This window comes from Klebsiella pasteurii (genome assembly GCF_018139045.1).
Classification (GTDB): Bacteria; Pseudomonadota; Gammaproteobacteria; order Enterobacterales; family Enterobacteriaceae; genus Klebsiella; species Klebsiella grimontii.
In genome coordinates this window covers 2,692,482-2,748,687 of record NZ_CP073236.1, presented here as the reverse complement: position 1 = coordinate 2,748,687, position 56,206 = coordinate 2,692,482, and the positions used below count along the sequence as shown (strand labels likewise).

The window sequence follows — 56,206 nt, the reverse complement described above, 5'->3', positions numbered from 1 at the left end:
AACTGCGCCAGCGATTTCTCTTCCGCTTTTGGCCCATTGAGCGCATGGACCACCCGTCGACTTACCGCAATAAGCATGGCTTCCGGTTGCAGGGCTTTATTATGCCACTGCGCCGACGCGGGATCATTTTGCATGGCCAACCACTCAGAAATATCATCAATACCTTCAATGAGATAAAAATAACGCTGGGCTTTATCCGATGACCCCACCCGCTTTGGCGGCGGGCTATGATCCAGGCAGGAAATATTATGCAGTAATCCGCCAATCTCAACTTTTAGGGCTTGCGTGGCGCTCATCTCCATTTTTGTTGCCAGATAACCGGCAATATGTCCGACGGCCGCGGAGTGCCACGGCGTCTGCTGGCTGAACTGATCGATAATAAAAGAGACCAGCTCGGCAATGTCGCGAAGGTTGTGCAAAGAGAGCGTGTCGTTATGGACGCCGGAGATCGCTTTAATGTAATCGCGATAGTCGGTGGAGGCCATAACCGACCAGAAATAGTCATCGGCGGAGAGGATTCGGAAGGCCTGAATATATTCTTGCTTATAGAGAATGGGGGCGCCGGCGGCGGCGATGTCGACCAGCCTTTTGCTTAATAATGGGATATGTTCGGTGCGGTGCTGGCAATACAGAACATCCAGTCGGTCAGCGAAGAATAACAAATGGCTCTCTTCGGGCACCTGCTCGCCTTCACTATAATGCCCAAGACCGTTGCGCCAGTGGGTATGGTGATAGCGAACGATTTTGTTGAGCGGACGAAACAGCGGAATGCGGCTAAGTAATTCGCTGCCGATGAGCGCATGATGGTTGTCTTCGTTATCAATATAGTTAAGCGGTTCAAGACGCGATTTTTCATTTAATCCTCCGACATCATGAATGAGCGCCGCCAGAATGGTTTTACGCCGCTGGGCCGCAGAAAAATCGACTAACTTAGCCAGATGCGATGCGATAAACGCCGTTCTGACATGGTGCAGATTGAGCCGGGGGTTAATCATATCAATGATATTCGCGATGCTGCCTAAGGTTGGTAGTAAATGTATCGTCATGATATCGGCATAATTAAAATTAATGAGATGAATCTCAATCAATGATTGTATTCTGACGCTGGCAACCATATTGTGGGAACGTTTGATTACCGAATAAAATAGTATCATCATTAACGTGATTGATATAGATGATTCGATCATTAGTTTGGTTGCCAAAGAGATTTTGCCGGGCGATATTTTCAGGCGTATTGTCGGCGTGATGGCGAGTGATTTGCGAATCAATGATATAAAAGAGATGACTGGTCGCGGTGGTTCTTTTTAATGTGATAGCGATGGTGCGGGAGACAATGTATTTATCGCCATTGCTGGTGAGCAAACCCTCAAGGCTGATTAAAAGACGGTTATTAGAAAGCTGGGCGGATAGCAAGCCCTGTGAGCGGAGAATATTCTCATTTATATCCTCAGTGAGATCGTACTGTGATTTACAGGAAAAGGTGTCATGGCTGTGGATATCTATATAGAGGAACGCAGCGAATACCAGCGTCAGGGCAGTGGCCAGAAATATTACAGCGTATTTACGCATTTTTTATTTCCTTATAGTAGTAACTGTGGCATTGCTGGTCCTTTATATCACATTTGAGGATGAATATATCCATATAAATACCTAAGCCTTGTTGCTGATTTAATTGTCGGTTGAAAAGGTAGATTTTCTTAGGCGTCGAACAATCAAGCCCAGAGGGGAACAGTTTTTTATTGCTGAGTATTTCGTGCGTGCGCTGGGCGCCAGAGCCATAAATAGTACATTTATCCTGGATGAAAACCAGCGTAGAGGGCTGTTTTTTAAACATAAAAAAAGATGAAAGCAGCAGCAGGCCTGTCAACGCCAGGATAAAAGATATGACCGCTTTGCGATGCTGCAATAGCAAACTACGCCGGGGCAGTTCGGCGGTAAGCATCGGGAGCGTGAAGGAGGATGAATAATCATTATCGCTGGTGATAATGACTTCCTCAGAAATCTTAAAGCCGATTCGCGGTACCGTAATAATCACATTTTTCTCAATGCCCAGATCGGCAAGACTACGACGCAGCGTTGAGATGTATTGATTAAGATTGCTATTTGAGGGCCTGGCGCCATATTTCTCAAACACCGACTGAAAAATATCAACGCGAGAAATAATATCCCCTCGGTACTGTAACAGATTGGTAAGGAGGCGAGTGGAAGTCGCAGAGAGTTCAATACAATCACCGGTCAGCAGATTGACCAGGGATGCTTCCTCAGTATCAAATGTAATAAATCCCTCTATATCGAACCGCATTTTTATCTCCGCACGGAATTAAAAATTCACTCTTTATACCAGGGTTTTTATCATAAAAAAAAGTGAATTTCAGATAAATGTACTGTTTAAGTTGAAATTTAAAGCTAATGTTGCCGTTTTCGTGGGGTCAATCCATACTGCTGTGTACTGAATGACAGAAGGAGCTGACTCATGAAGATTTCATTTTCATCCTGTACCCCACATTCAAATCAAAATTCTGTAACCGCAGTTGAGAGTTTGCGCTCATTGATGAGCTCAATGGGCATCAATAAATTCTCCGGGGTCGTCGTACCAGAGCAGGAGTATATTCTTTATGTTTTAAAAGAACATGGACCTGAGGGGTTGCTTACTCGGGAATTAGCGGACAGGTGCGAAATGTCAATATATAAAGTCAGACATTTACTACTGCCGTTGGAAAAGTTTGGTCAGGTGAACAGGATAAAAGTTAATAAGCATCATAAATGGTATTTTTATAATAAAAATGTTGACTAATAGGCATACTAACAAGAGGCTATGATGTTTGCAATAAATATAGATCTCTTAGGCGTTTTTTTTAATTTTTTATGATTTTTGAGAATTAATATCTCGCAAATAACAGAGAATATTCTTAATAATGAAAATTTCGTAACTCTTAAAAAATCTGCTGCGCTATCCGCAGGGTGATAAGCAATTATCCATAATGACAGATAAATCTTATGCGATGTTTGTAAGCGATGGCCAGCGCCGGGGATAGCCGCTTTTGTTGAATAAATAACCTTTTTGTTAAATAAGTGTTAAGTTTGCGGTGTGCAATCTGCGGCGGTGTACGTCGGGAGTGTATGGATAAGGCGGTGGGGAGTAAGCAACGGATGTACAGAATAATCGCAGAGCGTGGGCATAAAATATCGTTGTCGTCTGCGCGAAGCTAGCCTGTTCATTTTGCGCCGCGGCATAAACGACTTTTTTGCTACACGGACAAATCCGGTAGTAAAAGAGAAATAGTGTGATCAACTTCAATAATATTCATCGTGAGTTAATGTTCTTTTGCCAGCTTATATTGTTGTGAGGTTTAGCGATGTCATTAAATTTGCGGGTGATGATGTCCAGTATGCTGGACAAAGCTGATGGCAAATGTGCGATGGGTTAATTAACTGAGATTGCGTGTAGGGCAATTAGGGCGTTATTTGATATTAAATAATAAAACGGCTACGTCAGTCACGTTACTGTAGGGCTAAATATTATGGTTATCAAACACTCAGATTGAGGGAAGCACGCATGGCTTACAGAATGATTTTAAACGAAACCTCTTATTTTGGTCCCGGCTCGATTCGCTGTATTGTCGATGAAGTCAAAAAACGCGGCTTCAAAAAAGCGCTGGTGGTCACTGATAAGGATCTGATTCGTTTTAACGTTGCGACAAAAGTCCTGGCTATTCTCGACGGAGCCGGGCTGCCTTACAGCATTTTTGATGACGTTGTTCCGAACCCCACCATTGAGGTTGTGCAGCAGGGCGTAGAGACGTTTAAGCAGTCGGGCGCCGACTACCTGATCGCCATCGGCGGCGGATCACCGCAGGATACCTGTAAAGCAATAGGCATCATTATTAATAACCCCGAGTTTGCCGACGTTCGCAGTCTCGAAGGCGGGGCCGATACCAAAAACGCCGCCGTACCGATGATCGCGATCCCAACCACCGCCGGTACGGCGGCGGAAGTGACCATCAACTACGTGATTACCGATGTCCAGAACCGCCGCAAATTTGTTTGCTATGACCCGCACGATATCCCGTTGGTGGCGATTATTGACGCTGAAATGATGGCCAGTATGCCTGCCAGCCTGAAAGCGGCGACCGGCGTCGATGCGCTGACCCATGCGATCGAAGGTTACATTACCAAAGGCGCATGGGAACTCACCGACATGCTGCATCTGAAGGCCATTGAGGTGATTGGCCGCTCGCTGCGCGCTTCGGTACAGGGCGACGCGCAGGGCGCGGAAGGCATGGCGCTGGGGCAATATATTGCTGGGATGGGCTTCTCAAACGTCGGTTTGGGGCTGGTCCACGGCATGGCCCACCCGCTGGGCGCATTTTACGGCACGCCGCACGGCGTGGCCAACGCGGTGCTGTTGCCGCATATCATGGCCTATAACGCCGAATGTACCGGCGAGAAGTATCGTGATATCGCTGTTGCACTGGGTAATCAGTCGGCGGCAACGATGCCGATTGACGCAGCGCGACAGGCGGCGATAGAGGCGGTGGCGCAGCTGAATCGCGACGTGAATATTCCGGCGCGTCTGCGCGACGTGGGCATGAAAGAAGAAGATATTGATGCTCTGGCCGCCGCGGCCCTGGCGGACGTATGTACCGGCGGCAATCCGCGCGATACCAATCTGGAAGAGATTAAAGCGCTGTATCGGCAGATCTTCTAATTTGCCAATCACAACGAAGCCGGTAAACGTATCGGCTTCGTTGTTTATAAAGGAACGTTTTCACAGGACGGGCAGAGCGTTAGCCGCCGTCGGCACAATCATTTCCTCGGCTCACGGCGCCAGATAGACCTGCGGAACGGCCGCATCGGGATGTTCGCCTGTGCTGACCTCCGCGCCGTACCAGCGGCTGATAATCGGCTGCTGGATCACTTCCTGCGGCGTGCCCTGCGCCACCAATTTCCCCTGATGCAACAGCAGAATCCGATCGGCCCACAGCGCCGCGAGGTTAAGGTCGTGCAGCACTATGCAGACGTGCAGGCGGCGGCTGCGGGTCAGGCGTTTGAGCAAGCGCAGCAGGTGCTGCTGGTAATAGAGATCCAGCGCTGAAGTGGGCTCATCGAGAAACAGCCAGCCCTCGGGCGCGCCATCGCGCCACAGCTGCGCCAGACAGCGGGCCAGCTGCACCCGCTGCTGTTCGCCGCCGGAGAGGGAAGGGTAGCGTCTCCCGGCCAGATGATCGCAGCCGGTCTCTTCCATTACCCGGCGGATCATCTCCTCATTTGGCGTGCCGCCCCACGGCGAGCGGCCCATGGCGATAACCGTTTCGATCGGCCAGTCGGCGTGCAGCTGGGTTCGCTGCAGCATCACCGCCCGGCGACGGGACAGCGCCTCTGCCGACCAACTCTCCAGCGGGCGGCCTTCCACCAGCCGTTCGCCGTCGTCGGGGGTTAAAAAACCGGTCAACAGGCGCAGCAGGGTCGACTTACCGGCGCCGTTGGGGCCAATCAGCGCCGCCATCTCGCCGCCGCGGAGCTGGAGCGAGACATCGTTAACAATCTGGCGGTGACCCAGACGCAGCGACAGCGAACGCGCGCTATAGCGGTTATCCATGCGTCTCTTTCTCCCGACGAAAAATCAGCCACAGAAACCACGGCGCGCCAAGTACGCTGGTCAATAGCCCGACCGGCATCTCCGCGGGAGCGGCAACGGTGCGCGCCAGCGTGTCGGCCAGCAGCAGTAGTATCGCGCCGCACAGCAGCGAACCGGGGACCAGGCCGCGATGGTCCGGCCCCAGCCACATCCGCATCAAATGCGGCACGACCAGGCCGATAAAGCCGATAATCCCGCTGATGGCCACCGCCGACGCCACCAGCAATGCGCTGCACAACAGCAGTAGCCGCTGCAGGGCGCGAACGTTGACGCCCAGATAGTGCGCCTCTTCATCGCCCAGTTGCAGCAGGTTAAGCCGCGAAGCCATCGCCCACACCACGAGGGAGGCCGGGATCATCAACGTGGCCGCCACCAGCAGCGTCGACCATTCCGCCTGCCCGAGGCTGCCCATACCCCAGAGGGAAAGCTGGCGCAGCTGAGTATCGTTGCTGATCCACGCCAGTACTCCGACCAGCGCGCCGCACAGGGCGTTAATGGCGATGCCGACCAGCAGCAGGCGCGACAGCGAGGCGTCTCCCGCCCGGCTGAGGATAAAAATCACCACCATCACCGCCGTGCTGCCGATAAACGCCGCCAGCATCGGCGCGTATAGCGCCACGATCAGCGGCACCGACAGGGGCAGCACCAGCCAGCAGGCCACCGCCAGCGCCGCGCCGCCGCTGATCCCTAACAGTCCCGGATCGGCGAGGGGGTTGCGAAACAGCCCCTGCATCACGCAGCCGGAGAGCGCCAGCGCGGCGCCGACCAGCAGCGCCAGCAGCACACGCGGTAGGCGAATGGTCAGCCAGATGTTCCTCAGGATCTCATCGCCGGCGGGCAGCAGGCTGGTCAACGGCAGGCGCATGGCGCCCAGGGTCGTAGCGAGCAGCGTCAGGATGACCAGCAGCAGCGTCATTAACCACAGATGACGGGCAGGGCGGGAGCGCATCAGGGCAGTTGCTCCGCTTTTTGCCGCAGCGCGAGCACCGCCTGCGGAGTGCGCGGACTAAAGCCGAGCAGGGCCATATCATCTATCACCAGTACCTGCTTATGGCGTCCCGCAGGCGTCTGCGCCAGCCCGGGCAGCTTCCATAGCCCCGTTTCGCCGCCCATGCCTTTCAGCCCATCGGCGGAGATCACCACCAGGTCCGGATTACTTGCGATAACGCCCTCCTGCGACATGCTGCGATAATGGTCGAAGCTCTGCATGGCATTTTGCAGCCCGGCCGCCCTGATTGCGCCATCCGCCGCGGTTTGTTTCCCGGCCACCATGGTATTCATACCGCCGTGGCTGAGAATAAACAGCACCCGCTTGTTCACGGGCTGGGAAGGAATTTGCGCAATCTGCTGATGAACCTTCTGGCGCAGGGCGTTACCTTCGCTCTGCTTACCAAGGGCGTCGGCAATCACGGCAATTTTTGTCTCGATAGCCGGAAGGTCGTAGCCGCCCGGTACGTTGATTACCTTAACCTTATTCTCTTCAACCTTTTTCAGCACCAGCGAGGGCTGCGCCTGGGCGCTGGCCAGCACCAGCGTCGGCCGCAGGGAGAGGATCCCCTCGGCGCTCAGCTGGCGGATATAGCCGACATCCGCCAGGCTCTGCGCGGCGGCAGGCCAGGTGCTGGTGCTGTCTTTCGCCACCAGTTGCTGCTGGGCATCAAGCGCATAAACCACTTCCGTGACGTCGCCGCCGAGCGACACAATCCGCTCGGCGGCGGCGCTGGCCAACAGCGGGAACGCCGCAAGCAATATCAGCCAGCGCTTCATACCAGTAGCCCTTCGGTGGTCAAACGATCGACCTGCGCACGCCACTGCGCCTGCTCCGGGTGGCCTTCGCTGCGTTGACCGAACAGCTGTGCGATCTGCGTGCCGTCTTTGGCGAACAGCTCGACGCTGGTGACGTGGCCATCAGAGGTCGGTTTGCGGGTCACCCAGATCTCATCCACGCTCTCCTCGCGCAGATGCAGGGTAAACGCGGTGTTGAAGATATTCAGCCAGCCGCGCATCGGGGCGACCTTTTCCAGCGCGCCGGTGAAGATCTGCACGCAGCCGCGGTTGCCGACAAAAATCATGATCTCGTTGCCATCCTGGCGGATGGTTTCCAGCAGGCCCGGCAGCGTCCGGGTGTCAATGCGGCAGGCGAGGTCGTCGCTGACCAGGCGGAAAGCCTGCTGGCGCGACAGGTTATATTTTCTCAGCAGGCCGAAGAACTGGTGAACGTCGGTCATGGCGCGCCATTCGTTTTCCAGCGCCTCGCCGTCGGCGGAATCAGCATATTTCAGCGGAGCGGCGGGGCGAATCGCCAGCGGGGCAGGCGATTGCTGCGTATGCTCGGCAATCAGCGCATCCCAGGCCGCCATGTCGGTATTCCCGGTGGTGTAAACCTTGAGCAGCGCGTCGCCGTGCGGATCGAAGAACTGGATGCTCTGGCGGCCGTTGTCGTTCAGGCGAAAAGCGCTGGCCCACTGGCTGAGAAACAGGCGCAGATCGAGGGCGCGCGGGTTGAGCACCAGCCCGGCGTGGCCGCTCAGATGCTGATGGGTAAATTCGCCAACCTGCTCATGCACTGCGTATTCGTTGCGGCAGATGCATTTGGTTTCCCCCACGGCTTCGAGCGCCGTCAGAATGGCGCGGGCATCGTCCCGCAGACGTACGGCATCGTAGCCCTGGCGGGCTTCGGTCAGTTCGGCTTCGCTAATCCCCATTTCGGCGGCGATATCCCGGGCGTATTTCGCGGAAGATTGCGCTTTCGTGGCCAGATAGCGCTGCCACAGCGGGAGATGTTGCGCTTGGGTGTTGTGCATAATTCACATCCTTCTCTACGATGAGTTTCCCCGGCGCGCGGCCGGGGAGCAGGTTTCTTATTATTGGCCGGTCAGAAATCGACGTTAACGCCCAGCTGCCAGGTGCGGCCAGGCATCACCGCCAGCGCTCTGTCGTTGGCGTCCTGATTCGTCGCCGTTTCGATATTGCGGCTGCTCAGATAATCCCAGTATTTACGGTCGGTAATGTTGTATACGCCGCCGTTGACGCGCACGTTCTTCGCGACTTGCCAGTACGCGGTCCAGTCCAGCATGCCGTAACCCGGAACGCGCATATATTCGCTGGTCGAATCGGTAATCGCGGAGCCGGAGTTGGTATAGCTTTCACGGTTGGTGGCGGTGGCGCGCTTGCCCTTAACAAAGGTGGCGGTCAGCGCGGTGCCGTACACTTTTGCCGGATCGTCCCACGCCACGCCGACGATGGCTTTCATTGGCGCGACGCTATCAAGGTCGACGTACTTATCGCCGCTGTAGCTGGATTTCGATTGCCCTTCACTATAGCCGTAAGCGAGGGTGGCGCTCAGGCCATTAACTTCTTCAAACCAGCTGCCAAAGTTGAATTTAGCGCTGATTTCGCCACCGTAGATATACGCTTTATCGCGGTTTTCCGCCTGGTAAATGGTGTAGATATTCGACGGTACGTTAGTGAACTGCGCCGGATTATTGGCGCGGGTGTAGCGCGTATAGGCGATAAAGTTCTTATAGGTGTTGTAGAACAGCGCGGTGCGCATGGTGATACCTTCCGCCACTTCGCCCTTCATCCCCCACTCAACGTTATCGCTGGTTTCGGTTTTCAGATCGGTGTTGCCGATCAGCGCATACTGGCCGCGTCCGGCGTAGCTGGAGCCGAGGTTCCACGAACCGTACAGCTGGCTGGCGTTCGGGAACTGCGCGCCGCGCTGATACTGCAGATAGGTCATCAGGCGCGGGGTGAAATCGTACTGCAACACCAGCGACGGCAGCGCCTGGGTATCAGCGTTCTTACCGTACAGATTTGACACGTCGGAACCGGTCAGCACGCTGCTATTGTTTGCCAGATCGGAGACGTTCTCCGGCCTGGTCGACTGATGCATCACGCGAATGCCCGGGATAACCGCAAAGTTATGCTCGTCGAGGTCGAAATTAATTTTGTCCTGCAGGAAGCCGGCGACGATATAGCCGCGGCTGTCGGCGTCCGGTTGCATGATCTGGCTAAAGGCGCTCGGGGTGGGCGACTGGGTTAACGGACGCTGGGTTTTGGTGGTGCTGGCGTTAAAACCGGCGCTCAGATCGTGGCGGCCTATCGATTTCGCCAGCGCGCTCTGAATGCCCCAGGTGTCGGTATCGTAGTCGGAGCTCACCGTTTGCATTGCGCGGGTGACGCTGTCCGGCATATAGGTCCAGTCATGGGCCTCGGTATGCTGGTAGTAGACCTTGGTCGATACGCTGTCGATATAGTCGTTCATCGGCGTCCAGTCGTCCTTCAGGCTCAGTCCCCAGCGGCGGGTCTGGCTGGTCTGGTTTGACGTGCCGATAACGCTGTTGCCGCTGGAGTCCCAGGCGTCATAATGCGTGTGGTTCGTTTTATGGTAATAATCGAAGGTGCTGGTGAGCTTATGTTCGTCATTCGGCTGCCAGATCCCCGAGGCCATAAAGGCGTTGGAGTGCCAGTTTGCCGGATAGGAATCAACGGTCCCGCTGTTATTCTCCGTCTCCTGACCGTCGCGACGGCTGTAGACGAAGATCCCGCGCAGGGTCTCGTCGCCGCCGGCAACGGTGACGCCGTTGTGCCAGCTGCGATCGGATGAGTCGTAGCCGCTGCGGTAGCCGAAGGCGCTGGTTTTGCCCGGATGCAGGTAGTCATCCGCGGATTTCGGACGGAAAGAGACGTTGCCGCCGATGGCGCTGTTGGCGGTATCGGTTGATGTCGCCCCGGACTGAATATCGATGCTGCCGTACATGTAGGGGTCAATGTAGTCGCGGCCCATACCGAAGGTATTGAGGCCCGCGCGGCTGGCGTAGCTGCGCCCGGTGGCGTTCGGCTGGGCGATGCCGTCGACGTCGATCCCGACGCGGTTGCTCTCCATGCCGCGTATGTTGTAGCCGGTATAGCCGCCGCGGTCGAAGCCGCTTTTGCCGTTGCCGGAACCGCCGCTGGCGCCGGTGGCGCTAATGAGCGGCTCGTAGCGCATGATGGAGCCAAAGTCGTTGGCCCCTTTATCCTGCAGCTCCTGAGCGCCGATCGAATGTTCGCTGCCCGCTTTCAGCAACGGCGCCGGCGCGGTAACGGTCATCCGTTCCGAGCTGTCATCAGTCGATGCGCTGCTGGTGGTTTTCGCGGTGGTATCAGCCGCCCCGGCGGAAGTCTGATAAATTGCTGTAAGCAAAGAAGTCACCAGCAGGCTTTTCTTGAACCATGCTGTTGATTGAGTGGAGTTATACATAGTAGCCACGCCTTAATAATTATTAGAACCTATCTCATTAGGGCTATTTTGCTTGCCATTTTGAACCTGGGCAGTGCTCAGACAAAACTCATAGAGTTTTGAACGCCTTCAGGGCGGCCCGAAGGGGGAGCGTAGCGAATAATCCTCACGTACTACGTGTACGCTGCGGTTCTTCCGCGCTGGCCGTGTTCAAACTGTCTGCGCCAATGACGCCTACTGGGATAGGTTTTGAGTATTGGCTCACGCGTTACTTCCAGAGTGCAGGTGTGTCCGGTTATTCCGTTACTGGACGTTTTTTCTCCATGCTTATTGATTGCGAATGGTAATGATAGGTATTATCGTTTGCAACAAAATAATCATGTTATCTTCAATTAATCTGCAAGTTGTTTACAATTTGCCCTTTTACCGACAGCGAGAAGCCGATGAGCCACAAAGCCGCGATTACCATCACCTACTGTTCGCAGTGCAACTGGATGCTGCGCGCCAGCTGGATGGCCCAGGAACTGCTGCACAGCTTTAGCACCGACATTGCTTCGGTCACGCTGATTCCGGGAACCGGCGGGATCTTCGTGGTAGCCGTTGATGATGTGCAAATCTGGGAGCGCAAGCAGGATGGCGGTTTCCCTGACGCGGCGGAGCTCAAGCGCCGGGTGCGCGACGTTTGCTTCCCGGAAAAATCGCTGGGGCACGTGGACAAACCGGCATAATCCTCAGGGAGTATGTGGCTGCATCGCTCTCTCTGAATGTGTATTATGAATGCATCTTTTTCGGGAGGAACAGGCGATGGCAGGCAAACGTATTGCGCGGGAAAAAAAGACCATTAGCAGCATGATCGCGCTCTATCAGCGCCGCTGCCCGGAGGCCCGCGACGATACCGAACACTATCAGGCGCTCAACGCCTATGCCGACAAGCGGCTGGATAAATGCGTCTTTGGCGAAGAGAAGCCCGCCTGCAAGCAGTGCCCGGTGCACTGCTACCAGCCCGCAAAACGCGAAGAGATGAAGCGGATTATGCGCTGGGCAGGGCCGAGGATGCTCTGGCGGCACCCGATTCTGACAATTCGCCACCTGATCGATGACAAACGCCCGGTACCGGAGTTACCGGAAAAGTATCGGCCCAAAAAGCCGCAATAAACTCCCCGGCTCGCGCTGCGCTTAGCCGGGCTACAATTCGCGCGGTCTGTAGCCCGGGTAAGGCGTCAGCCGCGACCCGGGGCCTCGCCGGAACGGGCCGTGGTTTGACTATCGCGAACCGAGGTCCAGACAAATGCGATAACGAACAGGGCGGTAAACAACACCACAATGGTCGGCGCCGGCGCGCTGTCGAGATAAAACGACAGCCACACGCCGCCCAGCGAACAGCTTAACGCCATCGCCACCGCCAGCAGCAGGGCGCTGACAAAACGCCGGGTCAGCAGCAGAGCAATCGCCCCCGGCGCTATCAGCAGCGAAATCGACAAAATGATCCCCACCGCTTTCAGCGTCGCCACGATGGTCAGCGCAATCATGCACAGCAGCCCATAATGCAGCAGCCCGCAGCGCAATCCGCTGGCCTTCGCCTGCTGCGGATCAAAGGCGTGCAGCAGAAAATCACGCCACTTAAGCCCGATTATCAGCGCAATCGCCAGCGCAATCAGCGACGTTTGTACAATATCGCTGGCGGAAATACCCAGCATGTCGCCAAACAGAATATGATCGAGATGGACCTCCGACTGAATCGACACGTACAGCACCAGGCCTGCGCCAAACATCCCGGAAAATACGATGCCCATGATGGTATCGCGCTTAATGCGGCTATTATCGTCGAGATAACCGGTGGCGATGGCGCAGAACAGCCCGGCGATAAACGCGCCGATGGCGAAGGGGATACCGAGGATATACGCCACCACCACGCCCGGAAAAACCGCGTGGCTCATGGCATCGCCCATCAGCGCCCAGCCCTTGAGTACCAAAAACACCGACAGCAGCGCACAGGGGATGGCAACGATCGCCGCCACCAGCATGGCGTTGACCATAAAGGAGAACTGGAAAGGTTCAAGCAGCGCGCTCAGCATGAGGCCTCCCTGGCGCGGCGACGGCTGGCGAGCAGGCCGTGCTTCGGCGCGAAAACGAACGCGGCTAAAAACAGCAGCGTCTGGGCGACGACGATAATTCCGCCGGTCGCCCCGTCCAGATAGTAGCTCAGCCACGCGCCGAAAAAGCTGGTCAGGCTGCCAATCGCGACGGCAATCGCCAGCAGGCGCGGGAAGCGGTCGGTCAACAGCCAGGCGGTGGCGCCGGGCGTCACCACCAGGCAAATCACCAGAAACGCGCCGACGGTTTGCAGCGCCGCCACGGTACAGGCCGCCAGCAGGGTAAAGAACAGCAGCTTCAGCCCGCTGGTGTTGAGGCCAATCGAGCGGGCGTGATTCTCATCGAAAAAGGTCACCATCAGGTCTTTCCACTTCAGCAGCAGAATCGCCATCGAAATAAAGCCAATTGCCGCCAGCTGAATAATATCCTCTGGAGCAATAGCCAGAATATTGCCGAGAATAATGGTCTGGATATTCACCGAGGTCGGGTTCAGCGACACCATAAACAGGCCGATACCGAAAAAAGAGGAGAAGATCAGGCCGATAATTGCATCTTCCTTCAACTTCGAACGCTGGTTAAGAAACAGCATGCTGCCCGCCGCCAGCCCGCCGGAAAGAAACGCCCCCAGCGCGAAGGGCAGGCCGAGCATATAAGCGCCCGCTACGCCCGGCACGATAGAGTGGGAGAGGGCATCGCCAATCAGCGACCAGCCTTTGAGCATCAGGTAGCAGGAGAGAAACGCGCACACTCCGCCCACCAGCGCTGAAACCCACATCGCGTTCAGCATATATTGATAACCAAACGGCTCCAGCAGCCAGCTCATCTTTCGCCTCCCGCCGCCCGGCGGCTGATAAACGGCCGCTCATCGTCGGTAATAATCCTCTCTTCCGCGCCGCTCAGCACCACGTGGCGCAGCACGCCGCTAAAAGCCAGTTCGAGGTTTTCGGCGGTAAAGGTGCTTTCCGTCGGGCCGCTGGCCAGCACGGTGCCTTTGACCATCACCGTGTAGTCGCAGAACTCGCTCACCGAGCCGAGGTTGTGGGTGGAAACCAGCATGGTGCAGCCTTCGTCGCGCAGCTCCCGCAGCAGCTCGATGATGCGCGCTTCGGTCTGCACGTCGACGCCGGTGAAGGGTTCATCCAGCAGAATAACTTTTCCCTGCTGAGCGATAGCGCGGGCCAGAAACACGCGCTTTTTCTGCCCGCCGGAGAGCTCGCCGATCTGGCGCTGCCGGTACTCGCTCATGCCGACTCGCGCCAGGGCGGCATCGACAATCTCATGGTCGCGCGCTTTAGCCCGCCGCAGCCAGCCCATATGGCCGTAGCGCCCCATCATCACCACATCTTCCACCAGCACCGGGAAAGACCAGTCCACCTCTTCCGCCTGCGGAACGTAGGCGACGAGGTTCTGCCGCAGGGCGCGGTTAACCGGCTGGCCGAGGATCGCGATATCGCCTTTACCGACGCGTACAAAGCCCATCAGCGCTTTAAACAGCGTCGATTTGCCCGAACCGTTCACCCCGACCAGCGCGGCGATGGCGCTGCGCGGCACGCGGAACGAGGCGTCGCGCAAGGCAGTATGACCGTTGCGATAGGTCACGCTGACATTGTTGACCGCGAGACCCGGTAGCTCGTGACTCATGCCTGTTTCCTTAGTCCGTCGTTGATGCCCTGGACGATGGTTTGGGTGGTGACGCGCAGCAGGTCGAGATAGGTCGGCACCGGGCCATCGGCGGCGCTCAGGGAGTCGACGTACAGGACGCCGCCATAGTGGGCGCCGGCTTCTCTTGCCACCTGACGCGCCGGTTTATCGGAAATGGTGCTTTCGCTAAAGATAGTCGGGATATGCGCTTTCTTCATGGTGTCGATGGTTTTCCGCACCTGCTGCGGCGTGCCCTGCTGGTCGGCGTTGATCGGCCACAGATAGAGCTCCTGCAGGCCGTTATCGCGGGCCAGATAGGAGAACGCCCCCTCGCTGGTTACCAGCCAGCGCTTATCCTGCGGTAGCTTCGCCAGTTCCGCCTTCAGCGGCGCCATGGTCTGGCGGATCTTCTCTTTATAGGTCTCAGCGTTATGGCGATAGGCGTCGGCATTTTCAGGATCGTACTTCACCAGCGCGTCGCGAATGTTATCGACATAGATCAGCGCATTGTCCGCCGACATCCACGCGTGCGGGTTGGGCTTACCGTTATACGGCCCCTCGCTGATGCCCATCGGCTGAATGCCGTTGCTGACCACCACTTCCGGTACGCCGTTCAGGTGCTGATAAAAGCGGGCGAACCACAGTTCAAGGTTGAGGCCGTTGGCGAGGATCAGCTGTGCGCCCTGCGCGCGTTTGATATCGCCGGGCGTTGGCTGATATTCGTGGATCTCGGCTCCCGGTTTGGTGATGGAGCTGACGTCGGCGGCGTCGCCCGCAACGTTTTGCGCCATGTCGGCGATCACCGTGAAGGTGGTAATCACTTTAAATTTCTCTTTTGCCTGGACGGGGGCGACGGCCAGCAGCGCCAGCGTGGCGGCAAACATCAGATGCTTCAGGGGTGGCAGGTGCAGCATAAGGTCCCTCACAACGTTGCGGTTAATTAATCATCATTTATAGCCATTGCTATGTTATATAGCACAAGCTATTTATAAATGAAAATAATTCTTATTTAGATGTAAGGCGAATGATTAGCGTGCGAACCCGCGGCGGGAGAGAAAAAGGCCCGGCCACGCGGAAGGCCGGACGCTGAAATCAGGAGAGATCGGCCACCGACTGGCGGGGGATCAGGCGGCCCGCCAGCGTACGCCCTTCGGGAGAGAAGGTGGGGCGCTCGTCAATCAGGTTGCGGATACGCTGCAGGCAGTTCTCCATCAGCTGCTCCAGCGGCCAGGAGATACACGTCAGCGGCGGATTGAGCAGCGAGGCAAGGGGAGAATCTTCCAGGCTCAGCAGCGAGACCTCCTGCGGTACGGCAACGTTGAACTCGCGCAGCAGGCGCATCGCTTCGGCGGCGTAGCGGTCCCGTTTCACGATAATCACCGAGTATTTGCTGAAGCTGTTAATCAGCGTCAGCAGCGCCTGTTCAACGTTATCGTTGGCCGCCAGCATCAGCTGCCGGTTAAAAGGGATGGAGTAGTTTTGCAGGACGTTGCGATAGCCTTCGAGCATCTGGCGGCTGGCGTCATCGCTGTCGTTATCAACGAGCAGCGCGATATTGCGATGGCCCTTGCCGATTACGTAGCGGCAGGCGCTCTCGGTGGCAAAAGCGTAGTCGTAGCCCTGATTATTGACCCCGGCAATGCTGAAGCGGTCAAAGGAGATCACGTTGCGCGGCGCATCCGCCGGGACGGCGCCGAGCACCACCACCGCCACGCACTGGCGCTGTAAATCGTCGACGACCGCCGCCTGTTCCGCCGCATCCGTGACGTACTGAACAATCAGGTTTTTATTCAGCCCCTTCAGCGCTAGCGAGAGCATCGGTAGCAGGCGCGCGCCGCTGCTGTCATCGTTCGCCGGGATCACCAGCCCCACGTGATTGGATGTCTGACTGGCGAGGTTTTGCGCGGCAAAGCTCGGGCGGTAGTTCAGTTCCTCTACCGCGCGCAGCACCGCTTCCCGGCTCTCTTCGCGCACGCCCCGCGTGCCGGTCAGCACGCGGGATACCGTCGCTCGGGAGACATTCGCTAATCTTGAAACATCATCAATGGTTGGCATGGCATTTTCTGTCTGAATATTTTCGCCTAGCTTAGCATACCTGCTGAAAAAAGTGTCTACCGCCGACCGGCTTCAGCATCGGCCAGAACCGGCAGCCAGGCCGCGCCGCGCACGCCGCTGGCGTCACCGAAGCGGGCCTGTTTGATCTGCGTTCGGCAGCTATCGGAGAAGAGATACGGGACGATCGCCGACGGCAGTTGCTCATAGATTTGCCCGACGTTGGAGAGCCCGCCGCCCAGCACAATCACCTGCGGATCGAGGATATTGATTACCGACGCCAGGCTGCGGGCGAAAGCGTCGATAAAATGCCGCCAGTGGGCCAGCGCCTGGGGATCGCCGTTTTGCGCGGCGGCGATAATCGCCTCGGATCGCGCCTGCGCGCCGTAGCGGCGGGCAAAGCCGGTGCCGGAAATAAAGCTTTCGATGCAGTTCTCTTTTCCGCAGTAGCAGGGCTGTGCCGGGCCGTCGCGATCGGGGCAGTAGCCCGGCAGGGGATTGTGTCCCCATTCGCCAGCGATGGCGTTAGGTCCGCTGAGCAGCTGTTGGTTCACCGCAACGCCGCCGCCGCAGCCGGTGCCGATGATAACGCCGAAAACGGTCATCGCCCCCGCGCCCGCGCCGTCCACCGCCTCAGAGAGGGTGAAGCAGTCGGCATCGTTCGCCATCCATACCGGCTGGCCGAGCTCCCGTATCAGGTCATGACGCAGGTCGTGGCCGTTAAGCACCAGACAGTTACAGTTTTTAATCAGGCCGCTTTGTGGGTCGATAGCCCCCGGCAGGCCGATACCAAGGGTAAACGGACGCTCGCTCCAGGCGCGGACGCTCTCAATGAGCCCGAGCAGCTGCTGCATAAACGCGTCGTAGCTCTCTTTATGCGTCGGACGGCGCTGGCGATAGACGCATTCGCCCGCCGCGTTGAGCAGGACGGCTTCCATTTTGGTGCCGCCGATGTCTAAACCGAGATGTAGCATGGTTGTCCTTAATGGTGGTAGACGGTTTCCCGGGGCCAGCCGGTTTTCTCCGAGAGGGAGCTACGCGTGCAGTCCAGGTAGCCCGGCTAAGCGCAGCGCGAGCCGGGAAGTCAGCGAGGTGACATGAGCATTTACCGTTTTCCCGGGTCGCGGCGTAAACGCCTTACCCGGGCCAGGTCATCTCCTCACTCCTGGAGAGGAGGAACTCTACGCGTGCAGCGGTCGCGAGCGGTAAATGGCGATCAGTTCGCCGATCAGCTCTTTCGCCAGAATCGAGGTCATCAGATGATCCTGAGCGTGAACCATCACCAGGGTCATTTTGGTTTTACCCTCTCCCTCGTCGGCCTCAATCAGCTGGGTCTGCACCCGATGCGCCTCGCGGGCGAAATGCGCCGCTTCTTTCATTTTTTCGTCGGCGGCGGCGAAATCCCCCGCTTTAGCGCAGCTCAGCGCTTCGTAGCACAGGCTACGCGACTGGCCGGCGTTGATGATGATACCCATCACCTGTTCTTCTAATTCCATGATAACCCTATGAATAGTATGAATTATGCGGACTGCGGCGCGCTTTCGGCCTGGGCGGCCGCGTTAGCGTGTTCCTGCTCCAGCAGCTGTTTTTCGTAGGCCTTGAGGAACGGCAGGTACATCACCATCGCCGTTGCCATACAAATCAGGCACATGATCACCGGGCTAAAGCTCCAGTTCGCCGCCCACGAGGCGCCGATAGGGGCGGGCGTCGTCCACGGCGTCATCGACACCACGCGGCTCACCAGGTCCAGCTTCAGCGCAAAGTAGGCCAGGGTCGCGTTGATCATCGGCACCAGCACGAACGGCAGGAAGAATAGCGGGTTCATGATGATCGGCGCGCCAAACAGAATCGGCTCGTTGATGTTAAATACGCCCGGTACCACGCCCATCCGGCCAATCGTTCGCAGGTGCACGGCCTTGCTGCGCAGCAGCATCAAAGCCAGCGGCAGGGTGGATCCGACGCCGCCGATCAGCAGGTAGTGATCCCAGAAGCCCTGGACGTAGATATGCGGGATCGCGGTGCCTGCGGCCATTGCCGCCTGGTTGATCGACAGGTTCGCCATCCAGAACGGATTCATAATCCCGGTGACGATCAGCGCCCCGTGGATCCCGGCAAACCACAGCACCTGGCACACCAGCACCGACAGCAGGATCGCCGGTAGGGTATCGGAGGCCGCCACCAGCGGTTTCACCAGCGACATGATCGCTTCCGGGATAATCATCCCCAGCTGCGCTTCGATAAACAGATTCAGCGGATGCAGCGTCAGCACGATCGCCAGCACCGGGATCAGGATTTCAAACGAGCGCGCCACGCCCGCCGGGACTTCCGGCGGCAGACGAATGGTAATGTTGTGACGCTTGAGGAAGGCGTACAGTTCGGTGGAATAAATCGCCACCAGAATCGCGGTGAAGATCCCCTGGCCGGAGAAGTAGGCGGTGGAGATCTGGCCATCCTTCAGCGGCGCGGCCACCAGCAGAAACGACATCAGCGACAGCATTCCGGCGGTCAGCGAATCCAGATTGTGGTGTTTCGCCAGGCTGGCGGCGATCCCGACGGCGATAAACAGCGTCATTACCCCCATGCTGAAGTTAAACGGCAGCATCAGCGCATCGCGATGATCGAGAGAAAATTGCAGCCAGGCGCGGGCAAATCCCCACGTCGTATCCGGAGAAAACGGCGGGAAAATAAAGACCAGCAAAAACGATCCGACGATCATAAAGGGCAGGGCGGTAATAAAACCGTCGCGGATGGAGGTGACGTATTTTTGCTGGCCAATCGCACCCGCCATAGGCGTGATCTTCTGTTCAATCACGGCGATCAGCTTCGCGTACAGAGAGCTCATGATCTTTCCTTAGTTTTTGTTATCGATAAGGGAAAGCGCGAAATCGAGTACGGCGCCGCCTTTCTGCATGCCGTAATCCATCATGTTGATGGGTTCCACGCGGATACCGTATTTATCAGCCTGCTTTTGCAGATCTTTCTGCATGTATTTCACCTGCGGCCCCAGCAGGACCACCTGGTAATGGCCGACCTGTTGATCGAATTCCGCGACGCCGAAGGCGTTGATCTCCACCGGCAGACCGCGCTGCTCGGCTTCGGCGATCATTTTTTTCACCAGCAGGCTGGTGGACATGCCCGCGGAACAGCACAACATTATCTTTTTCATATATCGCTCCTGATGAGATGGATGCGCCGACTATAGTCATAATGGATATAAAACGGAAAGCGCTTTCCGTTTGTGGATTTATTTATTGTGACAACGATCACCTATGGCGGGCTTTTACTTTATCCGGGAGTGCGCGATCATCCTGGCGATAAACTATTCCTATAAGGCAGGACTATGAACATTCAGTTGATGAATGTTGTCGTCGATATCATCGAGCAGCGGCTGGCGCCGCTGGCCAACGTTCTGACGCGCAATAACCACATCACGGCGATGCGCGACAGCTTTGCGCTTGCGATGCCGTTTGTGATTGTCGGAAGTTTGCTGGTGCCGATTTTGTTTCCGCCCGTTTCCATCGACGGCGCATCGTTTTTCGGCCAGTTCTATTTCCAGCTACTGCCCATTCTGCTGCCGACCTTCGAACTGACCATCGGGCTAGTGGCGCTGATTGTGGCCTTCGGCGCCAGCGCCAGTCTTGCCAAGCAGTACCGGCTGCCTGAGCGGCTCTGCGGGCTGACCGGCTGCCTGGCGTTCTTGCTGTTTATCGGGTTTCGCGGCAACGGCGCGACCAATATTTTCCTCGGCGGGATGGGGATTTTTACCGCTCTGATTTCAAGTACTTACTCCATTGAGATCGTGCGCTTCTTCTACAAGAAAGGCTGGTGCATCCGCCTGCCGGAAGAGGTGCCGGTGATGACCCGCAACGGCTTTCAGCTGCTGATCCCGCTGCTGGTGGTGATGCTCTCCATCAGCGTCATCAACGCGCTGCTGCTGCAGAGTACCGGGCGCATTTTACCGGAGCTGATTAGCGAAGCGGTGCGGCCGCTGGTGGTGGCGTCCGACACCTTAACCGCGGTATTAATTTCTTTATTTATCTGTAACCTGCTTTGGTTTGTCGGCATTCACGGCGCGCTGATTATCACCGGGATTATGAACCCGTTCTGGATGACCTATCTGTTTGAAAACCAGCAGGCGCTGGCCGCCGGTTCCGCCACGCTGCCGCATATTTACCTGCAGGGGTTCTGGGATTTTTACCTGCTGATCGGCGGCATCGGCTCCACTTTACCGCTGGTGTTTATGGCGATGCGCAGCCGTTCGCGGCAGCTGAAAAGCGTGGGGAAAATTGGCTTGCTACCCTCGCTGTTTAACATTAATGAGCCGATACTGTTTGGCTTTCCGATTATCATGAACCCGGTCTTTCTGCTGCCGTTTCTGTTTGTTCCGCTGATAAATGCTTGTATAGCATGGTATTTAACCCAGCTGGGGATTCTCGATCGGGCGGTGGCGATGCTGCCGTGGTCGATGCCGGCGCCGCTCGGCGCGGCGTGGTCAGCTAACGGCAGCTGGAAAAACCTCTGCATGTGCCTGTTCGCCATTTTTAATGCCTGGATGCTCTATCGTCCGTTCTTCAAGGTCTATGAACGGCAGCTCGCCGACGCCGAACGCTAAGCTTTTCGCCTGCCTGCCACAGCCCGCCGCGTGCGGGCTTTTTTATATCTGCCAGATTATGTGAACCTCATCACAAATATTCGCCCGCTCTCGTTAAAATTGTGAACTCATCCGGCAATTACGGAAAGCGCTTTCCTTTAACGGATGTACATTTCCATTTTTGATCCGTAAATTTCCTCCCGTTCTCAGGCAGTGTTAATAAAAAAATAACCAAGGAATAAAAATGATCAGGCTAAATCATTCAATACCTCTGTCTTTACTCGCCCTTGCGGTGATGAGCGACTGCGCCATCGCCGATCCGAAGTACGATTTTATGCTCCACGGCTATATCCGTTCAGGGATCCTCGCCAACGCCGACGGCAACCGCGCCGACTCGGTTGGCCTGATGCCGGACGGCAAGTGGCGTCTGGGCAACGAAGAGGATACCAAGATCGAACTGATCCCGACGGTGACGTTAACCTCGGACAGCGGCGTGGTGGCTAAAGTCCAGGCCAACATTACCCATCAGTCGAAATGCACCTCCGACTGGAACTGTCAGGACGACGACGGGCATGATGTGCAGTTCCGTGAAGGTTTTGCCGAACTGTCAAACCTCGACTTCGCCCCGGAAATGACCTTCTGGGCCGGTAAGCGCTACAGTAGCTCCAACACCTCCAGCCACCAGTTCGACTGGGAGTACATTCAGTACAACGGCACCGGCGGGGGCTTCGACAATATGGATCTCGGCTTCGCGCGCTTCGATGCCGGGGTATACGCCTTCTCGCCAACCGACGAAACCAAAGCCTACCCGGTCGACAAAGGCGATCAGGGCTATCCGGATGACTACTCGCTCAATCTGTGGCTGAAAAAGATCGGCGGCACCGGCTTCGACCTTGAGCTGATTGGCCATCATATGAACCGCAACGAGAAGCACCCGACCTCGGCGGAAAAGGGCTACGGCGTGACCGGCGTCTACAACTTTGACGGCTTTTACGGCCTGACCGGCGGCTACTCTCGCGTGGTCTTCCAGTACGGGCGCGGTCTGGCGGCGGGAGACTCGCTGGGGAAAAACGGCTGGGGCTGGGCAAACCTCGACGATACCCAGTCCTGGCGCGTGGTGCTGGATAACATGGCCTCGCTCGGCGACTGGGAAATCTCCACGTTTGCCTACTATCAGAAAGACAAAAACTACCGCTGGTGGACGGAAGATGCCAACGGCTGGGGACGCACCAGCTGGGTGGCGGGGATCCGCCCGTATCAGCAGATCACCAAAAACTTCGCCATGCAGTACGAGCTGGGCTACGAATATCTCGACGATAAAAACTACAAAGGCGTGGACGGTAAAGGCAAAGGCGGCCTGACGAAAGTGACCATCGCGCCGACCCTGACCTTTGATTCCGGCTTCTGGACCCGCCCGCAGCTGCGCTTCTTCGTCACTTACGCGAAGTGGGATAAAGGCGTGTCCGACGCGCTGGACGGCAACTATAACTGGGACACCAATACTATTTCCGCAGGCGGCTACTCGCGCAGCGGCGACACCGACACGCTGAACTTTGGCGTGCAGGCCGAAGTCTGGTTCTAAGGAGAGATAACGATGATTAAGCCGGTGACAAAACTGATGCTCGTCGCGCTGCTTTCGGCGCTGGGAAGCGCAGGAGCGATGGCCGCAGAGCGCTCGCACTTTGAACACTTTATTACCCGCGACGGTGCGACGCTAAAAGACGGCGACAAGGTTTTCCGCTTTGCGGGCATCCACGCGCCGGAGCTGCACCGTATTGAGGACGATGCGCGCGGTACCTGCAAGGCCGACTCGCGCGGCTGGGGGCAATATTTCCGCTGGCCGACGGCGGAAGAGCAGGAAAACTGGATTAAGGCGCTGGTGCAAACCGGCGCCAGGGCGCAGCGGGTATACGTGCTCTCGGTGCAGCAGGCGTTTGACGAGGCCTGCGGTCGCGAAACCCATATTCTGGCCCCGGAAACCGCCGACGGCATGCCGCGCCTGAATGAAAAGGCAATGCGGGTATACGACAACATGATCGCCGAGGCGGACAAACAGGGGCTGCGCCTGATCCTGCCGTTTATCGATCACTGGTGGTGGTGGGGCGGTCGCGAGCAGCTGGCGGCGTTCTACTACGAAAAGCCGGAGGATTTTTACCGTACCGACAGTAAAACCTTCAAGGCCTATCTGGACGTGATTCGCCAGGTCATCACCCGTACCAACAGCGTGACCGGTCGTCCTTATTACGACGAAAAAGCGATTATGGCCTGGGAGACCGGCAACGAACTGGAAGACACCAACGCGGCGTTTCTTCAACAGACCGCCGCGTGGATCAAAAAGTGGGCGCCGCATCAGCTGGTGGTCGATGGCACCTACAAGAAAATTAACGGGTTTGCGCTTAACGATCCCCATGTCGATATCGTCAGCAACCACTACTACACCAATGCCGATAACAACCATCCCGATCAGGTGAAAAAAGACCTGACGGCGGCAGCGGGTAAGAAAGTCTATATGGTGGGCGAATTCGGCCTGCTGGACGCGCAGCAGCTTAACGCCATTATGCAGTCGATCGTCCATAGCGAAGTCAACGGCGCGCAGGCGGCGGGCGGTTTAATCTGGGGCTTCCGCGGTCATCGTCACGACGGCGGCTTCTACTGGCATAAAGAGTCCACCGGCCACTACAGCTACCATCTGCCGGGCTTCCCGGTGGATGGTAAGGCCAATCAGGAGATGGAAGTGGTCGACCTGGTGCGCACCGCCGCGGCGCAGATGACCGGGCTGGAGAAAGCGCCGCCGCTGCCGAAGCCGGATGCGCCGACGCTGCGGGCGACGGATTCACCTTTTGCGATCAACTGGCTGGGGGCGGCGGTAGGGCGCGCCTACGATGTTGAGCGCGCCGATTCGGCATCCGGGCCGTGGAAGGTGGTGGGGCGCGACATTTCCGACGGCGTTAACGAATGGAATCCGCAGACGATGGATCTGTTCCGCGATGACTATCGCAGTCTGCGGCTGGGGAATACCTACTATTACCGCGTCATCGCTAAAAACGAGAGCGGCAGCTCAGCGCCTTCGAACGTGATTAGCGTGAAGCATACTCAGGCGAATCAGGCGCCGGAAGTCACGCTGGCGGAGAGGCTTACCACCAGCCAGGATCAGGGCGTGCAGCTGAGCGCGAGCTGGCGCGATGACGGGCTCCCGGACCGCGACGTAAAGGTGAACTGGAGCAACGGCGGCAGCGCGCAGGCTCATTTTTGCGCGACGGATAAAGCCGAAACCCGCGCCTGGTTCAGCGCCCCCGGTGAATACGCGCTGACCTTTAGTGCCGATGACGGTCTGCTCAAAAGCAGCAAAACCGTTAAGGTCACGGTGACGGAAGCCGTCGGTAAAGTCCCCGCCGACTACTGCCGTTTTGGCGGCGGGGTATTGAACGTGACCAATGGCAAAATTGCGGCGGCGAAAAGCGAGAAAGACGCGCTGACGATTGACGAAGACGGCTTCCTCGGGCCGTTCGCCAACGACGGCGATAAGGTGAGCTGGCAGGTTTCCGCGCCGTGGGCCGGCAAGTATCAGCTGCGGGTGACGTTCAGCGGCAAATGGGGCGGCAAGAAAAACTCGTTTATCGTCAACGACGGCGCGCCAATCGCGGTTGAGTTCCCGCAGACCGATGAACAGGGCCAGCAGCTGCTGGTGCCGGTTGAGCTGAAGGCCGGCGATAACCGCATCGACTTCGGTAAATTCGCCGGCGACTGGGGCTACATGTTTATCAAATCGATTGAAGTGGTTACAGAGTAGTGCTTATTGGCTGCGCCCGTTGGGTGCGGCCTTTTTTAACTTACAGGAGGCGTTATGACCCGGTATCAGTTTCCGGAAGGCTTTTTTTGGGGCGCGGCGGCATCCGGCCCGCAAACGGAAGGGATAAGCAACAAGCCGCACCGTTCTATTTGGGATAGTTGGTTTGCCGAACAGCCGGAACGTTTTTATCAGCAGATTGGACCGCAAACCGTTTGCGACACCTATCATCAGTATCCCCAGGACGTGGCGTTGATGAAGCGGACCGGGTTCAACTCCTTCCGCACGTCGATTCAGTGGTCGCGGCTGATTGATGACTTCGAAACCGGCGCGCCCAATGCGGACGCGGTGCGTTTCTATCATGCCTACCTTGATGAGATGATCGAAAACGGCATTGAACCGATGATTAACCTCTACCACTTCGACATGCCGGAAGCGCTGCAAAAGCAGTACGGCGGCTTTGAGTCGGCGCACGTGACGGATCTCTTCGCGCGTTTTGCCCGCACCGCATTCGAGCTGTTTGGTCACAAAGTGAAATACTGGATCACCTTCAACGAGCCGATTGTGCCGGTTGAGGGCGGCTATCTGTACGACTTCCACTATCCCTGCAAGAAAGACGGCAGGCTGGCGGCGCAGGTGGCGTTTAACATTATGCTGGCCCACGCTAAAGCGGTGCGCGAGTTTCGCGCGCTGGCGCTGGAAAGCGAGATTGGCGTGGTGCTGAATCTGACGCCGTCCTATACCCGCAACGACAGTGCGGAGGATAAAAAAGCGGCGTGGTATGCGGATCTGTTCTTCAACCGCAGCTTTCTCGATCCGCTAGTGAAGCATCAGTTCCCGAAAGAGTTGTGCGAAATTCTGGCCGCGCGCGACTGCCTGCCTGAGGTGACAAAAGCCGACGTGGAGCTGATTACCGGATCGCGCGTCGATTTTCTCGGCGTTAACTATTACGTTCCGCGGCGGGTGAAGGCGCGCGAAAGCGACTATACGCTGGACTATTTCACCCCGGAGTTCTATTTCGAAAACTATGTGAATCCAGAAGGGCGCTTTAATCCTTATCGCGATAATAATGAGATTCTGCCGCAGGCGATTTATGACATTGCCGCCAATATTCGCGATAACTACGGCAATATAAAGTGGTTCCTCGCGGAAATCGGTATTGCGATGGATATTGAGTCGGAAGGCGAACCGGGCGAAGACGGGGTCATTGACGATTCGTTCCGCATCGGCCTGATGGAAGAGCATCTGGTGCAGCTGCACCGCGCGATAGCCGACGGCGCGAACTGCTTTGGTGTGCATCAGTGGACCTTTATCGATAACTGGTCATGGATTAACTCGTTCAAGCGCCGCTACGGTTTCTGGCGGCTCGACCTGCAAACCGGAGAGCGGCAGATAAAGCGCAACGCGCTGTGGTTTGCCGAACTGGCGACCAGCAACGGCTTCAGTTCTGATAAATAGCTCGGCAAAATCCCCCGGAGGCGGCGTTTGGCGCGCCTGTCCGGGCTACCAAACCACACGAACTTGTAGCCCGGACTGATGTGCAGTATCGCCTCCGGGAAGTCATACCTACAGGGGCTTCAGATGATCTCCCCGGTGGCGGCTGACGCCTTACCGGGGCTACGGGTCACCGCAGTTTGCGGACAGGTAGCCCGGCTAAGGCGTCAACCGCGAGCCGGGGGTTATCGGCGCTATTTTTTTATTTCCGCCAGCGAGGCTATCCAGTTCATCGCCAGCTGCGGCCACTCGGCGGCGGGCAGGCCCGTTGTCCCACGGATGCCAAACCCGTGTTTCCCCTCGGCGAACAGATGCAGCTCGGTCGGCACCTGCTGCGCGCGCAGGGCGTTAAACATCACCAGCGCGTTATCCACCGGCACGGAAGGATCGTCCACTGCGTGAAAAATAAAGGTCGGCGGCGTCTGCGGCGTGACGTTCTGTTCTGGTGAATAACGACGCTGCCGCTCTGCCGTCGGCGTTTCGCCAATCAACGCCTTGCGCGATCCGGGATGGGCAATCGCCGGAACCATAGAAATAACCGGATAGCCGAGCACCGCGAAATCCGGCCGCGCGCTCTGCTGGTCGATAACATCCACGGCGGCGTAAGCCGGTTCGCTAAAACGGGTCTCCAGGCTGGCCGCCACGTGTCCGCCGGCGGAAAAGCCCATAATTCCGATTTTTTGCGGATCGATACGCCACTCGGCGGCCCGTGCCCGCAGGGTACGCAGCGCGCGCTGGGCATCGGCCAGAGGCGCATCGCTGCCCTCCGCATGACCGTCCGCGGGCATCCGGTAGGTCATCACAAACAGGGTATAGCCCCGGGCGTTAAACACCGGGGCAAGATCGCTGCCCTCTTTATCCAGCACCACCCGCTGATAAGAGCCGCCCGGCGTCACCAGCAGCGCGATACCGTTGGGCTTCTCCGGCGCGTAAACGGTAATTGTCGGAGCGCGAACGCCGGTGACCGCGCGATCGGGCAGCGAGGGGTCTTTGCTGCGCTCCACCAGCGATTCGCTCGCCGGGCTGTCTTTCGCGCCGGGCGCTTCACCGCCGGGCCAGACAGAAAAGGTGGGCAGAGAGGAAAATGCAGCCTGAGAAGAGAAAAGCAAAGCGATGGCGGCGGCCAGAGGTAAACGCGTCATAAGCATCTCCATTAAGGAAAAGGCTTATTTATCATTGATGAGCGGCGGGTAACGCGAGTTGTCTCACAGAACGCTGTTTCATTAAAATCAAAATGAAACAGCGTTCTGAAGATGTGCCTACTGCAGCTGGTCTTTATGAATACCCAAGCGTTTCATGCGCGAAAGCAGAGTAGTGCGCTTTAACCCCAGGCGCTGGGCCGCGCCCTTCGGTCCGGCGACCACGCCGTTGCTCTCTTTCAGCACCCGGACAATCAGCTGGTATTCATCTTCGCCTTCCTCCGGCAATACTTCCGCCGCCAGCGGCTCCGGCTCGATGCTCATTTCCGGCAAGGAGAGCTGCAGCACGCTGCCGCGGGTCAGCAGCACCGCGCGCTCAATGACGTTTTCCAGTTCACGCACGTTGCCCGGCCACTCCATGCGGCTGAGAAGGCGCAGCGTTTCCGCCGGAATGCTGTCGATATTGCGTCCCAGACGGCGGGCGATTTTAAAGGTGAAGGCCTTCACCAGTAGCGGAATATCGTCCGGACGCTCGCGCAGCGGCGGCAGGTGGATCGGAAAAACGTTCAGCCGATAGTAGAGATCGCTGCGAAATTCGCGATCGGCAACCATCTGCTTAAGATCGCGGTTGGTCGCGGCGATCAGGCGCACGTCGGTATGAATCAGCTTATTGCTGCCGAGACGCTCGAACTCCTGCTCCTGCAACACGCGCAGCAGCTTGGGCTGTAGCTCAACCGGCATATCGCCCACTTCATCAAGGAAAAGCGAGCTTTTGTCCGCCAGTTCGAAACGGCCGATACGCTGGGCGCTGGCGCCGGTGAAGGCGCCGCGCTCGTGGCCAAACAGGTCGCTTTCCAGCAGCCCGGCGGGCATCGCCGCGCAGTTCATTTTGACCATCCGCCGGCTATTGCGGCCGCTCAGATTATGAATAGCGCGGGCAATCAGCTCCTTACCGGTGCCGGTTTCGCCGAGGATCAGCACCGTGCTGTCGCTCTGCGCCACCATCTCCACCTGCTTGAGCACGCTGTTCATCGCCTCGCTGCGGCCAATGATTTCGCCAAACTCGCTCTCCACGTTGTTGAGCTGTTCGGTCAGGGCGAGGTTCTCATCGACCAGCCGCTCTTTCAGGCGCTGAATTTCGCGGTAGGCGAGGGCGTTGTCGATGGCAATCGAGACGCGCTCGGCGATTTGCCGCAGCAGCTTAAGGTTGGTGGTGGTGAAGACTTTCTCATCGCACTGCGCCAGTTTTAGCACCCCGAGCAGGGTATTGCCGGACATTAACGGCAGCAGGCACAGGGTCTGAATTTTGTTATCCCACATCTCGAAAAGCATTTTTTCGTACGGCGCCAGCGGATCATGCTCGTGCAGATTGAGCAGCAGCATCTCTTTGCTTTTGAAGACCCGCTCGGTCAGGGTGCCGGCTTCATCCACTTCGCTCTGGTCGTGCACCGGATGGCTGGCGTCGAGGTAGTGGGTGGAGTAGATGTTGAGCTTGCCTTTGCGGTTGCTGCGCAGCACCACGCTGATGGCGTCGATGCGGAAGTAGCGGTGGATCTCTTTGGCCACTTCGCTGACCAGCTCGTCGATATCCAGCCGCGAGAGCACGGCGTTGGTGATCGCCACGAGGATGCGGAAGTTATCGCGCTCGTGGCACAGCAGGTCGTAATCGACGTTGTTGCTGACCCGGCTCTGGATCTGCTCGGTGACCACGGCGACGATTTGCGTAAAAGTGTGTAGCCGCTGGTACTCTTTTTCAGTCCATGGGCGGTTGTCGTCGCGAATAAATTCGCAGCCGCCGAAGATGCGGCCTTCCGCCGCCAGCGGCAGCAGGCAGTAATAGCCAAAGGTGGGATAGAGTCCGCTTCGGGCGAGCTGCGGCCATGTCTCGGCAAAGGTGGCGCGATCGCAATGCAGCGCATCCGGTCGGGACAGCAGGCGTCGAACCGGGCCGTTGGCGAGGACGGTTTCATCTTCGTAGCTCACCGGATGTCCGGCATCGTCGCAGGCGTGCCTTGTCGCGCGATGGTTGCCGGAATGCCACAGAATAATCGCCGCCCGGTCGGCGAGCGCGGACTGCTGCACCAGGCCGGTCAGCGTCTCGCTCAGCGCGGCCAGATCCGGCTGCTGTAATAAAATGCGGGTGATATCAAACAGACCCTGCTGCCCAAGATCGCCCATCGGTGTATACGACATTGCTTAAGTCCAAAAGCGCCGCAAAGCGGCGCAGAAGAAAGTGATGACACAAATAATAGTCTGTTTATAAAGCGGTTGTTACCGCCGTCCACCCATCCGCGGTTGCCCGCGGGTTTGGGCGGGATAATCATGCTGGTTTTGCCCGGCTCGCGCTGCGCTTAGCCGGGCTACAGGTGTGCGCAGTTTTGTAGCCCGGATAAGGCGTTAGCCGCAATCCGGGGTCCCGCACCGTTAACAAATTCTCGGCAGCGGCTCGGCGTGAGGAAGATCCAGCGTACGTTTGACGCCGTACAGGCCGATGGAGCGCACGCCCGCGCGCGGCACGACCTCGCCGATTATCGCCGCATCGCGGCCTAACGGATGGGACCGTAAATGCGCAAGTACGCTTTCCGCCGCCTCGCGGGCGACGGCGATCAACAGCTTGCCTTCGTTGGCAAAATTAAGCGCGTCCAGCCCCAGCAGCTCGCAGACGCCGCGCACGGTCTCGTTCACCGGCAGCTTATTCTCATGCAGCTCAATCCCGCAGCCGCTGGCGGCGGCGAACTCGTGGGCCACCGCGTTAACCCCGCCGCGGGTGGCATCGCGCAGGGCTTTCACGCCAGCGACGTCGCGCAGCGTCTGAATCAAGGGCGTCAGCACCGCGCAGTCGCTGGACAGCGCGCCGTCCAGCCCCATCTGCTCGCGCAGGTTAAGAATCGTCGCCCCGTGATCGCCAAGCGTACCGCTGACCAGCAGCACGTCGCCGGCGCTAATCTGCTGCGCCCCCCAGCGAATACCGGTGGGGATCACGCCGATCCCGGCGGTATTGATAAACAGCTTATCCGCCGCCCCGCGCGGCACCACTTTGGTATCGCCGGTAACAATGGCGATACCGGCCTCCCGGGCGGTCTGCGCCATGCTGTTCACCACCGCTTCGAGGGTGGCCATCTCCAGCCCCTCTTCGAGAATAAACCCGCAGGAGAGATAGCGCGGCAGCGCGCCGCTCACCGCTACATCGTTCGCCGTACCGCACACCGCCAGCTTGCCGATATTACCGCCGGGGAAAAACAGCGGATCGATAACGTAGCTGTCGGTGGAGAAGGCGAGCCTGTCGCCCTGCGCGCTAAGCTGAGCGAGATCGAGACGCGCCTGATCTTCCTGCTCCGCCAGCCAGGGGTTGGCGAAAGCCTGCATAAACAGGTCGCCGATCAGCTGCTGCATCGCCTGACCGCCGCTACCGTGGGCTAACTGAACGCTTTTCATGCTTCGATTTCCTGACTGCGATATTGATACCAGGCGGCGCAGGCGCCTTCCGATGAGACCATCAGCGCGCCGAACGCGCTCTGCGGGTTGCAGGTCTTGCCGAACAACGGGCACTGGTGCGGCTTACAGCGGCCGGTCAGCACCTCGCCGCAGCGGGCGCGAGGGTCGTCGCTGACCCGCTGCGGCGCCGGGCGGAAATGCGCCTCGGCGTCGAAACGCTGGTATGCCGTCGTCAGATGCACGCCGGAGTCGCTAATCACCCCCAGCCCGCGCCACTCGCTATCGCCGCTAAGGCAAAACACCTCGGCGATGGCCGACTGCGCCAGCGGATTGCCCGCATCGGGCACCACCCGGCGATACTGGTTCTCCACGTTGCTGTGCCGCGCTATTGTCTGCTCAACCAGCATCACCGCGCCTTGCAGTAGATCAAGCGGTTCGAATCCTGCCACCACCAAAGGACGATGATAGTCGCTGGCGATAAAACCGTAGGCGTCGGTGCCAATTACCATGCTGACGTGACCGGGGGCGAGAAACGCGTCGATACCGTTATCCGGCTGGTCGAGCAGGCTGCGCAGGGTCGGCAGCAGGGTGATGTGCTGGCAGAAAAAGTAGAAGTTGGCGACGCCGCGCTCGCGGGCCTGACGCAGGGTCAGGGCGGTGGCGGGCATCGTCGTTTCAAAACCGAGTCCGAAGAACACTACTTCACGCTCGGGGTTCTGCTGCGCCAGCTTAAGGGCATCCATCGGTGAATAGACGATGCGGACGTCGGCGCCGCGCGATTTCGCCTGCAGCAGCGAGCCGTTTTTTCCCGGCACGCGTATGGCGTCGCCAAAGGTGCAGAAAATCACCCCCGGACGGCTGGCGATATCGATACAGGCGTCAATGCGTCCCATCGGCAGCACGCACACCGGGCAGCCGGGCCCGTGAATAAACTCGATATTTTCCGGCAGCAGCTGGTCGAGGCCAAATTTAAAAATGGCGTGGGTATGGCCGCCGCACACTTCCATAATGCGCAGCGGACGGTCGGCGGTATGCGGTAGAAGGCGTGCGCGCTGCCGGAGATGTTCCACCAGCTGCATCACCTGTTCCGGGGCGCGGTATTCATCGACATAACGCATTTACCGCTCCTCGCCGTACAGCAGCGCGCCGACGTCCGGCTCGACTTCAAACATATTTTGCAGCGCTTCGAGGGTGTCGCGGGCTTCGGCTTCGTTGATGACGCTCATGGCGAAACCCACGTGGACCAGCACCCACTGGCCGAGACGCGGCTGGCCGCGATCGTCGACCGCGCCCACCAGGGTCAGGTCGACTTCGCGCTGAATGCCGCACACTTCTACCTTCGCCAGATTGCCGTCAATGGCGCAGATTTGTCCGGGAATGCCTATGCACATTGTTGCGTCTCCAGCCAGCTAAGCCACTGGTCCATGCCTTCGCCGCTGGTGGCGGAGAGCAGGATGATGTCAATATCCGGGTTCACCTCGCGGGCGCAGGCCAGACACTTCTCCACGTCAAAGTTGAGATACGGCAGCAGGTCGATCTTGTTAAGCACCATCAGGCTGGCGGCGGCGAACATATGCGGATATTTCAGCGGTTTGTCTTCGCCTTCGGTGACCGACAGTACTGCCACTTTATGACGTTCGCCGAGGTCAAAGCTCGCCGGGCACACCAGGTTGCCGACATTTTCGATAAACAGGATCCCACGGTCATTCAGCGGCAGGCGCGGCGCGGCGTCGGCGATCATTTGCGCGTCGAGATGGCAGCCTTTGCCGGTGTTGACCTGAATAGCAGGTGTGCCGGTGGCGCGGATGCGCGCGGCGTCGTTCACCGTTTGCTGATCGCCTTCAATCACCGCGCAGGCGGTTTTCGCTTTCAGCCGCAGCAGGGTTTCCGTCAGCAGGGTAGTTTTGCCGGAGCCGGGGCTGGAGACCAGGTTCAGCACCAGCTGGTTTTTAGCGGCGAAGCGCGCGCGGTTGCGGGCGGCCAGACGGTTGTTTTTATCCAGCACGTCGATTTCCACTTCCAGCATCCGCCGCTGGCTCTGGCCCGGCGCGTGGGTACCCGCCTCGCCGTGACCGTAGTGCAGGTCGCCCACCGCCGAGCGGGTAGGGGAAAAGTTATCGGTTTTCACGCCGGTAATGTTCATCATCCGGCGCGGGGCGGGCGCGAAGGGGGCGCTGCGAAACGCCGAATGCGGGTTATGCTCATCGCCTTCTATATAAAGGTTGCCTTCACCGCAGCCGCAGGTTGTACACATAATCTTATTACTCCACTTCTAGTCGCTGAATCTGTAAGCCGTCATCCGCCACGATTTGCAGCCGGTCGCTCTGACACTGCGGGCAGCGGCGCACGTGCTGCGAGATGAGATGCACGTACTGCTGGCAGGTTTCACACCAGCATTCAGCCTGTTGTTCGGCGATATGCAGCTCGCAGCCTTCCGCCAGCGTGCCGCGGCACACCAGCTCAAAGCAGAAGGTCAGCGCGCTGGCCTCCACGCAGGAAAACGCCCCGACCTTCAGCCACACGCCGGTGACCCGACGCGCGCCGGCCTGCTGCGCCTGCTGTTCGATAATTTCCAGCGCCCGCTGGCTAAGGGTGATTTCGTGCATGGTGCCTCCGTATCGCGATGGCCCTTTAATGCAATAACGATGCCAGGTCACAAGTAATGTCACGAAAATGTCGATGACGCGCGTCAGACATCGTCATCGACATGTCTTTCTGCCGACCGGTATTTAATAAATTATTTTAAAATCAACTAATTAAATATTGGCATGAAAAGTGCTTAACCGGTGAATCTCATACAACGGGGGATCCGGGATGACTATTTGGGAATTAAGTGAAAAGGCGGACTACATCGCCGATCGTCACCGCCAGCATCAGGAGCAGTGGCACACCTATTGCAACTCGCTGGTACAGGGAATAACCCTGTCGAAAGCGCGTCTGCATCACGCCATGAGCTGCGCGCCGGATAAAGAACTGTGCTTCGTACTGTTTGGCCATTTTCAGGTCTACGTCGCGCTGGCGGAAGGGTTTAACAGCCACACCATCGAGTATTACGTGGAAACCAAAAACGGCGACGACAGGCATCTGATCGCTCAGGCCACGCTGGGCGCGGATGGCACTATCGATGGCCGGATCAGCAACCGCGATCGCGAGCAGGTTCTCGAGCACTATCTGGCGACTATCGCCAGCGTTTACGACCGTCTCTACGAGGCTATCGAACAAGACCAGCCGGTGGATTTAAGCCACCTGACGCTGGCCCGTTAATCGTCAGGTGTCGACAAGTGTCGAAGCTGACACCTGCGCAACCTGTTTTCGTCAAAAATGACTTTCACCTGAGGATGACCCGGTGAACCGTTTTGTAATTGCTGACTCCACCGTCTGTATCGGCTGTCGCACCTGCGAAGCCGCCTGCGCTGAGACTCACCGCCAGCATGGCCTGCAAGCCATGCCCCGGCTGCATTTAATGCGCAATGAAAAAGAATCCGCGCCGCAGATGTGCCACCAATGTGAAGATGCGCCCTGCGCCGCCGTCTGCCCGGTTAACGCCATTAATCGCGTCGATGGCGCGGTGCAGCTCAATGAGAGCCTGTGCGTAAGCTGCAAGCTGTGCGGCATCGCCTGTCCGTTCGGCGCCATTGAGTTTTCCGGCAGCCGTCCGCTGGATATGCCGGCTAACGCCAATACCCCCCTGGCCCCCGCCGCGCCGCCGGCGCCGGCCCGCGTCAGCTCGCTGCTCGACTGGGTGCCGGGCGTGCGCGCCATCGCCGTCAAATGCGACCTGTGCCACTTCGACGAGCAGGGCCCGGCGTGCGTTCGCACCTGCCCGACTAACGCGCTGCTGCTGGTGGATATCCGCGATATCGCCCAGGCCAGCAAGCGTAAGCGGCAGCTGACCTTTAATACCGATCTCGGCGATCTGTCGCTGTTCCAGGCGCAACAAGGGGACGTGAAATGAGTGTGATTTCCTTAGTGAATCAGGCGGTGGCCTGGTACGCCGCCAGCGCGGTGCTGGCGTTTCTGTTCGCCCTGCGCAAACCGCTGAGCGGGGCGATCGCCGGGATCGGCGGCGCGGTCGCCAGCGCGATGCTGGTGCTGGCGGGCGGAACGGCGCTGCTAATGCCGGAGCGCGTCAACGGCGGTATGCTGCAGATGCTGCACCTGACCCTGCGCGTGGGCGGCGTCAACGCGCTGTGGCTGTTGGCGATCGGCCTCTCGGCGCTGCCGATTTCGCTGTTCAATATCGCCTGGCATCGCCATCCGCAGGTCAAAGCGAACGGCCTGCTGGTGAACCTGTTGCTGGCCGCTGCGACCTGCGCGGTGGTGGTGACGAACTTCGGCGCGCTGGTGGTGATGGCGGAGATTATGGCGCTCTGCGCCGCGTTTCTTACCGGCTGCGCGCAGTCCGGCAAGCTGTGGTTTGCGCTGGGGCGTCTGGGTACGCTGCTGATGGCGTGGAGCTGCTGGCTGGTCTGGTCGTCCTACGGCACCCTTGAGCTGGCGCAGATTACCCAACAGGCGATGGCGGCGCCGCAGAACGCGCTGCTGTGGCTGCCGGGCCTGGTTGGTTTTGCGCTGCTGGCTGGGGTCATTCCGCTGCACGGCTGGGCGCCGCAGGCTCACGCCGGCGCCAGCGCGCCAGCCGCCGCGCTGTTTTCCACGGTGGTGATGAAAGTCGGTCTCTACGGCATCCTGACGGTGTCGCTGGCCGGTAGCGTACCGCCGCTGTGGTGGGGGGTAATGCTGCTGGTGCTGGGCATGATCACCGCCTTCGTCGGCGGACTGTACGCCCTGATGGAGCACAATATTCAGCGCCTGCTGGCGTACCACACTCTGGAAAACATCGGCATTATCCTGCTCGGCCTCGGGGCGTTCGTCACCGGCGTGGCGACCCATAACCCGACTCTGATGGTGCTGGGTTTTATCGGCGGCATGTATCACCTGATCAACCATAGCCTGTTTAAAACCACCCTGTTCCTCGGCGCGGGGGCGGTGTGGTTCCGTACCGGTCATCGCGATATCGAGAAGCTCGGCGGCATCGGCAAGAAAATGCCGCTGATTTCGCTCTCCATGCTGGTGGGCCTGATGGCGATGGCCGCGCTACCGCCGCTGAACGGCTTCGCCGGGGAGTGGGTGATCTATCAGTCCTTCTTCAAGCTAAGCACCGGCGACGCGTTTGTTGGTCGCCTGCTCGGACCGTTGCTGGCGGTGGGCCTGGCGATTACCGGCGCCCTGGCGGTGATGTGTATGGCGAAAGTCTACGGCGTCACCTTCCTCGGCGCGCCGCGTAGCAAAGAGGCGGAAAACGCCACCTGCGCGCCGGGGCTGATGACCTTTAGCGTGGTGCTGGCCGCCGTCTGCTGCGTGATTGGCGGGGTTGCCGCGCCGTGGCTGCTGCCGCTGGTGAGCGGGGCGTTTCCGGTGCAGGCGGAGGTCTCCAGCGTGGTGTCTCAGCCGCTGATCGCCATTCTGCTGATCGCCTGCCCGCTGCTGCCGCTGCTGCTGATGATCTTCTTTAAGGGCGATCGCCTGCCGGCGCGCTCCCGCGGCGCGGCCTGGGTCTGCGGCTACGACCATGAGAAATCCATGGTGGTGACCGCCCACGGTTTCGCCATGCCGGTGAAAGAAGCCTTTGCGCCGATCCTCAAGCTTCGCCACTGGCTGAATCCGGTGCGCCTGGTGCCCGGCTGGCAGAGCGCCTCCGCGCCTGCGCTGTTTCGCGGCGTGGCGCTGGTTGAGCTGGCGGTACTGGTGGTGATTGTGATTTCCCGAGGAGCCTGAGAATGAGCGTATTAATTGCATTGCTGCAGGCGCTGGTGCTGTTCGCCGCCGCGCCGCTGTTGTCCGGGGTGACCCGCGTCGCCCGCGCGCGTCTGCATAACCGCCGCGGTCCGGGCGTGCTGCAGGAGTACCGGGATATCGTGAAACTGCTGGGGCGCCAGAGCGTTGGCCCGGACGCCTCCGGCTGGGTCTTCCGCCTGACGCCGTACGTGATGGTCGGCGTGATGCTGACCATCGCCACCGCGCTGCCGGTGGTGACCGTTGATTCACCGATGTCCGGGCTGGGCGACCTGATCACCCTGATCTACCTGTTCGCTATCGCCCGCTTCTTCTTCGCTATTTCCGGCCTTGATACCGGCAGCCCTTTTACCGCTATCGGTGCCAGCCGCGAAGCGATGCTCGGCGTGCTGGTGGAGCCTATCCTGCTGCTCGGCCTGTGGGTCGCGGCGCAGGTCGCCGGTTCCACCCATATCAGCAGCATCACCGACACCATTTACCACTGGCCTGTCGCCCGCACTCTTCCGCTAATTCTGGCGCTGTGCGCCTGCGCCTTCGCCACTTTTATCGAAATGGGCAAGCTGCCGTTCGACCTGGCGGAAGCGGAGCAGGAGCTTCAGGAAGGCCCGCTCTCGGAATACAGCGGCAGCGGCTTCGGCGTGCTGAAGTGGGGCATTAGCCTCAAACAGCTGGTGGTCCTGCAAATGTTCGTCGGCGTATTTATCCCGTGGGGACAGATGACCAGCTTTAGCGTCGGCGGTCTGCTGCTGGCGCTGGTGGTTGCCGTCATCAAGCTGGTGCTTGGCGTGCTGGTGATTGCGCTGTTCGAAAACAGCATGGCGCGTCTGCGCTTTTGCGCCACCTCCCGCGTCACCTGGGCCGGGTTTGGTTTTGCCTTTTTAGCCTTCGTCTCCTTGCTGGTGGCGTGATTTAAGAGAGTTTGAGCATGTCTGAAGAAAAAATCGGTCAACACTATCTTGCCGCGCTGCATCAGGCCTTTCCGGGCGTGGTGCTGGATGAAGCCTGGCAGACCAAAGACCAGTTGACGGTCACGGTAAAGGTCAACTACCTGCCGGAAGTGGTCGAGTTCCTGTACTACAAGCAGGGCGGCTGGCTGTCGGTGCTGTTCGGCAACGACGAACGCAAGCTCAACGGCCACTACGCCGTCTACTACGTGCTGTCGATGGAGCAGGGCACGAAGTGCTGGATCACCGTGCGCGTGGAAGTGGACGCCAATAAACCCGAGTATCCGTCGGTGACGCCGCGCGTGCCTGCCGCCGTGTGGGGCGAGCGCGAAGTGCGCGATATGTACGGTCTGATCCCGGTCGGTCTGCCGGACGAGCGCCGGCTGGTGCTGCCGGACGACTGGCCGGATGAACTCTATCCGCTGCGTAAAGACAGCATGGACTACCGCCAGCGTCCGGCGCCGACCACCGACGCGGAAACCTACGAGTTTATCAACGAGCTGGGCAGCAAGAAAAACAACGTGGTGCCGATTGGCCCGCTGCATGTCACCTCCGACGAACCGGGCCACTTCCGCCTGTTCGTTGACGGCGAAAATATTATCGATGCCGACTACCGCCTGTTCTACGTCCATCGCGGGATGGAAAAGCTGGCGGAAACCCGGATGGGCTACAACGAAGTCACCTTCCTGTCGGACCGCGTGTGCGGTATCTGCGGCTTCGCCCACAGCACCGCCTACACCACCTCGGTGGAGAACGCGATGGGCATTGTGGTGCCGGAGCGCGCGCAAATGATCCGCGCCATTCTGCTGGAGGTGGAGCGCCTGCACTCGCACCTGCTGAACCTCGGACTCGCCTGCCACTTTACCGGCTTCGACTCCGGGTTTATGCAATTCTTCCGCGTGCGCGAAACCTCAATGAAGATGGCGGAAATTCTTACCGGGGCGCGTAAAACCTACGGCCTGAACCTGATTGGCGGCATTCGTCGCGATCTGCTGAAAGAGGACATGATCCAGACCCGCCAGCTGGCGCAGCAGATGCGCCGCGACGTGCAGGAGCTGGTGGATATGCTGCTCAGCACGCCGAATATGGAGCAGCGTACCGTGGGTATTGGTCGTCTCGACCCACAAATCGCCCGCGACTTCAGCAACGTTGGCCCGATGGTGCGCGCCAGCGGCCACGCCCGTGATACCCGCGCCGACCACCCGTTTGTCGGCTACGGCCTGTTGCCGATGGAAGTGCACAGCGAGCAGGGCTGCGATGTCATCTCGCGCCTCAAGGTGCGCATCAACGAAGTTTACACCGCGCTGAACATGATCGACTTCGGCCTCGATAACCTGCCGGGCGGCCCGCTGATGGTGGAAGGCTTCACCTATATTCCGCACCGCTTCGCGCTCGGCTTCTCGGAAGCGCCGCGCGGGGATGATATCCACTGGAGCATGACCGGCGACAACCAGAAGCTGTACCGCTGGCGCTGCCGGGCGGCGACCTACGCCAACTGGCCGACCCTGCGCTATATGCTGCGCGGCAATACCGTCTCCGACGCGCCGCTGATTATCGGCAGCCTCGACCCGTGCTACTCCTGTACCGACCGCATGACCGTGGTCGACGTGCGCAAGAAGAAAAGCAAAGTGGTGCCATACAAAGAGCTGGAGCGCTACAGCATCGAGCGTAAGAACTCGCCGCTGAAATAAGGAATCGCCATGTTTACCTTTATTAAAAAAGTCATCAAAACCGGCACCGCGACGCACTCATACCCGCTGGAGCCGATGCCGGTGGATAAAAACTTCCGCGGCAAACCGGAGCATAATCCGCAGCAGTGCATCGGCTGCGCCGCCTGCGTTAACGCCTGCCCGTCGAACGCCCTGACGGTGGAGACCGATCTGGCCACCAATCAACTGGGGTGGCAGTTCAACCTCGGGCGCTGCATCTTCTGCGGACGCTGCGAAGAGGTCTGCCCGACGGCGGCGATTAGGCTCTCTCAGGAGTACGAGCTGGCGGTGTGGAAAAAAGAGGATTTCCTCCAGCAGTCGCGTTTTGCCATCTGCCACTGTCGGGTATGTGAACGGCCGTTCGCCGTACAGAAAGAGATCGACTACGCCATCGCGCTGCTCAAACACAACGGCGACAGCCGCGCCGAGCTGCATCGCGAAAGTTTTGAGACCTGCCCGGAGTGTAAACGCCAGAAGTGCCTGGTGCCGTCCGACCGTATTGAACTGACTCGCCATATGAGAGAGGCCAGCTGATGAGCAATTTATTAGGCCCGCGCGATGAAAACGGCATTCCGGTGCCGATGACGGTGGATGAATCCATCGCCAGCATGAAGGCCTCGCTGCTGAAAAAAATTAAGCGTTCCGCCTACGTCTATCGGGTGGACTGCGGCGGCTGCAACGGCTGCGAAATCGAGATTTTCGCTACCCTGTCGCCGCTGTTCGACGCCGAGCGTTTTGGTATCAAAGTGGTGCCGTCGCCGCGTCACGCCGATATTCTGTTGTTTACCGGGGCGGTGACCCGGGCGATGCGTTCTCCCGCGCTGCGCGCGTGGCAGTCCGCGCCGGACCCGAAAATCTGTATCTCCTACGGCGCCTGCGGCAACAGCGGCGGCATTTTCCACGACCTCTACTGCGTGTGGGGCGGGACCGATAAAATCGTGCCGGTAGACGTCTATATTCCCGGCTGCCCGCCGACGCCTGCCGCGACGCTGTACGGCTTCGCGATGGCGCTGGGCCTGCTGGAGCAGAAAATCCACGCCCGTCTGCCGGGCGAGCAGGATGAACGGCCGACCGAGCTTCTGCACCCGGATATGGTACAGCCGCTGCGGGTGCGCATTGACCGCGAAGCGCGTCGCCTGGCGGGCTATCGCTATGGTCGCCAGATTGCCGACGACTATATGCGCCTGCTGGCGCAGGGCGATAGCCAGGTGGTGCGCTGGCTGGAGGCGGAAAAAGATCCGCGTCTGACCGAGATCGTCACCCACCTGAACCAGGTGGTCGAGGGAGCGCGTATCCGATGAGCGAGACGGTGGTGTTCAGTCAGCTGAGCCGTAAATTTATTGATGAGAACGACGCGACGCCTGACCAGGCGCAGCAGGTGGTCTATTACAGCCTGGCGATTGGCCACCACCTCGGCGTCATCGACTGCCTCGAGGCGGCGCTGAGCTGCCCGTGGCAGGCGTATCTGGCGTGGATTGCGACCCTCGAAGAGGGCAGCGTCGCGCGGCGTAAAATGGAAGGCGTGCCGAAGTACGGCGAGATCGTGATCGATAGCAATCATGTGACGATGCTGGCCAACGCTTTTGATAAAGCGCAGGCCCGGCAGACCCCCGAGCAGCAGGCGTGGAGCAAAACCCTGCTCAGCATGCTGCATGATATTCACCAGGAAAGCGCCATCTACCTGATGGTGAGGAGACTCCGTGACTGACGTTTTACTCTGTGTTGGCAATAGCATGATGGGCGACGACGGCGCAGGCCCGCTGCTGGCGGAGATGTGCGCGGCTAATCCCGTCGGCGAGTGGGTGGTGATTGACGGCGGCAGCGCGCCGGAAAACGATATTGTCGCCATTCGCGAGCTGCGCCCTGAGCGCCTGCTGATCGTCGATGCCACCGATATGGGGCTGAATCCCGGCGAGATCCGCATCGTCGACCCGGATGATATTGCCGAGATGTTTATGATGACTACCCACAATATGCCGCTCAACTATCTGATCGATCAGCTAAAAGAGGATATCGGCGAGGTGATTTTCTTAGGCATTCAGCCGGATATCGTCGGCTTTTATTACCCAATGACCCAGCCGATTAAGGACGCGGTCGAGGTGGTGTACGCGCGGCTTGATGGCTGGCAGGGGCAGGGCGGTTTTGCGGCACTTGAAGCCGCAGAAGAGCCGGCGTTCCCCGGCTAAGCGCAGCGCGAGCCGGGAGTTTGGTCAGGGGGAGCAAGTTTACTTTTTTCCCCGGGTCGCGGCGTAAACGCCCTACTCGGGCTACGGCTACTGTCCGGGCTACCGGTCCGCGAGCGTTGATGAACCTGTAGCCCGGCTAAGCGCAGCGCGAGCCGGGGAAATTTCCGTGTTGCAGGTGTTTGCCAGGCTGAGCATCCCTCAGTCCGCGGGGCACACTACGCCAAATCTTCCCCGTTGCTGGCAATCACCTTCTTATACCACCAGAACGACTTCTTACGTCTCCGCGCCAGCGTGCCGTGACCGGCGTCGTCGCGGTCGACGTAGACAAAGCCGTAGCGCTTGCTCATCTCGCCGGTGGAGGCGGACACCAGATCGATACAGCCCCAGCTGGTGTAGCCCATCACCGGAATGCCATCCGCGATGGCGTCGCCCATCGCCTTAATATGCTCGCGCAGATAGCTGATGCGGTAGTCGTCGTTAATCTCGCCGTTAGCGTCAATCTCATCCCGCGCGCCGAGACCGTTTTCCACAAGGAACAGCGGTTTCTGGTAGCGGTCATACATCATATTCATGGTGATGCGCAGGCCGAGCGGGTCGATGCCCCAGCCCCATTCGCTGGCCTGAATATGCGGGTTCTTCAGTGACTTAACAATATTGGCGGCGTTGGTGTTGCCGGCGTTCATCTCCGCCGACGCGCAGCGCGAAGCGTAGTAGCTGAAGGAGACGAAATCGACGGTATGGCGCAGGATTTCATCATCGCCCGCTTCTTTGGCGATGGTCACACCTTTCTCGCGGAATACCCGCGCCGCCCACACCGGATACGCGCCGCGCGCCTGGACATCGATAAAGAACAAGTTCTCGCGATCTTTCTCCAGCGCCATCCACACGTCTTCCGGCTTACAGGAGTAAGGGTAGAAATTGCCGCCCGCCAGCATACAGCCGACCTGATTTTGCGAATTCACCTCGTGGGCGATTTTGGTCGCTAAGGCGCTGGCGACCAGTTCATGATGGGCGGCCTGGTATTTCACCTGCTCCTGATTTTCCCCCTCTTCAAACACCAGACCGGCGCCGGAGAATGGGCTATGCAGCATAATGTTGATTTCATTGAAGGTAAGCCAGTACTTCACTAACCCATCAAAAGCTTCAAAACAGGTACGGGCGTAGCGGGTGAAGAACTCCACCATTTTTCGATTGCGCCAGGAGCCGTATTCGGTAACCAGGTGCATCGGCACGTCGAAATGGCACAGCGTCACCAGTGGCTCGATATTATGCTTTTTACACTCCTCGAACAGCGAGCGATAAAAGGCGATCCCTTCCGGGTTCGGCTCTTGTTCATCACCTTTTGGAAACAGGCGGCTCCAGGCGATAGAGGTGCGGAAGACGCTAAAGCCCATCTCGGCCATCAGGGCGATATCTTCTTTATAACGATGATAAAAATCGATCGCCTCGTGGCTCGGGTAGAACTCATCGTCGCGCAGCGCGAAGCGTTTCTCCTGCCCCAGCTTGACCGCCAGGCGGTGCGCGCCGTGGGGAATCATATCGACGGTGGTCGGCCCTTTGCCGCCCTCCAGATATGCCCCTTCGGACTGGTTGGCGGCCAGTGCGCCGCCCCATAAAAATCCCTGTGGAAAAGTCGCCATGCATTACCTCGTTAATAAAATGGTGTTCAGGCGTGAGAAGCCTGGGCGCCGACCTGACGCTGTCTGGCGTCGGCGGCGGCTTCTTCTTGCGGAATATCTTCAAAGCCGAGCATCAGCGTCAGGACAAACGACAGCACTACCGCCAGCGCCATGACGCCAAAGACCCAGACGATGGTCATCGGATTGGCCGGGTCGAAAAACTGGACGCTGGTAAACAGGCCCGGCGCCGCCATTGAGTGGCTGGCGAGCCCGGCAATGCCGGCCACCGCGCCGCAGATAAAGCCGCTGATCAGGCTGGCGATTAGCGGTCGCTTCAGCCGCACCGCCACGCCGTACAGCGCCGGTTCGGAAATCCCCGCCAGAATCGCGGAAGCCGCGGCAGCCAGCGCCGTCTGGCGCAGCTCCGGGTTTTTGGTTTTCCACGCCACCGCCAGCGATGAGCCGCCCAGCGACAGGTTGGCGCCGATTTCCGACGGCATCACCATGCCCTCTTTGCCGGTTTCGGCGATGGTCTGAATGATAGTCGGCGTGAAGACGCGGTGCATCCCGGTCATCACCAGCAGCGGCCACAGGGCGCCCATAATCGCCACCGACAGCCAGCCGAGGTAGCTGTGGATCGTATAGACCAGCGCGGAAATGGCGCTACCGATCCAGATGCCGAGCGGGCCAATCAGCAGAATCGACAGCGGGGCGGCAATCAGCACTATCAGCATCGGCTTGAGGAAGTTTTTCGTCACCGCCGGGGTGATACGGTCGACCCAGCGTTCGATATAAGAGAGGCACCATGTCATCACCAGCGCCGGGATCACGGTATAGGTGTATTTCACCGCCGTCACAGGAATAAAGGCGAACTCCACGTGCTCGCCCTGGGCGGCTTTGGCCATCAGCTCGATAAAGCTCGGGTGCACCAGCACCCCGGCAATCGCAATCGCCAGCGACATATTGGTTTTGAACTTCACCGCCGCGGAAGCCGCAACCATCAGCGGCAGGAAGAAGAACGCGCCGTCGCCGATAACCGTCAGAATAGTCAGCGTTGGCGCGCCTTTGGGCAGCGCGCCGGTCATCTCTAAGATCATCGCCAGCAGCTTGACCATCGATCCGCCGATAATTGCCGGGATCAGCGGCGACATAGTGCCGATCAGCGCGTCGAGGATCCCGGCACCGATGCGCTTCAGGGTGATCGGCGGTTTTCCCTGCGGTTCGGCAGGGCGCAGTTCTCCCGGCAGCAGGGTGACCACCTCGCGGTAGGCCTGGGAGACGGTATTGCCGATGATGACCTGGCACTGGTTATCGCTACGCACGACGCCGAGTACGCCTTTTAGCCCTTTGAGGGTGGCGCTGTCGACCCGCTCGTTGTCTTTGACCACAAAACGCAGGCGGGTCATGCAGTGGGTGACGGCGGCCACGTTATCTGCGCCGCCAATTGCCGCCACAATCTGCTGCGCCAGAGCTGCATAATTTTTAGACATCGGATTTTATCCTGTTTATCAATGGGATACTGGCTTGTCACCGCGCCGGAAAGCGGAGCGGCATCATGCATACATAGGAAACCGGTTCCACAAAATCATGATTAGTTTCATGAATGCATACAAGAAATAAAAAAATAAGATCTCGATTTTGTGATTTTGATCGCTGTGTGCGCATCAGCGCGGGAGACGCACAAATGCTGAAAAAGCGCAGCGCGTGCAGTACACTGCGGGCAACATTGGCAACAGGAATAACCACATGGCAACGATGCTGGAGGTAGCGAAGCGCGCGGGGGTGTCGAAGGCCACCGTTTCGCGGGTGCTGTCGGGGAACGGCTATGTCAGCCAGGAGACCAAAGATCGCGTCTTCCAGGCGGTGGCCGAAAGCGGTTACCGGCCGAATCTGCTGGCGCGCAACCTGGCGACGAAAAAGACGCAGACCCTCGGGCTGGTGGTGACCAACACCCTTTATCACGGCGTCTATTTCAGCGAACTGCTTTACCACGTGGCGCGGATGACCGAAGACAAAGGGCGGCAGCTGATCCTCGCCGACGGCAAGCACAGCGCGGAGGAGGAGCGCGAGGCTATTCAGTATCTGCTCGATCTGCGCTGCGATGCGATTATTATCTATCCACGCTTTCTCAGCGTTGATGAGATGGATGAGATTATCGAAAATCATGAGCGGCCGATTATGGTGCTCAACCGCCGCCTGCGCCGCAACGCCAGCCACTGCGTCTGGTCCGATCAAAAAGCCTCGGCGATGATGGCGGTGGAAAAGCTTATCGCGCTGGGTCATCGGCAAATCGCGTTTATTACCGGTTCGCTGGATTCGCCAACCGGCGTCGAGCGTCTCTCGGGCTATAAAGACGCGCTGGCCCGCCACGGCATTACGCCGAATAACGATCTGATCGTCGAAGGGCGCTGGTCGCCGGAAACCGGCGCGGCGGGAGTCGAGACGCTGCGCCAGCGCCGCGTCGGCTACAGCGCGCTGGTGGCGAGCAACGACGATATGGCGGTTGGCGCGATGAAACAGCTGCATCAGCTCGGCGTTAAGGTGCCGGAGCAGGTTTCGGTGGTGGGCTTTGACGATATCGCGCTGGCGCCGTTTATGGTGCCGGCGCTCTCCAGCGTCAAAGTCCCGGTGACGGAGATGATCAAAGAGAGCATCAACCGGCTGATCTTTATGCTCGACGGCGGCGATTTTAAATTTCAGCAAACCTTTTCCGGCGAGCTGATTGAACGCGACTCAATGGTCCCCGGCCCGCACGCCTGACGTCGTCAGCTGTCATCGTCACAACTGACGATGACAGTCTCTCCCGTATTTATCTCCTTTAATATCAGTATCATAAAAATTGGAACGCATTATGCATACTCCGGCGCGTAACCTTCTTACAGCTGGAGAAATGGATGAACCGTTTCATTATCGCCGACGCGAGCAAATGCATCGGCTGCCGCACCTGTGAAGTGGCCTGCGTGGTCTCTCATCAGGAAAATCAGGACTGCGCCGCGCTGACGCCAAAAACCTTTTTACCGCGTATTCACGTGATCAAAGGCGTCAACGTGTCGACGGCCACCGCCTGTCGTCAGTGCGAGGACGCCCCGTGCGCCAACGTCTGCCCGAACGGCGCTATCAGCCGCGACCAGGGCTTCGTCCACGTGATGCAGGAGCGCTGCATCGGCTGCAAAACCTGCGTGGTGGCCTGTCCGTACGGCGCCATGGAAGTGGTGGTGCGCCCGGTTATTCGCCACAGCGGCGCGGGGCTGAACGTGATAGCGGAAAAAGCCGAAGCCAACAAATGCGACCTGTGCTATCACCGTGAGGAAGGCCCGGCCTGTATGGACGCCTGTCCGACCCACGCGCTGATTTGCGTCGATCGCAACAGGCTCGAACAGATGAATATCGAAAAACGCCGCCGCACCGCGCTGGCCTGGTAATCCGGCCGCGCAATGAACGGGGTGCAAATCCGCATTCGCGGTAAAGTGCAGGGGGTGGGATTCCGCCCCTTCGTCTGGCAGCTGGCGCAGCAGCTGGGGCTGCGCGGCGACGTGTGCAACGACGGCGACGGCGTACTGGTGCGCCTTGTCGGCGATGATGCGGCCTTTCTCAGCGCGTTAACCCAGCGCTGCCCACCGCTGGCGCGTATCGACAGCGCGGCGGCCGCGTCATTAGTCTGGGCCGCCGAGCCGCCGGGCTTTACCATTCGCCAAAGCGGAGTCGGAAGCATGCGCACGCAGATTGTGCCCGATGCCGCTACCTGCCCTGCATGCCTGGCTGAGATGAACAACCCGCGAGAACGCCGCTACCGCTATCCGTTTATCAACTGCACCCACTGCGGGCCGCGCTTTACCATTATTCGCGCTATGCCCTACGACCGCCCACTGACCTCTATGTTGCCGTTTCCTCTTTGCTCCGCCTGTGCGACGGAATATGGCGATCCTGCCGATCGCCGCTTTCACGCGCAGCCGGTAGCCTGCGCCGAGTGCGGCCCGCAGCTGGAATGGCGCGGCCCGCAGGGGCATTTATTTGGCGAGGCGGCTCTTGAAGCGGCGACGGCTCGCCTGCTGGCGGGCGATATTGTGGCGGTGAAGGGGTTGGGCGGTTTCCATCTGCTGTGCGATGCCGGAAACCCTGAGGCCGTCGCGAAGCTGCGGGCGCGCAAGCATCGCCCGGCGAAACCGCTGGCGGTGATGCTGGCGACAACGGCGGGGCTCAGCAAACCGGCGCTGACGCTGCTGACCTCTCCCGCCGCGCCGATCGTGTTGCTGGAGAAAACGCAGGTGGCCGGCCTGTGCGACCAGATTGCGCCAGGGCTTGCGGAAGTAGGGGGGATGCTGCCATCTAATCCACTGCAGCATTTACTTTCGCAGGCGCTGGCGCGCCCATTAGTGATGACCTCCGGCAACCTCAGCGGCCGCCCGCCGGCGTTAACCAACGCCGGGGCGCTGGCGGATTTAGCCGGAATTGCCGACGGTTTTCTGCTGCATAATCGCGAGATTGTGCAGCGGATGGACGATTCCGTGGTGCGGCAAAGCGGCGAGATGCTGCGCCGCGCCCGCGGCTACGTGCCGGACGCGCTGGCGCTGCCGCCGGGTTTCCACGACGTACCGCCGCTGCTGGCTCTCGGCGCGGATATGAAAAATACATTCTGCCTGCTGCGCGGCGATGAAGCGGTGCTCAGCCAGCATTTTGGCGATCTCGACGAGGAGGGCGTCGAGGCGCAGTGGCGGCAAGCGCTGCGTCTGATGCAGGAGATTTACGCTTTTACCCCGCAGCGGGTGGTTGCCGACGCCCATCCCGGCTACCGCGCTTCGCGGTGGGCGGCGTCGCTGGCGCTGCCGGTGGAGCGCGTGTTGCATCATCATGCCCACGCTGCCGCCTGCCTGGCCGAGCACCGCTGGCCGCTGGAGGGCGGCGACGTGATTGCCCTGACGCTCGACGGTATCGGGATGGGGGAAAACGGTGAGCTGTGGGGCGGCGAGTGCCTGCGGGTCAACTATCGCGAGTGCGAGCATCTCGGCGGTCTGCCGGCGGTGGCGCTGCCGGGCGGCGACCTCGCGGCGCGTCAGCCGTGGCGCAATCTGCTCGCCCACTGCCTGGCGTTCGTCCCTGAATGGCAGAATTATGCCGACACCGCCGCACTACGCCAGCAAAGCTGGCCGCTGCTGGCGCGGGCAATCGAGCGCGGTATTAATGCGCCGCAGGCATCGTCGTGCGGGCGTCTGTTTGACGCCGTCGCCTGCGCGTTGGGCTGCGCCCCGCTCACCCTGAGCTATGAAGGGGAAGCGGCGTGCCGTCTGGAAGCGCTGGCGGCGACCTGCGAAGGGATTGATCATCCGGCGATGCTGCCGTGGCGCGATGGAAAACTGGATCTGGCGACGTTCTGGCAGCGGTGGCTGAGCTGGCAGGCGAGCCCGGCGCAAAAAGCCTGGGCCTTTCATGATGCGCTGGCCCGCGGGCTGGCGGCCATGATGCGCGATTGCGCGAACGCACGGAATATTCACACGCTGGCCTTCGGCGGCGGGGTACTGCACAACCGCCTGCTGACGGCGCGATTGACCTTTTATCTGGCCGATTTTACTCTGCTCTTTCCGCAGCAGCTGCCCGCAGGCGATGGCGCGATTGCCCTCGGTCAGGCGGTTATCGCTGCGGCCCGCCTGCAGGCTTAAAGGACACCGATATGATAGTGACGATTTTGCGTCAGCAGCCGCGCGCAGCGGCGCTGGTGCTGGCATTGATTGCCGCCAATTTGCTGGCCTGGGGCTGGGCATTTGCGGCGTTCGGCGGTAGCGGCGCGCTGATGGCCGCCAGCCTGCTGGCCTGGGGTTACGGTCTGCGCCACGCGGTGGACGCCGACCATATCGCGGCGATCGACAACGTGACCCGCAAAATGATGCAGCAGGGGAAGCGACCTTTTGCCGTTGGCGCGTGGTTCTCGCTGGGTCATTCGTCGATTGTGGTGCTGGCGTCGGCGGCGATTGCCGCGACCGCCACCGCGTTTGGTCAGCAGATGAGCTGGTTTCACGAGACCGGCAGCGTTATCGGTACCGCCGTATCGGCGCTGTTCCTGCTGGTGATGGCCTTTATCAACCTGGTTATTTTGCGCAGCGTCTGGCGCAGCTTTCGGGCGTGGAAGCAGGGCGAAAAGGTGAGCGATGAGGTCATGACCGGCGGCGGCATGATGAGCTGGCTGTTCGGTAAAACCTTCCGCCTGATTAGCCGCAGCTGGCAGATGTATCTGGTGGGCTTTCTGTTTGGCCTCGGCTTTGATACGGCGACGGAAATCGGCGTGCTGGGGATTTCGGCGGCCAGCGCGTCGAGCGGGATGTCGATTTGGTCGATTATGATTTTTCCGGCGCTGTTCGCTAGCGGGATGGCGCTGGTGGATACGCTCGACAACGTGCTGATGGTCGGCGCCTACGGCTGGGCGTTCAGTAAGCCGCAGCGTAAGCTCTATTACAATATGACCATTACCGGCACCTCGGTGGTGGTGGCGCTGTTTATCGGCGGTCTGGAAGCGCTGGGTCTGTTGATGGATAAGTTCTCCCTCAGCGGAGGCGTCTGGCGCTGGGTCGGCGCATTGAACGACCATCTCGGCGACGCCGGTTTTGTGGTGGTCGGGCTGTTCGTGGCCTGCTGGGTGCTGTCGGTGCTCAACTACCGCTGGCGCGGATACGATAACCTGGCGCGGTAGGTTGGGCATTTCCCCGGCTCGCGCTACGCTTAGCCGGGCTACCAAACCCGAGCGCCTTGCCATTGGGTAGCCCGGGTTAGGCGTTTACGCCGCGACCCGGGAATAACGTCATATCCTCCCGGTTAACTCACCAGCTGTTTGAGCAGGGCAAAAGCATCTTTCATGCGATCCTCGCTGACCACAAAAGCGCGCAGCTGGTTTTCGGCGTCAACGCCTTTCGCGACCAGGCCGTCTTTGGCGGCAACGATATTCCACGTCAGATCCTCGCGTCGGGTATCGCCCGCCAGATGCAGCGGTAAATCCGGCGTTTTAACCTTCACCAGCATCGGCGGCAGCTTCAGTTCCCCCTGCTGAGCCAGCAGATTTTTACCCAGGCACATGGCGCTCAGCAGAATCGGCTGCAGAAAAGGCAGGACCATACCGTTGATTTCCGCGCAATCGCCGAGGGCGTAAATCGCCGGATGGCTGGTTTGCAGCTGGCTGTTCACTACCACGCCACGGTGAGTTTTCAGACCCGCATGCCGCGCCAGCGCCGTTTCCGGGCGTAAACCGGCGGCGGCGACCACCGCATCCACCGTCACCGTACGCTGGCGGTCAAGAGTGACGCGAATCCCGTCGGCGCTCTGCGCCAGGCTTTCCAGCTGGGACTTCAGCATCAGATGCACGCCCATGTCGGTCAGACGATGCTGCAGTCGGCTGCTGGCCTCGGGCGGCATCAGGGCCGACAGTACGCTGGCGGAGTTATCCACCACCGTCACCGCTTTGCTGGCGCGGCAGAAATCCATCGCCAGCTCGCAGCCAATCAGCCCGCCGCCGACGATCAGCACTCTTTTTGCATCGCGCAGCTGGCTTTGCGCCGCACCGTATTCCCGCTGGCTGTTGAGGGTCAGCATCAGTTCGCGGCCCGGCACCGGTGGGATAAACGGCGTTGCGCCGGTGGCCAGCACCAGTTTGTCATAGCGCCACTCGCGGTCCTGGCTCTTCACAACCTGATTATCGGCGTCGATATCGCTGACCCAGGTATGCGGAAACAGGCGCAGATTGTACTGCTCGGCAAACTCGCCCGCCGTTTGCAGGGTCAGGTCGTCGGCGTTCTGCCCGCGGCTGACCACATGGCTGAGATCCGGTTTGTTGTACTCATCCATGCTGTCGGCGGCGATCAGGGTCAGCGGGATATTCGGGTCCTGCTTGCGAATATTTTTCACCAGCTGACGGGCCGCGAAGCCCGAGCCGATGATGACGATGCCATCACTCATTTTGCCTCCGATGCCAGAACGTCAAACACATCTTTACCCAGCGAACACTCAGGGCAGAGGAAGTTATCCGGGACTTCGCTCCACGGCGTACCCGGCTGGACGTCCTGGTTCGGTTCGCCCTGTTCGGGGTCGTAAATCCACTGGCAAACGCTGCACTGCATTTTCGGGCCGAGATCGGCTGCCGCTGGCGCGGCGCAAGGCGTTGCCACAGGCGTGGCGTGTTTAGCCGGGCTCGCCGGCAGCGGGGAGAGGGCCCACTGGCGGGCGATTTCGCGGCCGTGCTCGCGGCACACTTCCAGCGCGTCGAGATCCGGGCGCCATTTGGCCTTCAGGCTCAGGGACATTTCAAAGCCCGCATCCTGTAAACGCGTGGACAGGCGGTCAACCGCACCGCCGCTCCAGCCGTGGGAGCCAAAGGCGCTGGCGCGCTTGTTACGGAAACGCAGGCCGGTCATCTCCTCCACCAGCCCGGCGATTTTCGGCATCATCACGTTATTCATGGTTGAGGTGCCGACCAGCACGCCCTTCGAGCGGAACACGTTAGTCAGGATTTCATTTTTATCGCTGCGGGCGACATTGAAAATTTTCACCGCCACGCGCGGATCCACGTCGGTAATGCCCTGGGCTATCGCGTCAGCCATCATGCGGGTGTTGTTGGACATGGTGTCGTAGAAAATGGTGATGCGGTCTTCCTGATAATCCGCCGCCCACTCGAGATATTTTTCGACGATCTGCGTCGGGTTATCGCGCCAGACCACGCCATGGGAGGTCGCAATCATATCCACCGGCAGATTAAAGCCGAGGATTTCGGTAATTTTCGGCGTCACCAGGCGGCTGAACGGAGTCAGAATGTTGGCATAGTAGCGCTGGCACTGCTCATAAAGTTCAATCTGATCAACTTCATCATTAAACAGATGCTCATCGCAGTAGTGCTGGCCGAAGGCGTCATTGCTGAACAGCACCGCGTCGCCGGTCATATAGGTCATCATGCTATCCGGCCAGTGCAACATCGGGGTTTCCACGAAAATCAGCTGTTTGCCGTTGCCGATATCCAGGCTGTCGCCGGTTTTCACCACCTTAAAATTCCACTCCGGGTGATGATGGTGTCCGTTGATAGAGTCGATGGCGTTGGCGGTACAGTAAATCGGGGTGTCCGGGATCTGCGTCATCAGTTCGGTCAGCGCGCCGGCATGGTCCTCTTCCGCATGGTTAATAATGATGTAATCGATATCGGCGAGATCGATTTCGCCGCGCAGGTTCTGCACGAATTCGCGGCTGAATTTATGATCGACGGTATCGATCAGCACATTTTTCTCTTCGCGGAGGAGATAGCTGTTGTAGCTGCTGCCGCGCAGCGTTTTGTATTCCGTCCCGTGGAAATCACGCACTTCCCAGTCGCGCTGGCCAACCCAATGAATGTTATTTTTAACCAGAATAGACATAGCAACCTCAATTAATTCAGCAGTGTTCAAATAAGATGTTTTGCTTATATCAAGTTGCGTGCCAAATTTTTAACTAATTGAATTTAAAGTTTTTTGTGTTTTTTGTTAAATCTGTTGATGTCAAAATGACAATGGTTAAAATAGTCGATATGACTATGTGGGTTGTCAGAATGACTATGAGGCGACAATGAGTTTCTCCGTCGAGGCCCTGGCGAAAATAGCCATTGATTTACAAAGCGATCTCGGCCACGCCGACCGTTTTTCGCGGCTGATTACCACCCTGCGGCAGATACTTGGCTGTGATGCTTCGGCGCTGCTGCGCTACGAAGCGCACCAGTTTGTGCCGCTGGCGATTGATGGCCTGGCCCAGGACGTGCTTGGCAGGCGCTTTGCCCTTGAAGGCCACCCGCGGCTGGAGGCGATTGCCCGCGCGGGGGACGTGGTGCGTTTCCCGGCGGACAGCGATCTACCGGACCCTTACGATGGCCTGATCCCCGGTCAGGAGAGCCTGAAGGTACACGCCTGCGTCGGCCTGCCGCTGTTTGCCGGGCAAACCCTGATTGGCGCGCTCACCCTCGACGGCATGGATGCGGACCGTTTTGACAGCTTCAGCGACGAGGAGCTGCGCCTGATTGCCGCCCTGGTGGCCGGGGCGCTCAATAACGCGCTGCTGATCGCCCGGCTGGAGAACCAAAACGTGCTGCCGGAGCAGGCTATCGTTTACCCGCCGGCCGAACGTCAGGAGATCATTGGCCTGTCGGCGCCGATGCTGCAGCTCAAGAAGGAGATCGACATCGTCGCGGCTTCCGACTTAAACGTGCTGATTAGCGGCGAGACCGGCACCGGCAAAGAGCTGGTGGCGAAAGCGGTACATCAGGGATCGCCGCGAGCGGCCAATCCGCTGGTCTATCTCAACTGCGCGGCCCTGCCGGAGAGCGTGGCGGAGAGCGAGCTGTTTGGCCACGTCAAAGGGGCGTTTACCGGGGCGATCAGCAACCGCAGCGGCAAATTTGAAATGGCGGACAACGGGACGCTGTTCCTCGATGAAATCGGCGAGCTTTCGCTGGCGCTGCAGGCCAAGCTGCTGCGGGTGCTGCAGTATGGCGATATTCAGCGCGTCGGCGACGATCGCAGCCTGCGGGTTGATGTGCGGGTGCTGGCGGCCACCAACCGCGACCTGCGTCAGGAGGTAGTGGAGGGGCGTTTTCGCGCCGACCTGTATCATCGTCTGAGCGTGTTTCCGCTGTCGGTTCCGGCGCTGCGCGAACGGGAAAATGACGTGGTGCTGCTGGCTGGTTATTTCTGCGAACAGTGCCGTTTACGCATGGGGCTGGCGCAGGTGATTTTAAGCGAGGCGACGCGGGCCAGACTGCTGGCCTGGCCATGGCCGGGCAACGTGCGCGAGCTGGAGCACGCTATTCATCGGGCGGTGGTGCTGGCGCGGGCGACGCAGGCGGGTAATGACATCGCGCTGGAGCCGCAGCACTTTCAACTGGCCGGGGAAGCGCCGGTCTTGCCGAGCGTCAGTCCGCATCCGGCGGCGGAAGCGGTGAGCCTGCGCGAGGCGACGGAGGCGTTCCAGCGCGAAGCGATAGCCAGCGCGCTGGCGGCTAATGGCCGCAGCTGGGCCGGCGCCGCCCGCGCGCTGGGGCTCGATGTCGCCAACCTGCACCGGCTGGCGAAGCGTCTGGGGCTTAAAGGATCCCGGCCTGATAAAAATTCTGCAGGTTAATCGCGCCGACCAGTTGGCCGTTTTCATCCACCACCGGAGCGGCGCTGATTTTGTGCTTCATCAGGCGCTCTTTGGCTTCTATCGCGCGGCTTTCCGCCTGCAGAGTAACGCCGTTGCGGGTCATCGCCTGGCTGACGATATCCTGTAAGCTGCCGCCGCCCACCAGCCAGCGGCGCAGGTCGCCGTCGGTAAACACGCCCTGCACGTGATTACGTTCATCGCAGACTGCCACCAACCCCAGGCCGGTGCGGCTGAGTTCGAGCATCGCGTCCATCACGCTGGTGTCGTTGGCGACGCGCGGCACGTCGCCGTCGCGGCGCATCAGATGGTGAACTTTGTTCAGCAGCCGCGCGCCCAGCGCGCCGGCCGGGTGCGAACGGGCGAAATCTTCTTCGTTAAAGCCGCGGGCCTGCATCACCGCCATGGCCAGCGCGTCGCCGAGCATCAGGGTATTGACGGTACTGGAGGTCGGCGCGAGGTGCATCGGACAGGCTTCACGCTCTACGGCAATATCAAGCACCGCTTTAGCCGCCAGCGCCAGCGGCGAAGTGGATTTACCGGTCATCGCCAGCAGCGGAATGGATTTTTCCTCCAGGCGCGGGACGATAAGATCCAGCTCTTTGGCGCTGCCGGAGTAGGAGATAAACAGCATCACGTCGCGGCTGTCGAGCATTCCGAGATCGCCGTGCAGCGCTTCCGCCGGGTGGACGAAAAATGCCGGGGTGCCGGTGCTGGCGAAGGTGGCGGCCAGTTTTTTACCGATATGGCCCGATTTGCCGATACCGGAGACCACCAGTTTGCCCTCGCAGTGGATGATGGTTTCCGCTGCGCGGATGAAGTCGTCGCCCAGGCGTTCAGGCAGGCGGCTCGCCTCCTGAAGCTCCAGCATTAGGGTCTGGCGTCCGGCTTCTAACAGAAAGTTACTCATGATGTTCTCCAGTAATAATGACTTCGATGCCTTTGTCTTCCAGCGCCCGCTTAAATTCCGGGCTGATATCGGCATCGGTAATCAGTTTGTCCACGCTCTCGAGGCCGCAGACGATATTGGGACTTTTGCGGCCAAACTTTGACGAGTCAGCCATCAGGATAACTTCGCGGGCGGCATTGCACATCGCTTTGCTAACCGTATAAACCTCATTAAAGGTGGTGACGCCGGCGATTAAATCAATGCCGTCGGTGCCCATAAACAGGCGGTCGAAGCTGAATTGTTCGAAGGCATTTTCCGCCAGTTGGCCGTGAAAAGAGGCCGATTTTTTGCGAAACGTGCCGCCCGGCATCAGGATGGTTTGTTCATTATCCAGTTCGGAGAGGGCGTTGACGATATGCAGGCTGTTGGTCATCACGGTGATGTTGTTGAAGCGGCTGAGCATCGGCACCATTTGCAGCACCGTACTGCCGGCATCAAGAATGATCGAGTCGCCATCGTGAATAAAGCTGACCGCGGCTTCGGCAATCCGCTCTTTTTTATGGGTGTTGATCAGCGTTTTGTGGTCGATGGGCGGATCGGCCTCGTCTTTATTTAACACCACGCCGCCGTAAGTGCGGATAACGGTACCGGCATTCTCAAGGATCACCAGATCCTTACGGATGGTGGTGCCGGTGGTGTCGAAGTGTTGCGCCAGCTCTTCGACCGAGCATTTACCCTGCGTTTGCAGGTGCTCGAGAATGGCTGCCTGGCGCTGACGTGGTTTCATAGGCGTTGTATCCTGCGTTTAAAGTTTCGAAATGATAATTTCGCAAGATATTAA

52 protein-coding genes (1 of these 52 running past the window's edge) are annotated in these 56,206 nt (G+C 59.1%); 22 read left to right on the top strand and 30 right to left on the bottom strand.

Annotated features, from left to right (window positions below):
- The 3 genes in view from KCG39_RS12850 to KCG39_RS12840 are tightly spaced (each overlapping or abutting the next) and all read right to left on the bottom strand, a layout consistent with a single transcriptional unit that may run on beyond the window.
- Window positions 1–1,115 carry the 5' portion of an HD domain-containing protein gene (locus KCG39_RS12850; protein WP_142468450.1) on the bottom strand. It extends 151 nt beyond the left edge of the window, so 1,115 of the gene's 1,266 nt are visible here — the first part of the coding sequence; the start codon lies at window positions 1,113–1,115; the stop codon falls past the left edge of the window.
- Window positions 1,081–1,569, bottom strand: a complete 489-nt coding sequence (locus KCG39_RS12845; protein ID WP_112166443.1) for a FidL-like protein — start codon at window positions 1,567–1,569, stop codon at window positions 1,081–1,083. Before KCG39_RS12845 ends, KCG39_RS12850 begins: the two co-directional genes overlap by 35 nt.
- Window positions 1,562–2,302: a winged helix-turn-helix domain-containing protein gene (locus KCG39_RS12840; protein WP_142468449.1), complete on the bottom strand. Its 741-nt coding sequence runs from the start codon at window positions 2,300–2,302 to the stop codon at window positions 1,562–1,564. The genes KCG39_RS12845 and KCG39_RS12840 overlap by 8 nt, the downstream gene beginning before the upstream one ends.
- A gap of 171 nt (window positions 2,303–2,473) precedes the next feature.
- On the opposite strand from KCG39_RS12840, the gene KCG39_RS12835 reads away from it, so the two are divergent.
- Window positions 2,474–2,794, top strand: a complete 321-nt coding sequence (locus KCG39_RS12835; protein WP_004124187.1) for a FaeA/PapI family transcriptional regulator — start codon at window positions 2,474–2,476, stop codon at window positions 2,792–2,794.
- A gap of 762 nt (window positions 2,795–3,556) precedes the next feature.
- Window positions 3,557–4,708 (top strand): lactaldehyde reductase, encoded by a 1,152-nt coding sequence (fucO, locus tag KCG39_RS12830; protein ID WP_087829831.1) that lies wholly within the window; start codon window positions 3,557–3,559, stop codon window positions 4,706–4,708.
- 111 nt (window positions 4,709–4,819) lie between these two features.
- On the opposite strand, the gene KCG39_RS12825 is transcribed toward fucO, so the two are convergent.
- The 5 genes from KCG39_RS12825 to KCG39_RS12805 form a co-directional block, all read right to left on the bottom strand.
- On the bottom strand, window positions 4,820–5,599 hold the full coding sequence (locus KCG39_RS12825) for a heme ABC transporter ATP-binding protein (protein WP_087829829.1): 780 nt from the start codon (window positions 5,597–5,599) through the stop codon (window positions 4,820–4,822).
- A complete protein-coding gene (locus KCG39_RS12820) occupies window positions 5,592–6,587 on the bottom strand; it encodes a FecCD family ABC transporter permease (protein WP_004124183.1) in 996 nt (331 codons plus the stop codon). Before KCG39_RS12820 ends, KCG39_RS12825 begins: the two co-directional genes overlap by 8 nt.
- A complete protein-coding gene (locus KCG39_RS12815) occupies window positions 6,587–7,405 on the bottom strand; it encodes a heme/hemin ABC transporter substrate-binding protein (RefSeq protein WP_049115738.1) in 819 nt (272 codons plus the stop codon). Before KCG39_RS12815 ends, KCG39_RS12820 begins: the two co-directional genes overlap by 1 nt.
- Complete coding sequence (locus KCG39_RS12810) at window positions 7,402–8,442, bottom strand: hemin-degrading factor (RefSeq protein WP_049115737.1); 1,041 nt, start codon at window positions 8,440–8,442, stop codon at window positions 7,402–7,404. Before KCG39_RS12810 ends, KCG39_RS12815 begins: the two co-directional genes overlap by 4 nt.
- Window positions 8,443–8,513: 71 nt before the next feature.
- A complete protein-coding gene (locus tag KCG39_RS12805) occupies window positions 8,514–10,883 on the bottom strand; it encodes a TonB-dependent receptor domain-containing protein (RefSeq protein WP_142468448.1) in 2,370 nt (789 codons plus the stop codon).
- Window positions 10,884–11,305: 422 nt separating this feature from the next.
- On the opposite strand from KCG39_RS12805, the gene KCG39_RS12800 reads away from it, so the two are divergent.
- Both KCG39_RS12800 and KCG39_RS12795 read left to right on the top strand, forming a co-directional pair.
- Window positions 11,306–11,590 (top strand): Rdx family protein, encoded by a 285-nt coding sequence (locus tag KCG39_RS12800; RefSeq protein ID WP_004124173.1) that lies wholly within the window; start codon window positions 11,306–11,308, stop codon window positions 11,588–11,590.
- Window positions 11,591–11,666: 76 nt separating this feature from the next.
- A complete protein-coding gene (locus tag KCG39_RS12795; protein ID WP_004124166.1) occupies window positions 11,667–12,017 on the top strand; it encodes a nitrous oxide-stimulated promoter family protein in 351 nt (116 codons plus the stop codon).
- A gap of 65 nt (window positions 12,018–12,082) precedes the next feature.
- On the opposite strand, the gene sitD is transcribed toward KCG39_RS12795, so the two are convergent.
- The 9 genes from sitD to KCG39_RS12750 form a co-directional block, all read right to left on the bottom strand.
- Window positions 12,083–12,937, bottom strand: a complete 855-nt coding sequence (gene sitD / locus KCG39_RS12790) for an iron/manganese ABC transporter permease subunit SitD (protein WP_004124164.1) — start codon at window positions 12,935–12,937, stop codon at window positions 12,083–12,085.
- The gene (gene sitC, locus KCG39_RS12785) at window positions 12,931–13,779 is read right to left on the bottom strand and encodes an iron/manganese ABC transporter permease subunit SitC (protein ID WP_004124162.1); all 849 of its coding nucleotides are present in this window, start codon (window positions 13,777–13,779) and stop codon (window positions 12,931–12,933) included. Before sitC ends, sitD begins: the two co-directional genes overlap by 7 nt.
- Window positions 13,776–14,597 (bottom strand): manganese/iron ABC transporter ATP-binding protein, encoded by an 822-nt coding sequence (locus KCG39_RS12780; protein WP_004124160.1) that lies wholly within the window; start codon window positions 14,595–14,597, stop codon window positions 13,776–13,778. Before KCG39_RS12780 ends, sitC begins: the two co-directional genes overlap by 4 nt.
- Window positions 14,594–15,511, bottom strand: coding sequence for a metal ABC transporter substrate-binding protein (locus tag KCG39_RS12775; RefSeq protein ID WP_004124159.1), 918 nt, complete (start codon window positions 15,509–15,511; stop codon window positions 14,594–14,596). Before KCG39_RS12775 ends, KCG39_RS12780 begins: the two co-directional genes overlap by 4 nt.
- 178 nt (window positions 15,512–15,689) lie before the next feature.
- On the bottom strand, window positions 15,690–16,652 hold the full coding sequence (locus tag KCG39_RS12770; RefSeq protein WP_004124158.1) for a LacI family DNA-binding transcriptional regulator: 963 nt from the start codon (window positions 16,650–16,652) through the stop codon (window positions 15,690–15,692).
- 56 nt (window positions 16,653–16,708) lie between these two features.
- On the bottom strand, window positions 16,709–17,623 hold the full coding sequence (locus KCG39_RS12765) for an ROK family protein (RefSeq protein ID WP_004124157.1): 915 nt from the start codon (window positions 17,621–17,623) through the stop codon (window positions 16,709–16,711).
- A 207-nt stretch (window positions 17,624–17,830) separates the two neighbouring features.
- Window positions 17,831–18,145, bottom strand: coding sequence for a PTS lactose/cellobiose transporter subunit IIA (locus KCG39_RS12760; RefSeq protein WP_004104873.1), 315 nt, complete (start codon window positions 18,143–18,145; stop codon window positions 17,831–17,833).
- A gap of 23 nt (window positions 18,146–18,168) precedes the next feature.
- Window positions 18,169–19,491: a PTS cellobiose transporter subunit IIC gene (locus tag KCG39_RS12755; protein ID WP_004134311.1), complete on the bottom strand. Its 1,323-nt coding sequence runs from the start codon at window positions 19,489–19,491 to the stop codon at window positions 18,169–18,171.
- 9 nt (window positions 19,492–19,500) lie between these two features.
- A complete protein-coding gene (locus KCG39_RS12750; protein WP_004104871.1) occupies window positions 19,501–19,815 on the bottom strand; it encodes a PTS sugar transporter subunit IIB in 315 nt (104 codons plus the stop codon).
- Window positions 19,816–19,989: 174 nt separating this feature from the next.
- Between KCG39_RS12750 and KCG39_RS12745 the strand changes: the two genes are divergently transcribed.
- The 4 genes from KCG39_RS12745 (at window position 19,990) to KCG39_RS12730 (ending at window position 26,485) form a co-directional block, all read left to right on the top strand.
- Entirely contained in the window at window positions 19,990–21,261 is a 1,272-nt protein-coding gene (locus KCG39_RS12745; RefSeq protein ID WP_112167328.1) for a PTS sugar transporter subunit IIC, read from the top strand.
- 223 nt (window positions 21,262–21,484) lie between these two features.
- Window positions 21,485–22,822 (top strand): maltoporin, encoded by a 1,338-nt coding sequence (locus KCG39_RS12740; RefSeq protein WP_004124149.1) that lies wholly within the window; start codon window positions 21,485–21,487, stop codon window positions 22,820–22,822.
- 12 nt (window positions 22,823–22,834) lie between these two features.
- Entirely contained in the window at window positions 22,835–25,030 is a 2,196-nt protein-coding gene (locus KCG39_RS12735) for a CBM35 domain-containing protein (RefSeq protein ID WP_112167326.1), read from the top strand.
- Window positions 25,031–25,084: 54 nt separating this feature from the next.
- Window positions 25,085–26,485 (top strand): glycoside hydrolase family 1 protein, encoded by a 1,401-nt coding sequence (locus KCG39_RS12730; protein WP_112167325.1) that lies wholly within the window; start codon window positions 25,085–25,087, stop codon window positions 26,483–26,485.
- 230 nt (window positions 26,486–26,715) lie between these two features.
- Here the strand turns inward: KCG39_RS12730 and KCG39_RS12725 are convergent, their stop codons facing one another.
- The 7 genes from KCG39_RS12725 to hypA form a co-directional block, all read right to left on the bottom strand.
- Entirely contained in the window at window positions 26,716–27,663 is a 948-nt protein-coding gene (locus tag KCG39_RS12725) for an alpha/beta hydrolase (protein WP_112167323.1), read from the bottom strand.
- Between the two features lie 117 nt (window positions 27,664–27,780).
- The gene (flhA, locus tag KCG39_RS12720) at window positions 27,781–29,853 is read right to left on the bottom strand and encodes a formate hydrogenlyase transcriptional activator FlhA (protein ID WP_004124140.1); all 2,073 of its coding nucleotides are present in this window, start codon (window positions 29,851–29,853) and stop codon (window positions 27,781–27,783) included.
- A 231-nt stretch (window positions 29,854–30,084) separates the two neighbouring features.
- Window positions 30,085–31,095, bottom strand: coding sequence for a hydrogenase expression/formation protein HypE (gene hypE, locus KCG39_RS12715; RefSeq protein ID WP_004124137.1), 1,011 nt, complete (start codon window positions 31,093–31,095; stop codon window positions 30,085–30,087).
- Complete coding sequence (hypD, locus tag KCG39_RS12710; RefSeq protein ID WP_112167322.1) at window positions 31,092–32,213, bottom strand: hydrogenase formation protein HypD; 1,122 nt, start codon at window positions 32,211–32,213, stop codon at window positions 31,092–31,094. The genes hypE and hypD overlap by 4 nt, the downstream gene beginning before the upstream one ends.
- Complete coding sequence (locus KCG39_RS12705; protein ID WP_004104861.1) at window positions 32,214–32,486, bottom strand: HypC/HybG/HupF family hydrogenase formation chaperone; 273 nt, start codon at window positions 32,484–32,486, stop codon at window positions 32,214–32,216.
- A complete protein-coding gene (hypB, locus tag KCG39_RS12700) occupies window positions 32,477–33,349 on the bottom strand; it encodes a hydrogenase nickel incorporation protein HypB (RefSeq protein WP_004124116.1) in 873 nt (290 codons plus the stop codon). Before hypB ends, KCG39_RS12705 begins: the two co-directional genes overlap by 10 nt.
- 7 nt (window positions 33,350–33,356) lie before the next feature.
- Window positions 33,357–33,701, bottom strand: a complete 345-nt coding sequence (hypA, locus tag KCG39_RS12695) for a hydrogenase maturation nickel metallochaperone HypA (protein WP_004124103.1) — start codon at window positions 33,699–33,701, stop codon at window positions 33,357–33,359.
- A 208-nt stretch (window positions 33,702–33,909) separates the two neighbouring features.
- Here hypA and hycA point away from each other — a divergent pair, with 208 nt between their 5' ends.
- The 9 genes from hycA to hycI all read left to right on the top strand — a co-directional run bounded on the left by hycA (window position 33,910) and on the right by hycI (window position 41,730).
- On the top strand, window positions 33,910–34,359 hold the full coding sequence (hycA, locus tag KCG39_RS12690; protein ID WP_004124100.1) for a formate hydrogenlyase regulator HycA: 450 nt from the start codon (window positions 33,910–33,912) through the stop codon (window positions 34,357–34,359).
- 82 nt (window positions 34,360–34,441) lie between these two features.
- Window positions 34,442–35,050, top strand: coding sequence for a 4Fe-4S dicluster domain-containing protein (locus KCG39_RS12685; protein ID WP_004124097.1), 609 nt, complete (start codon window positions 34,442–34,444; stop codon window positions 35,048–35,050).
- Entirely contained in the window at window positions 35,047–36,873 is a 1,827-nt protein-coding gene (gene hycC / locus KCG39_RS12680; protein ID WP_087829800.1) for a formate hydrogenlyase subunit 3, read from the top strand. Before KCG39_RS12685 ends, hycC begins: the two co-directional genes overlap by 4 nt.
- 2 nt (window positions 36,874–36,875) lie before the next feature.
- Window positions 36,876–37,799, top strand: coding sequence for a respiratory chain complex I subunit 1 family protein (locus tag KCG39_RS12675; RefSeq protein WP_004124092.1), 924 nt, complete (start codon window positions 36,876–36,878; stop codon window positions 37,797–37,799).
- A 17-nt stretch (window positions 37,800–37,816) separates the two neighbouring features.
- A complete protein-coding gene (hycE, locus tag KCG39_RS12670; protein WP_004124089.1) occupies window positions 37,817–39,526 on the top strand; it encodes a formate hydrogenlyase subunit HycE in 1,710 nt (569 codons plus the stop codon).
- Between the two features lie 9 nt (window positions 39,527–39,535).
- Window positions 39,536–40,078 carry a formate hydrogenlyase complex iron-sulfur subunit gene (locus KCG39_RS12665; RefSeq protein ID WP_004124086.1) on the top strand — a complete coding sequence of 181 codons (543 nt, stop codon included), beginning with the start codon at window positions 39,536–39,538 and terminating at the stop codon, window positions 40,076–40,078.
- On the top strand, window positions 40,078–40,845 hold the full coding sequence (locus KCG39_RS12660; protein ID WP_004124084.1) for an NADH-quinone oxidoreductase subunit B family protein: 768 nt from the start codon (window positions 40,078–40,080) through the stop codon (window positions 40,843–40,845). Before KCG39_RS12665 ends, KCG39_RS12660 begins: the two co-directional genes overlap by 1 nt.
- Window positions 40,842–41,252: a formate hydrogenlyase maturation HycH family protein gene (locus KCG39_RS12655; RefSeq protein ID WP_049115891.1), complete on the top strand. Its 411-nt coding sequence runs from the start codon at window positions 40,842–40,844 to the stop codon at window positions 41,250–41,252. The genes KCG39_RS12660 and KCG39_RS12655 overlap by 4 nt, the downstream gene beginning before the upstream one ends.
- A complete protein-coding gene (hycI, locus tag KCG39_RS12650) occupies window positions 41,245–41,730 on the top strand; it encodes a hydrogenase maturation peptidase HycI (RefSeq protein WP_004124080.1) in 486 nt (161 codons plus the stop codon). Before KCG39_RS12655 ends, hycI begins: the two co-directional genes overlap by 8 nt.
- Window positions 41,731–41,945: 215 nt before the next feature.
- On the opposite strand, the gene KCG39_RS12645 is transcribed toward hycI, so the two are convergent.
- Together KCG39_RS12645 and ascF are read right to left on the bottom strand one after the other, a co-directional pair.
- The gene (locus KCG39_RS12645; RefSeq protein WP_142446827.1) at window positions 41,946–43,370 is read right to left on the bottom strand and encodes a 6-phospho-beta-glucosidase; all 1,425 of its coding nucleotides are present in this window, start codon (window positions 43,368–43,370) and stop codon (window positions 41,946–41,948) included.
- A 26-nt stretch (window positions 43,371–43,396) separates the two neighbouring features.
- Entirely contained in the window at window positions 43,397–44,839 is a 1,443-nt protein-coding gene (gene ascF, locus KCG39_RS12640; RefSeq protein ID WP_142446826.1) for a PTS cellobiose/arbutin/salicin transporter subunit IIBC, read from the bottom strand.
- A gap of 256 nt (window positions 44,840–45,095) precedes the next feature.
- Here ascF and KCG39_RS12635 point away from each other — a divergent pair, with 256 nt between their 5' ends.
- The 4 genes from KCG39_RS12635 (at window position 45,096) to KCG39_RS12620 (ending at window position 50,028) form a co-directional block, all read left to right on the top strand.
- On the top strand, window positions 45,096–46,109 hold the full coding sequence (locus KCG39_RS12635; RefSeq protein WP_049113981.1) for a LacI family DNA-binding transcriptional regulator: 1,014 nt from the start codon (window positions 45,096–45,098) through the stop codon (window positions 46,107–46,109).
- A 134-nt stretch (window positions 46,110–46,243) separates the two neighbouring features.
- Window positions 46,244–46,771: an electron transport protein HydN gene (gene hydN, locus KCG39_RS12630; protein WP_004124065.1), complete on the top strand. Its 528-nt coding sequence runs from the start codon at window positions 46,244–46,246 to the stop codon at window positions 46,769–46,771.
- A 12-nt stretch (window positions 46,772–46,783) separates the two neighbouring features.
- Entirely contained in the window at window positions 46,784–49,003 is a 2,220-nt protein-coding gene (gene hypF, locus KCG39_RS12625) for a carbamoyltransferase HypF (protein ID WP_142468447.1), read from the top strand.
- 11 nt (window positions 49,004–49,014) lie between these two features.
- Entirely contained in the window at window positions 49,015–50,028 is a 1,014-nt protein-coding gene (locus tag KCG39_RS12620) for a HoxN/HupN/NixA family nickel/cobalt transporter (RefSeq protein WP_139529003.1), read from the top strand.
- 122 nt (window positions 50,029–50,150) lie between these two features.
- Here the strand turns inward: KCG39_RS12620 and norW are convergent, their stop codons facing one another.
- Together norW and norV are read right to left on the bottom strand one after the other, a co-directional pair.
- Entirely contained in the window at window positions 50,151–51,284 is a 1,134-nt protein-coding gene (norW, locus tag KCG39_RS12615; protein ID WP_142446825.1) for an NADH:flavorubredoxin reductase NorW, read from the bottom strand.
- Window positions 51,281–52,726 (bottom strand): anaerobic nitric oxide reductase flavorubredoxin, encoded by a 1,446-nt coding sequence (gene norV, locus KCG39_RS12610; protein ID WP_123828888.1) that lies wholly within the window; start codon window positions 52,724–52,726, stop codon window positions 51,281–51,283. Before norV ends, norW begins: the two co-directional genes overlap by 4 nt.
- Window positions 52,727–52,913: 187 nt before the next feature.
- Between norV and norR the strand changes: the two genes are divergently transcribed.
- A complete protein-coding gene (norR, locus tag KCG39_RS12605) occupies window positions 52,914–54,458 on the top strand; it encodes a nitric oxide reductase transcriptional regulator NorR (protein ID WP_057173199.1) in 1,545 nt (514 codons plus the stop codon).
- Here the strand turns inward: norR and gutQ are convergent.
- Window positions 54,421–55,386: an arabinose-5-phosphate isomerase GutQ gene (gutQ, locus tag KCG39_RS12600; protein WP_004104827.1), complete on the bottom strand. Its 966-nt coding sequence runs from the start codon at window positions 55,384–55,386 to the stop codon at window positions 54,421–54,423. The genes norR and gutQ overlap by 38 nt on opposite strands.
- Window positions 55,379–56,152, bottom strand: coding sequence for a glucitol operon DNA-binding transcriptional repressor SrlR (srlR, locus tag KCG39_RS12595; RefSeq protein WP_004124044.1), 774 nt, complete (start codon window positions 56,150–56,152; stop codon window positions 55,379–55,381). Before srlR ends, gutQ begins: the two co-directional genes overlap by 8 nt.
- Window positions 56,153–56,206: the final 54 nt, after the last annotated feature.

What these genes read in the sequence shown, in the direction of transcription:
- KCG39_RS12845 (WP_112166443.1), bottom strand. Translation starts at nt 1,569, where the DNA reads ATGCGTAAATACGCTGTAATATTTCTGGCCACTGCCCTGACGCTGGTA.
- KCG39_RS12840 (WP_142468449.1), bottom strand. Translation starts at nt 2,302, where the DNA reads ATGCGGTTCGATATAGAGGGATTTATTACATTTGATACTGAGGAAGCA.
- KCG39_RS12835 (WP_004124187.1), top strand. Translation starts at nt 2,474, where the DNA reads ATGAAGATTTCATTTTCATCCTGTACCCCACATTCAAATCAAAATTCT.
- fucO (WP_087829831.1), top strand. Translation starts at nt 3,557, where the DNA reads ATGGCTTACAGAATGATTTTAAACGAAACCTCTTATTTTGGTCCCGGC.
- KCG39_RS12825 (WP_087829829.1), bottom strand. Translation starts at nt 5,599, where the DNA reads ATGGATAACCGCTATAGCGCGCGTTCGCTGTCGCTGCGTCTGGGTCAC.
- KCG39_RS12820 (WP_004124183.1), bottom strand. Translation starts at nt 6,587, where the DNA reads ATGCGCTCCCGCCCTGCCCGTCATCTGTGGTTAATGACGCTGCTGCTG.
- KCG39_RS12815 (WP_049115738.1), bottom strand. Translation starts at nt 7,405, where the DNA reads ATGAAGCGCTGGCTGATATTGCTTGCGGCGTTCCCGCTGTTGGCCAGC.
- KCG39_RS12810 (WP_049115737.1), bottom strand. Translation starts at nt 8,442, where the DNA reads ATGCACAACACCCAAGCGCAACATCTCCCGCTGTGGCAGCGCTATCTG.
- KCG39_RS12805 (WP_142468448.1), bottom strand. Translation starts at nt 10,883, where the DNA reads ATGTATAACTCCACTCAATCAACAGCATGGTTCAAGAAAAGCCTGCTG.
- KCG39_RS12800 (WP_004124173.1), top strand. Translation starts at nt 11,306, where the DNA reads ATGAGCCACAAAGCCGCGATTACCATCACCTACTGTTCGCAGTGCAAC.
- KCG39_RS12795 (WP_004124166.1), top strand. Translation starts at nt 11,667, where the DNA reads ATGGCAGGCAAACGTATTGCGCGGGAAAAAAAGACCATTAGCAGCATG.
- sitD (WP_004124164.1), bottom strand. Translation starts at nt 12,937, where the DNA reads ATGCTGAGCGCGCTGCTTGAACCTTTCCAGTTCTCCTTTATGGTCAAC.
- sitC (WP_004124162.1), bottom strand. Translation starts at nt 13,779, where the DNA reads ATGAGCTGGCTGCTGGAGCCGTTTGGTTATCAATATATGCTGAACGCG.
- KCG39_RS12780 (WP_004124160.1), bottom strand. Translation starts at nt 14,597, where the DNA reads ATGAGTCACGAGCTACCGGGTCTCGCGGTCAACAATGTCAGCGTGACC.
- KCG39_RS12775 (WP_004124159.1), bottom strand. Translation starts at nt 15,511, where the DNA reads ATGCTGCACCTGCCACCCCTGAAGCATCTGATGTTTGCCGCCACGCTG.
- KCG39_RS12770 (WP_004124158.1), bottom strand. Translation starts at nt 16,652, where the DNA reads ATGCCAACCATTGATGATGTTTCAAGATTAGCGAATGTCTCCCGAGCG.
- KCG39_RS12765 (WP_004124157.1), bottom strand. Translation starts at nt 17,623, where the DNA reads ATGCTACATCTCGGTTTAGACATCGGCGGCACCAAAATGGAAGCCGTC.
- KCG39_RS12760 (WP_004104873.1), bottom strand. Translation starts at nt 18,145, where the DNA reads ATGGAATTAGAAGAACAGGTGATGGGTATCATCATCAACGCCGGCCAG.
- KCG39_RS12755 (WP_004134311.1), bottom strand. Translation starts at nt 19,491, where the DNA reads ATGAGCTCTCTGTACGCGAAGCTGATCGCCGTGATTGAACAGAAGATC.
- KCG39_RS12750 (WP_004104871.1), bottom strand. Translation starts at nt 19,815, where the DNA reads ATGAAAAAGATAATGTTGTGCTGTTCCGCGGGCATGTCCACCAGCCTG.
- KCG39_RS12745 (WP_112167328.1), top strand. Translation starts at nt 19,990, where the DNA reads ATGAACATTCAGTTGATGAATGTTGTCGTCGATATCATCGAGCAGCGG.
- KCG39_RS12740 (WP_004124149.1), top strand. Translation starts at nt 21,485, where the DNA reads ATGATCAGGCTAAATCATTCAATACCTCTGTCTTTACTCGCCCTTGCG.
- KCG39_RS12735 (WP_112167326.1), top strand. Translation starts at nt 22,835, where the DNA reads ATGATTAAGCCGGTGACAAAACTGATGCTCGTCGCGCTGCTTTCGGCG.
- KCG39_RS12730 (WP_112167325.1), top strand. Translation starts at nt 25,085, where the DNA reads ATGACCCGGTATCAGTTTCCGGAAGGCTTTTTTTGGGGCGCGGCGGCA.
- KCG39_RS12725 (WP_112167323.1), bottom strand. Translation starts at nt 27,663, where the DNA reads ATGACGCGTTTACCTCTGGCCGCCGCCATCGCTTTGCTTTTCTCTTCT.
- flhA (WP_004124140.1), bottom strand. Translation starts at nt 29,853, where the DNA reads ATGTCGTATACACCGATGGGCGATCTTGGGCAGCAGGGTCTGTTTGAT.
- hypE (WP_004124137.1), bottom strand. Translation starts at nt 31,095, where the DNA reads ATGAAAAGCGTTCAGTTAGCCCACGGTAGCGGCGGTCAGGCGATGCAG.
- hypD (WP_112167322.1), bottom strand. Translation starts at nt 32,213, where the DNA reads ATGCGTTATGTCGATGAATACCGCGCCCCGGAACAGGTGATGCAGCTG.
- KCG39_RS12705 (WP_004104861.1), bottom strand. Translation starts at nt 32,486, where the DNA reads ATGTGCATAGGCATTCCCGGACAAATCTGCGCCATTGACGGCAATCTG.
- hypB (WP_004124116.1), bottom strand. Translation starts at nt 33,349, where the DNA reads ATGTGTACAACCTGCGGCTGCGGTGAAGGCAACCTTTATATAGAAGGC.
- hypA (WP_004124103.1), bottom strand. Translation starts at nt 33,701, where the DNA reads ATGCACGAAATCACCCTTAGCCAGCGGGCGCTGGAAATTATCGAACAG.
- hycA (WP_004124100.1), top strand. Translation starts at nt 33,910, where the DNA reads ATGACTATTTGGGAATTAAGTGAAAAGGCGGACTACATCGCCGATCGT.
- hycC (WP_087829800.1), top strand. Translation starts at nt 35,047, where the DNA reads ATGAGTGTGATTTCCTTAGTGAATCAGGCGGTGGCCTGGTACGCCGCC.
- KCG39_RS12675 (WP_004124092.1), top strand. Translation starts at nt 36,876, where the DNA reads ATGAGCGTATTAATTGCATTGCTGCAGGCGCTGGTGCTGTTCGCCGCC.
- hycE (WP_004124089.1), top strand. Translation starts at nt 37,817, where the DNA reads ATGTCTGAAGAAAAAATCGGTCAACACTATCTTGCCGCGCTGCATCAG.
- KCG39_RS12665 (WP_004124086.1), top strand. Translation starts at nt 39,536, where the DNA reads ATGTTTACCTTTATTAAAAAAGTCATCAAAACCGGCACCGCGACGCAC.
- KCG39_RS12660 (WP_004124084.1), top strand. Translation starts at nt 40,078, where the DNA reads ATGAGCAATTTATTAGGCCCGCGCGATGAAAACGGCATTCCGGTGCCG.
- KCG39_RS12655 (WP_049115891.1), top strand. Translation starts at nt 40,842, where the DNA reads ATGAGCGAGACGGTGGTGTTCAGTCAGCTGAGCCGTAAATTTATTGAT.
- KCG39_RS12645 (WP_142446827.1), bottom strand. Translation starts at nt 43,370, where the DNA reads ATGGCGACTTTTCCACAGGGATTTTTATGGGGCGGCGCACTGGCCGCC.
- ascF (WP_142446826.1), bottom strand. Translation starts at nt 44,839, where the DNA reads ATGTCTAAAAATTATGCAGCTCTGGCGCAGCAGATTGTGGCGGCAATT.
- KCG39_RS12635 (WP_049113981.1), top strand. Translation starts at nt 45,096, where the DNA reads ATGGCAACGATGCTGGAGGTAGCGAAGCGCGCGGGGGTGTCGAAGGCC.
- hydN (WP_004124065.1), top strand. Translation starts at nt 46,244, where the DNA reads ATGAACCGTTTCATTATCGCCGACGCGAGCAAATGCATCGGCTGCCGC.
- hypF (WP_142468447.1), top strand. Translation starts at nt 46,784, where the DNA reads ATGAACGGGGTGCAAATCCGCATTCGCGGTAAAGTGCAGGGGGTGGGA.
- KCG39_RS12620 (WP_139529003.1), top strand. Translation starts at nt 49,015, where the DNA reads ATGATAGTGACGATTTTGCGTCAGCAGCCGCGCGCAGCGGCGCTGGTG.
- norW (WP_142446825.1), bottom strand. Translation starts at nt 51,284, where the DNA reads ATGAGTGATGGCATCGTCATCATCGGCTCGGGCTTCGCGGCCCGTCAG.
- norV (WP_123828888.1), bottom strand. Translation starts at nt 52,726, where the DNA reads ATGTCTATTCTGGTTAAAAATAACATTCATTGGGTTGGCCAGCGCGAC.
- norR (WP_057173199.1), top strand. Translation starts at nt 52,914, where the DNA reads ATGAGTTTCTCCGTCGAGGCCCTGGCGAAAATAGCCATTGATTTACAA.
- gutQ (WP_004104827.1), bottom strand. Translation starts at nt 55,386, where the DNA reads ATGAGTAACTTTCTGTTAGAAGCCGGACGCCAGACCCTAATGCTGGAG.
- srlR (WP_004124044.1), bottom strand. Translation starts at nt 56,152, where the DNA reads ATGAAACCACGTCAGCGCCAGGCAGCCATTCTCGAGCACCTGCAAACG.